General features: G+C 64.9%; 56 protein-coding genes and 1 tRNA gene (1 of these 57 cut by a window edge). 36 read left to right on the top strand and 21 right to left on the bottom strand.

Annotated features, from left to right (window positions below):
- From I2H36_RS13395 to I2H36_RS13385, 3 genes are all read right to left on the bottom strand, one after another.
- Positions 1-1184 carry the 5' portion of a malate synthase G gene (locus tag I2H36_RS13395; protein WP_196264404.1) on the bottom strand. It extends 1018 nt beyond the left edge of the window, so the window shows 1184 of its 2202 coding nt (coding positions 1-1184); it begins with the start codon at positions 1182-1184; its stop codon lies off the left edge, out of view.
- A 149-nt stretch (positions 1185-1333) separates the two neighbouring features.
- Positions 1334-1409: transfer RNA gene (locus I2H36_RS13390), tRNA-Ala, on the bottom strand.
- 81 nt (positions 1410-1490) lie between these two features.
- On the bottom strand, positions 1491-1880 hold the full coding sequence (locus I2H36_RS13385) for a TIGR02300 family protein (RefSeq protein WP_036356504.1): 390 nt from the start codon (positions 1878-1880) through the stop codon (positions 1491-1493).
- A 180-nt stretch (positions 1881-2060) separates the two neighbouring features.
- On the opposite strand from I2H36_RS13385, the gene aroA reads away from it, so the two are divergent.
- The 5 genes from aroA (at position 2061) to I2H36_RS13360 (ending at position 5735) form a co-directional block, all read left to right on the top strand.
- Positions 2061-3410, top strand: coding sequence for a 3-phosphoshikimate 1-carboxyvinyltransferase (gene aroA / locus I2H36_RS13380; protein WP_196264403.1), 1350 nt, complete (start codon positions 2061-2063; stop codon positions 3408-3410).
- An 8-nt stretch (positions 3411-3418) separates the two neighbouring features.
- Positions 3419-4045: a (d)CMP kinase gene (gene cmk, locus I2H36_RS13375; protein WP_196264402.1), complete on the top strand. Its 627-nt coding sequence runs from the start codon at positions 3419-3421 to the stop codon at positions 4043-4045.
- A gap of 89 nt (positions 4046-4134) precedes the next feature.
- Positions 4135-4938 carry a DUF1194 domain-containing protein gene (locus I2H36_RS13370; protein WP_196264401.1) on the top strand — a complete coding sequence of 268 codons (804 nt, stop codon included), beginning with the start codon at positions 4135-4137 and terminating at the stop codon, positions 4936-4938.
- A gap of 12 nt (positions 4939-4950) precedes the next feature.
- Positions 4951-5328, top strand: coding sequence for a methylglyoxal synthase (locus I2H36_RS13365; RefSeq protein WP_196264400.1), 378 nt, complete (start codon positions 4951-4953; stop codon positions 5326-5328).
- A 116-nt stretch (positions 5329-5444) separates the two neighbouring features.
- Positions 5445-5735, top strand: a complete 291-nt coding sequence (locus tag I2H36_RS13360) for a hypothetical protein (protein ID WP_196264399.1) — start codon at positions 5445-5447, stop codon at positions 5733-5735.
- 29 nt (positions 5736-5764) lie between these two features.
- Here I2H36_RS13360 and hrpB read toward each other — a convergent pair whose 3' ends face one another.
- The 3 genes from hrpB to I2H36_RS13345 form a co-directional block, all read right to left on the bottom strand.
- A complete protein-coding gene (hrpB, locus tag I2H36_RS13355; protein ID WP_196264398.1) occupies positions 5765-8230 on the bottom strand; it encodes an ATP-dependent helicase HrpB in 2466 nt (821 codons plus the stop codon).
- Positions 8231-8268: 38 nt separating this feature from the next.
- The gene (locus I2H36_RS13350; RefSeq protein WP_196264397.1) at positions 8269-8880 is read right to left on the bottom strand and encodes an HAD family hydrolase; all 612 of its coding nucleotides are present in this window, start codon (positions 8878-8880) and stop codon (positions 8269-8271) included.
- Positions 8881-9015: 135 nt separating this feature from the next.
- Positions 9016-11307: an NADP-dependent malic enzyme gene (locus tag I2H36_RS13345; protein WP_196264396.1), complete on the bottom strand. Its 2292-nt coding sequence runs from the start codon at positions 11305-11307 to the stop codon at positions 9016-9018.
- Positions 11308-11456: 149 nt separating this feature from the next.
- Here I2H36_RS13345 and mutS point away from each other — a divergent pair, with 149 nt between their 5' ends.
- A complete protein-coding gene (gene mutS, locus I2H36_RS13340) occupies positions 11457-14171 on the top strand; it encodes a DNA mismatch repair protein MutS (protein WP_196264395.1) in 2715 nt (904 codons plus the stop codon).
- Positions 14172-14185: 14 nt separating this feature from the next.
- Here mutS and I2H36_RS13335 read toward each other — a convergent pair whose 3' ends face one another.
- Entirely contained in the window at positions 14186-14638 is a 453-nt protein-coding gene (locus I2H36_RS13335) for a response regulator (protein ID WP_196264394.1), read from the bottom strand.
- Between the two features lie 325 nt (positions 14639-14963).
- Between I2H36_RS13335 and I2H36_RS13330 the strand changes: the two genes are divergently transcribed.
- Together I2H36_RS13330 and olsB are read left to right on the top strand one after the other, a co-directional pair.
- On the top strand, positions 14964-16502 hold the full coding sequence (locus I2H36_RS13330) for a YifB family Mg chelatase-like AAA ATPase (RefSeq protein ID WP_196264393.1): 1539 nt from the start codon (positions 14964-14966) through the stop codon (positions 16500-16502).
- 176 nt (positions 16503-16678) lie between these two features.
- Complete coding sequence (gene olsB, locus I2H36_RS13325) at positions 16679-17608, top strand: l-ornithine N(alpha)-acyltransferase (protein WP_196264392.1); 930 nt, start codon at positions 16679-16681, stop codon at positions 17606-17608.
- A gap of 5 nt (positions 17609-17613) precedes the next feature.
- On the opposite strand, the gene queG is transcribed toward olsB, so the two are convergent.
- The gene (gene queG, locus I2H36_RS13320; RefSeq protein ID WP_343234452.1) at positions 17614-18672 is read right to left on the bottom strand and encodes a tRNA epoxyqueuosine(34) reductase QueG; all 1059 of its coding nucleotides are present in this window, start codon (positions 18670-18672) and stop codon (positions 17614-17616) included.
- Between queG and I2H36_RS20435 the strand changes: the two genes are divergently transcribed.
- A complete protein-coding gene (locus I2H36_RS20435) occupies positions 18622-18759 on the top strand; it encodes a hypothetical protein (protein ID WP_343234453.1) in 138 nt (45 codons plus the stop codon). The two genes, queG and I2H36_RS20435, sit on opposite strands and share 51 nt — an antisense overlap.
- On the opposite strand, the gene I2H36_RS20075 is transcribed toward I2H36_RS20435, so the two are convergent.
- Positions 18756-19448, bottom strand: a complete 693-nt coding sequence (locus tag I2H36_RS20075) for a glutathione S-transferase family protein (RefSeq protein ID WP_246718802.1) — start codon at positions 19446-19448, stop codon at positions 18756-18758. The two genes, I2H36_RS20435 and I2H36_RS20075, sit on opposite strands and share 4 nt — an antisense overlap.
- Before the next feature lie 177 nt (positions 19449-19625).
- On the opposite strand from I2H36_RS20075, the gene I2H36_RS13315 reads away from it, so the two are divergent.
- Together I2H36_RS13315 and I2H36_RS13310 are read left to right on the top strand one after the other, a co-directional pair.
- Positions 19626-20423 (top strand): undecaprenyl-diphosphate phosphatase, encoded by a 798-nt coding sequence (locus I2H36_RS13315; RefSeq protein ID WP_196264390.1) that lies wholly within the window; start codon positions 19626-19628, stop codon positions 20421-20423.
- 3 nt (positions 20424-20426) lie between these two features.
- Positions 20427-20690 carry a hypothetical protein gene (locus I2H36_RS13310; protein WP_196264389.1) on the top strand — a complete coding sequence of 88 codons (264 nt, stop codon included), beginning with the start codon at positions 20427-20429 and terminating at the stop codon, positions 20688-20690.
- Here I2H36_RS13310 and nth read toward each other — a convergent pair.
- The gene (nth, locus tag I2H36_RS13305; RefSeq protein WP_196264388.1) at positions 20687-21430 is read right to left on the bottom strand and encodes an endonuclease III; all 744 of its coding nucleotides are present in this window, start codon (positions 21428-21430) and stop codon (positions 20687-20689) included. The two genes, I2H36_RS13310 and nth, sit on opposite strands and share 4 nt — an antisense overlap.
- A 20-nt stretch (positions 21431-21450) precedes the next feature.
- On the opposite strand from nth, the gene I2H36_RS13300 reads away from it, so the two are divergent.
- The 3 genes from I2H36_RS13300 to I2H36_RS13290 all read left to right on the top strand — a co-directional run bounded on the left by I2H36_RS13300 (position 21451) and on the right by I2H36_RS13290 (position 24041).
- Complete coding sequence (locus I2H36_RS13300; protein ID WP_196264608.1) at positions 21451-21960, top strand: DUF2244 domain-containing protein; 510 nt, start codon at positions 21451-21453, stop codon at positions 21958-21960.
- A 788-nt stretch (positions 21961-22748) separates the two neighbouring features.
- The gene (locus tag I2H36_RS13295; protein WP_196264387.1) at positions 22749-23033 is read left to right on the top strand and encodes a hypothetical protein; all 285 of its coding nucleotides are present in this window, start codon (positions 22749-22751) and stop codon (positions 23031-23033) included.
- Positions 23034-23177: 144 nt separating this feature from the next.
- A complete protein-coding gene (locus I2H36_RS13290) occupies positions 23178-24041 on the top strand; it encodes a methylated-DNA--[protein]-cysteine S-methyltransferase (RefSeq protein ID WP_246718817.1) in 864 nt (287 codons plus the stop codon).
- A gap of 23 nt (positions 24042-24064) precedes the next feature.
- On the opposite strand, the gene I2H36_RS13285 is transcribed toward I2H36_RS13290, so the two are convergent.
- Positions 24065-24802 carry a Crp/Fnr family transcriptional regulator gene (locus tag I2H36_RS13285; RefSeq protein ID WP_196264385.1) on the bottom strand — a complete coding sequence of 246 codons (738 nt, stop codon included), beginning with the start codon at positions 24800-24802 and terminating at the stop codon, positions 24065-24067.
- A gap of 213 nt (positions 24803-25015) precedes the next feature.
- Between I2H36_RS13285 and I2H36_RS13280 the strand changes: the two genes are divergently transcribed.
- The 12 genes from I2H36_RS13280 (at position 25016) to I2H36_RS13225 (ending at position 34939) form a co-directional block, all read left to right on the top strand.
- On the top strand, positions 25016-25264 hold the full coding sequence (locus I2H36_RS13280; protein WP_196264384.1) for a DUF6894 family protein: 249 nt from the start codon (positions 25016-25018) through the stop codon (positions 25262-25264).
- Between the two features lie 242 nt (positions 25265-25506).
- Positions 25507-27426: a molecular chaperone DnaK gene (dnaK, locus tag I2H36_RS13275; protein WP_196264383.1), complete on the top strand. Its 1920-nt coding sequence runs from the start codon at positions 25507-25509 to the stop codon at positions 27424-27426.
- Positions 27427-27638: 212 nt separating this feature from the next.
- A complete protein-coding gene (gene dnaJ / locus I2H36_RS13270; RefSeq protein ID WP_196264382.1) occupies positions 27639-28781 on the top strand; it encodes a molecular chaperone DnaJ in 1143 nt (380 codons plus the stop codon).
- Between the two features lie 66 nt (positions 28782-28847).
- Positions 28848-29471 carry an rRNA adenine N-6-methyltransferase family protein gene (locus I2H36_RS13265; protein WP_196264381.1) on the top strand — a complete coding sequence of 208 codons (624 nt, stop codon included), beginning with the start codon at positions 28848-28850 and terminating at the stop codon, positions 29469-29471.
- 8 nt (positions 29472-29479) lie between these two features.
- Positions 29480-30202 carry an orotidine-5'-phosphate decarboxylase gene (gene pyrF, locus I2H36_RS13260; RefSeq protein WP_246718801.1) on the top strand — a complete coding sequence of 241 codons (723 nt, stop codon included), beginning with the start codon at positions 29480-29482 and terminating at the stop codon, positions 30200-30202.
- An 8-nt stretch (positions 30203-30210) separates the two neighbouring features.
- Positions 30211-31008: a class D beta-lactamase gene (blaOXA, locus tag I2H36_RS13255; protein WP_196264379.1), complete on the top strand. Its 798-nt coding sequence runs from the start codon at positions 30211-30213 to the stop codon at positions 31006-31008.
- Between the two features lie 87 nt (positions 31009-31095).
- Positions 31096-31383 (top strand): DUF1330 domain-containing protein, encoded by a 288-nt coding sequence (locus tag I2H36_RS13250; protein ID WP_099510743.1) that lies wholly within the window; start codon positions 31096-31098, stop codon positions 31381-31383.
- A gap of 3 nt (positions 31384-31386) precedes the next feature.
- The gene (locus tag I2H36_RS13245; RefSeq protein ID WP_196264378.1) at positions 31387-31689 is read left to right on the top strand and encodes a DUF1330 domain-containing protein; all 303 of its coding nucleotides are present in this window, start codon (positions 31387-31389) and stop codon (positions 31687-31689) included.
- 109 nt (positions 31690-31798) lie between these two features.
- Entirely contained in the window at positions 31799-32605 is an 807-nt protein-coding gene (dapB, locus tag I2H36_RS13240) for a 4-hydroxy-tetrahydrodipicolinate reductase (RefSeq protein WP_196264607.1), read from the top strand.
- Positions 32606-32641: 36 nt separating this feature from the next.
- A complete protein-coding gene (locus tag I2H36_RS13235) occupies positions 32642-33262 on the top strand; it encodes a 2,3-bisphosphoglycerate-dependent phosphoglycerate mutase (protein ID WP_196264377.1) in 621 nt (206 codons plus the stop codon).
- A gap of 69 nt (positions 33263-33331) precedes the next feature.
- Positions 33332-33952 carry an alpha-ketoglutarate-dependent dioxygenase AlkB family protein gene (locus I2H36_RS13230; RefSeq protein ID WP_196264376.1) on the top strand — a complete coding sequence of 207 codons (621 nt, stop codon included), beginning with the start codon at positions 33332-33334 and terminating at the stop codon, positions 33950-33952.
- Between the two features lie 45 nt (positions 33953-33997).
- Positions 33998-34939 (top strand): hypothetical protein, encoded by a 942-nt coding sequence (locus tag I2H36_RS13225; protein ID WP_196264375.1) that lies wholly within the window; start codon positions 33998-34000, stop codon positions 34937-34939.
- 58 nt (positions 34940-34997) lie between these two features.
- Here the strand turns inward: I2H36_RS13225 and I2H36_RS13220 are convergent, their stop codons facing one another.
- From I2H36_RS13220 to I2H36_RS13210, 3 genes are all read right to left on the bottom strand, one after another.
- Positions 34998-35633: a trimeric intracellular cation channel family protein gene (locus I2H36_RS13220; protein WP_343234448.1), complete on the bottom strand. Its 636-nt coding sequence runs from the start codon at positions 35631-35633 to the stop codon at positions 34998-35000.
- Between the two features lie 207 nt (positions 35634-35840).
- A complete protein-coding gene (grpE, locus tag I2H36_RS13215) occupies positions 35841-36461 on the bottom strand; it encodes a nucleotide exchange factor GrpE (RefSeq protein WP_196264374.1) in 621 nt (206 codons plus the stop codon).
- Positions 36462-36527: 66 nt separating this feature from the next.
- Positions 36528-39278: a [protein-PII] uridylyltransferase gene (locus tag I2H36_RS13210; RefSeq protein WP_196264373.1), complete on the bottom strand. Its 2751-nt coding sequence runs from the start codon at positions 39276-39278 to the stop codon at positions 36528-36530.
- Between the two features lie 253 nt (positions 39279-39531).
- Here I2H36_RS13210 and I2H36_RS13205 point away from each other — a divergent pair, with 253 nt between their 5' ends.
- The 4 genes from I2H36_RS13205 to I2H36_RS13190 are packed head-to-tail and all read left to right on the top strand — an operon-like array spanning position 39532 to position 42697.
- Positions 39532-40500 carry an aliphatic sulfonate ABC transporter substrate-binding protein gene (locus I2H36_RS13205; protein ID WP_196264372.1) on the top strand — a complete coding sequence of 323 codons (969 nt, stop codon included), beginning with the start codon at positions 39532-39534 and terminating at the stop codon, positions 40498-40500.
- Between the two features lie 23 nt (positions 40501-40523).
- The gene (locus I2H36_RS13200; RefSeq protein WP_196264371.1) at positions 40524-41378 is read left to right on the top strand and encodes an ABC transporter permease subunit; all 855 of its coding nucleotides are present in this window, start codon (positions 40524-40526) and stop codon (positions 41376-41378) included.
- Entirely contained in the window at positions 41378-42166 is a 789-nt protein-coding gene (locus tag I2H36_RS13195) for an ABC transporter ATP-binding protein (protein WP_196264370.1), read from the top strand. The genes I2H36_RS13200 and I2H36_RS13195 overlap by 1 nt, the downstream gene beginning before the upstream one ends.
- A gap of 21 nt (positions 42167-42187) precedes the next feature.
- Positions 42188-42697 (top strand): OsmC family protein, encoded by a 510-nt coding sequence (locus I2H36_RS13190; protein ID WP_196264369.1) that lies wholly within the window; start codon positions 42188-42190, stop codon positions 42695-42697.
- A 1-nt stretch (position 42698) separates the two neighbouring features.
- On the opposite strand, the gene I2H36_RS13185 is transcribed toward I2H36_RS13190, so the two are convergent.
- A complete protein-coding gene (locus tag I2H36_RS13185; RefSeq protein ID WP_196264368.1) occupies positions 42699-43985 on the bottom strand; it encodes a DUF2254 domain-containing protein in 1287 nt (428 codons plus the stop codon).
- Positions 43986-44056: 71 nt separating this feature from the next.
- The gene (locus tag I2H36_RS13180) at positions 44057-45343 is read right to left on the bottom strand and encodes a penicillin-binding protein activator (protein ID WP_196264367.1); all 1287 of its coding nucleotides are present in this window, start codon (positions 45341-45343) and stop codon (positions 44057-44059) included.
- 134 nt (positions 45344-45477) lie between these two features.
- Here I2H36_RS13180 and rsmI point away from each other — a divergent pair, with 134 nt between their 5' ends.
- Together rsmI and I2H36_RS13170 are read left to right on the top strand one after the other, a co-directional pair.
- Positions 45478-46416 (top strand): 16S rRNA (cytidine(1402)-2'-O)-methyltransferase, encoded by a 939-nt coding sequence (rsmI, locus tag I2H36_RS13175; protein ID WP_196264366.1) that lies wholly within the window; start codon positions 45478-45480, stop codon positions 46414-46416.
- A complete protein-coding gene (locus tag I2H36_RS13170) occupies positions 46413-46790 on the top strand; it encodes a YraN family protein (RefSeq protein ID WP_196264365.1) in 378 nt (125 codons plus the stop codon). Before rsmI ends, I2H36_RS13170 begins: the two co-directional genes overlap by 4 nt.
- A gap of 182 nt (positions 46791-46972) precedes the next feature.
- On the opposite strand, the gene I2H36_RS13165 is transcribed toward I2H36_RS13170, so the two are convergent.
- Positions 46973-47857, bottom strand: a complete 885-nt coding sequence (locus I2H36_RS13165) for a lipid kinase (protein WP_196264364.1) — start codon at positions 47855-47857, stop codon at positions 46973-46975.
- A gap of 161 nt (positions 47858-48018) precedes the next feature.
- On the opposite strand from I2H36_RS13165, the gene gshB reads away from it, so the two are divergent.
- A complete protein-coding gene (gshB, locus tag I2H36_RS13160; RefSeq protein ID WP_196264363.1) occupies positions 48019-48963 on the top strand; it encodes a glutathione synthase in 945 nt (314 codons plus the stop codon).
- A 244-nt stretch (positions 48964-49207) separates the two neighbouring features.
- Here gshB and hemW read toward each other — a convergent pair whose 3' ends face one another.
- Entirely contained in the window at positions 49208-50368 is a 1161-nt protein-coding gene (gene hemW, locus I2H36_RS13155) for a radical SAM family heme chaperone HemW (RefSeq protein WP_196264362.1), read from the bottom strand.
- Positions 50369-50664: 296 nt separating this feature from the next.
- Here hemW and I2H36_RS13150 point away from each other — a divergent pair, with 296 nt between their 5' ends.
- Together I2H36_RS13150 and I2H36_RS13145 are read left to right on the top strand one after the other, a co-directional pair.
- Positions 50665-51321: a TetR/AcrR family transcriptional regulator gene (locus I2H36_RS13150; protein WP_196264361.1), complete on the top strand. Its 657-nt coding sequence runs from the start codon at positions 50665-50667 to the stop codon at positions 51319-51321.
- Positions 51322-51412: 91 nt separating this feature from the next.
- Entirely contained in the window at positions 51413-51889 is a 477-nt protein-coding gene (locus I2H36_RS13145) for a DUF2852 domain-containing protein (protein ID WP_196264360.1), read from the top strand.
- A gap of 6 nt (positions 51890-51895) precedes the next feature.
- Here the strand turns inward: I2H36_RS13145 and I2H36_RS13140 are convergent, their stop codons facing one another.
- From I2H36_RS13140 to rph, 3 genes are read right to left on the bottom strand one after another with little or no spacing between them, the layout of a single operon-like run.
- The gene (locus I2H36_RS13140) at positions 51896-52456 is read right to left on the bottom strand and encodes a shikimate kinase (RefSeq protein WP_343234446.1); all 561 of its coding nucleotides are present in this window, start codon (positions 52454-52456) and stop codon (positions 51896-51898) included.
- Positions 52453-53094 carry an RdgB/HAM1 family non-canonical purine NTP pyrophosphatase gene (gene rdgB / locus I2H36_RS13135; RefSeq protein WP_196264358.1) on the bottom strand — a complete coding sequence of 214 codons (642 nt, stop codon included), beginning with the start codon at positions 53092-53094 and terminating at the stop codon, positions 52453-52455. Before rdgB ends, I2H36_RS13140 begins: the two co-directional genes overlap by 4 nt.
- Positions 53091-53804: a ribonuclease PH gene (gene rph, locus I2H36_RS13130; protein WP_196264357.1), complete on the bottom strand. Its 714-nt coding sequence runs from the start codon at positions 53802-53804 to the stop codon at positions 53091-53093. Before rph ends, rdgB begins: the two co-directional genes overlap by 4 nt.
- A gap of 150 nt (positions 53805-53954) precedes the next feature.
- On the opposite strand from rph, the gene hrcA reads away from it, so the two are divergent.
- Positions 53955-55046: a heat-inducible transcriptional repressor HrcA gene (gene hrcA / locus I2H36_RS13125; RefSeq protein ID WP_196264356.1), complete on the top strand. Its 1092-nt coding sequence runs from the start codon at positions 53955-53957 to the stop codon at positions 55044-55046.
- Positions 55047-55095: the final 49 nt, after the last annotated feature.

Here is a 55095-nt window from a genome sequence, read left to right as displayed (position 1 = left end):
GGCTTCACGATGTAGACCGAGCCCGCACGGCTGTTGCGCAGGGAGCCCGCGCCTTTCAGATCGTGGATCGCGATGAGCGACGTGATGGCCGCATCGAGGATGGTCTCGGGGATCTCCTCGCCGTTCTCGTCGAGCACCGCATCGGTGAACATGTGGTGGCCCACATTACGCACCAGCATGAGGCTGCGCCCGTGCAGGCGAAGCTCGCCGCCGTTGACAGCCGTGTAGACCCGGTCGGGATTGAGACGGCGCTCAACGGTTCTTCCGCCCTTCTCGAAGCTCTCGACCAGATCGCCCTTCATGAGCCCGAGCCAGGTGCGGTAGACTTCGACCTTGTCGACGGCGTCGACCGCCGCCACCGAATCCTCCAGGTCCATGATGGTGGAGACCGCCGATTCCATCACCACGTCGGCGACACCGGCCGGATCCTCGGCGCCGATCGCATGAGAGCGGTCGATCCGGATGTCGAGATGCAGGTTGTTGTGGCGCAGCAGCACCGATGACGGGCTTGCCGCCTCGCCCTGGTAGCCGACAAACTGGGCCGGATCGGCAAGGCCCGTCTCGCTGCCGTCCCGAAGCGTGACGATGAGGGCAGTGCCCTGGATGGTATAGGAGGTCGCATCCCTGTGGCTGCCGCCCGCCAGGGGCGCCGCTTGGTCGAGCACCTCGCGGGCGCGGGCCACGACCTTGGCGCCGCGGGCTTTGTTGTAGCCGCCGGAGCGGGTGGCGCCATCGTCTTCCGGGATCGCATCGGTACCGTAGAGGGCATCGTAGAGGCTGCCCCAGCGGGCATTGGCGGCGTTCAGCGCATAGCGGGCATTGGACACCGGCACCACGAGCTGGGGTCCGGCGATGCGGGCGATCTCGTCGTCCACGTTCTGCGTGCGGACGGCGAAGTCCTCGGGCTCCGGCAGCACATAGCCGATGTCGCGCAGGAACTGCTCATAGGCGGCCTGATCGAAGGGCTGACCCTTTCGGGCTCGGTGGTATTCGTCGATCTGCCCCTGGAGCTTGTCCCGGATGGCGAGCAGCTCACGGTCGCGCGGGGCGAACTCCTTCACGAGGCCGGCCAGCCCCTTCCAGAAGGCATCGGCCGAGACGCCGGTATAGGGCAGCGCCTCCCGCTCGATGAAATCATGAAGAACCGGGGCGACCTGGAGGCCGTTCGTCTGGATGCGCGTCATCGTTCCGCTTTCGGTGGATGTGAAGATCCTGGCCTTAGATTAAGGCGTTGCGACTAAAAATGAAGATGAGTGCCCTTTCCATGAGACAAAGGGCTGAGCGCTCGCCGATCAACAAAAAAGCCGCCCGAAGGCGGCTTTTTGGAAGGATTTGGTGGAGCCAGGCGGGATCGAACCGCCGACCTCTTGCATGCCATGCAAGCGCTCTCCCAGCTGAGCTATGGCCCCATCCGAGCCGCGATGTATGGGGCACCGCGGTGGTCTCTTCTGAAATCAGAGGCGTCTCTATAGTCGCCTCCGATCCGAGGTTCAAGCCTCTTCGTCGTCTTCCAGATCGCTGTCGATCAGGTCGGACACGTCGTCGTCGCCCTCCTCCTCGTCTTCGAGGAAGGTGTCGTCATCGGCAACGTCGTCGGCCACCTCGATGTCGTCGTCGACCGGGATGTCCTTCTCGTTCTCGTCAGCCTCAACCTCGTCGAGGGAGACCATCTCCGGACCGGCCGCCTCGAGCTCGGTCTCGTCGTCATCGGCCACGGCAGCAGCGCGGGCCGCCACGGGAGCGGCGACGCGGGTCGTCATAGCGGTCGCCTGGAACACGGTGCCGCATTTCGGGCAGACCGCCGGGTCCTTGTTGAGGTCGTAGAATTTCGCGCCGCAGCTCATGCACTGGCGCTTCAAGCCGAGTTCCGGTTTGGCCACGGGTGATTGCCTTGGATAAGTGTGAATGGTTGGGAAGGCTCCGTTAGTCGGCAGGGCATGGCTTGTCAAATAGGAAATTGCAGCGGCAAGGGTCCAGCTTGACCCAGCTTGCGCGTGACGGCGGGAAAACCCCGTGTTAGGAGCCCGCCCAGACGAGAAGGCTCAAGGAACTCAAACACGATGTCGCACGCGCACGGAACGCCCTCCCCGGTCGCCAGCAGGTCCGGAACGCCCCTGAAAGGGCGCATCCGCGTTCCCGGCGACAAGTCGATCTCCCACCGCTCCATGATCTTCGGGCTCCTCTCCATTGGCGAAACCCGGGTCGAGGGCCTCCTGGAAGGCGACGACGTGCTGCGCACCGCCGAGGCCTGCCGGGCGCTCGGCGCCACCATCACCCGCGAGGGACCCGGCCGCTGGCGGATCGTCGGCGTCGGCATCGGCGGACTGACCGAGCCCAAGGACATTCTCGATTTCGGCAATGCGGGCACCGGCTCGCGCCTGATGATGGGCGTGGCCGGCAGCCACCCGATCACCTCGACCTTCGATGGCGACGCCTCGTTGAGAAAGCGCCCCATGCGCCGCATTCTCGATCCGCTGGTCCAGATGGGCGTGACCGTGGTGAGCGAGGCCGAGGGCGGGCGTGTGCCCCTGACCCTGCGCGGCCCCCGCGAGACTCTTCCCATCACCTACGAGACCCCTGCCGCCTCGGCCCAGATCAAATCGGCGATCCTGCTCGCCGGCCTCAACTCTCCCGGCAAGACCACCGTGATCGAGCGCGAAGCCACCCGCGACCACACGGAACGGATGCTGCGCCATTTCGGGGCGAGCGTGGAGGTTGCTCACCATGGCACTGATGGCCGCGCCATCACCCTGCAGGGCCAGCCAGAGCTGCGCGGCACGGACATTGTGGTGCCGACCGACCCCTCCTCCGCCGCCTTCCCCCTGGTGGCGGCCCTGATCACCCCCGGGTCCGACGTGGTGCTAGAGGGCGTGATGATGAACCCGCTCCGCACCGGCCTCATCACCACGTTGCTCGAGATGGGCGCTTCCATCGAGCGCCTGAACGAGCGCGACGAGGGCGGCGAGACGGTGGCGGACCTGCGTGTCCAGCACAGCAGGCTCACCGGTGTGACTGTGCCCCATGCCCGGGCGCCGGCCATGATCGACGAGTACCCGATCCTGGCCGTGGCGGCGTCCTTTGCCGAAGGCACGACCCGGATGCAGGGGCTTCATGAGTTGCGGGTCAAGGAATCCGACCGTCTGGCGGCCGTGGCGGCGGGTCTTGCCGAGGCCGGAGTCGCCTACGCGGTCGAGGGCGACGACCTCATCGTCCATGGCTCCGGCGGCAAAGCTCGCGGCGGCGGCAACCCGGTGGCCACCCATCTCGACCACCGCATTGCCATGGCATTCCTGGTCATGGGCCTAGCCACGGATGAGGCCATGACCGTGGACGACGGGGCCATGATCATGACCAGCTTCCCATCCTTCATCCCGCTCATGCGGGAGCTCGGCGCCACGATCCAGGATTGAGCCCGCCCATGATCATCGCCATCGACGGCCCTGCGGCTTCCGGCAAGGGCACCCTGGGCAAGCGTCTTGCGGAGCATTACGGCTTCGCCCATCTCGACACCGGCCTGCTCTACCGGGCCGTCGCCCGCGTGCTCATGGACAGGGACGCTCCCCTCACCGACCGGGAGGCTGCCACGGCCGTGGCGCAGAACCTTGACGTCTCGCACCTGGAGGACGATTCCCGCCTCAGAGGCGCTGCCATGGGCGAGGCCGCCTCGGTGGTCTCCGCCTATCAGCCGGTGCGTGACGCGCTGCTGGCTTTCCAGCGCCAGTTCAGCAGGCAGGAACCGGGCGCCGTGCTCGACGGGCGGGACATAGGTACCGTGGTCTGCCCGGATGCGGACGTGAAGCTGTTCATCACCGCGGCTCCCGAGGAGCGGGCACGGCGGCGCCATCTCGAACTCCTGCGGCGGGGCGAGCAGGCCGAATACGAGACGATCCTTGAGGACATCCGCCGACGGGACGAGCGCGACATGAACCGCAGCACGGCACCGTTGAAGGCCGCTACTGACGCGGTGACCCTCGACACGACCCATCTCGACCCCGACGCTGCCTTCCAGGCTACTCTCACAATCGTTGAGGGTAAGCATTCTTAAGCTCCCCTCTGGTCCGGGGGCAGCCTTGCCTTATTTCCAGAAGCTGGCACAGTTTTCCGACCAATACGGCTCCCGCAAAGGAGATTCCGATGGTTTGTTCCGGCTTCATCCGCCTTGCCGCAGCATTGGTCTGCCTATGGGGGCTTCTCGCCCTCCCGGCTCAGGCCCAGAGCGACACTGAGGTCGATCTCGCTCTTGTGGTCGCGGTAGACATCTCCTTTTCCATGGACACGGATGAGCAGGCCCTGCAGCGGGAAGGCTTCGCCCAGGCCTTCCGCTCTAAGCTCGTCCATGATGCGATCCGCGGCGGAATGCTGGGCCGGATCGCCGTCACGTATATGGAGTGGGCCGGTTCGCCGGATCAGAAGGTGATCATTCCCTGGACGGTGCTCGACAATTCCGAGAGCCTGATGGCCTTCGCCGACAGGATCGCTTCCACACCCTTACGACGGGCACAGCGGACCTCAATCTCCAGCGCCATCGACTTCAGCGTGAAGCTCCTGGAGGAAAGCGGTCTCACTGCGAACCGGCAAGTCATTGACGTATCCGGCGACGGCCCCAACAACCAGGGCCGTCTCGTGCTCGAGGCGCGCGATGCGGCGCTGGCCAAGGGCATCACCATCAACGGGCTGCCGATCATGCTGCGCCAGCCCGGCTACCTCGACATCCCCGATCTCGACGTCTATTACAAGGATTGCGTGATCGGCGGCCAGGGTTCGTTCACCGTTCCGGTGCGGGAGCGCGACCAGTTCATCGAGGCGATCAAAACCAAGATCCTTCTGGAAGTTGCCAACCTGATGCCCGGACAGACCCTGATCAGCCGCATCCAATCCCCTCAGCGCACCAACTGCATGGCCGGCGAAATGCAGTGGCGTGACCGCTGGAGCAATTGAGCTGTCCCTCCCATGAAGCAACTGACCCTGGCGCTCGTGGCCCACGACGCCAAGAAGGACGACATGGCCGCGTTCGTGGCCCTGTACGAGAACGATATCCGCCCGTTCACGCTTTTTGCCACCGGCACCACGGGCGCTCGGGTGATGGAGCGATGCCCTTCGCTTTCCGTCACGCGGCTGAAGAGCGGTCCGCTCGGCGGCGACCAGCAGATCGGCGCGATGATCGCGGAAGGCAGGATCGACGCCCTGTTCTTCTTCGTCGACCCGCTCTCGCCGCATCCGCATGACGTGGACGTGAAGGCGCTGATGCGTCTTGCCCTCGTGTATGACATCCCGATGGCCCTGAACCGCGCCACGGCGGGACGTCTGATCGAGTCGTTTCGAGATTAAGTTCGGGGCGGCTTCGTGAGCCGCATCGTGGAGTAACCGGAAATCCGCGTCAGACACTGCGTCATTGAAAGCAGAAGCATCGGACAGATATTTCTTGATCGATCGGACATGATGAGATGCCCCAACTTTCAGCAGAAGAGCGCAAGCGGCAGTCGCAGGCCCGCCGGGAGGCAAACGAGAAGGAACGCCGTGAGTATTGGGAGATCCTGATCGAGGGAACACGGGACGCGCATGAGAAGACGCGCCTGCTGTTCGATCAGCGGCAGGAGAACCTCTATCGGCGCCTCGAGGAACTCGAGCTGAACCTCAGGGATGAGATCCGCGAGCATGGACGGACAACCCGGATCTGGCTCGCTGTGCTCAGCGCTTTGGTCGTGATCATGACCCTCGTGGCTCTTTGGCTCTGAGTGGAGAGCCGAGAAGGGAGCCTTGGGAATCAAGTGCCTCGCGGCTTTGCACGCCGTGTCGGCGGCGCGGTCAGCGGATCCTCCGGCCAGGGATGCTTCGGGTACTGCCCACGCATATCGGCCCGCACCGCCGCCCAGGAGCCGCGCCAGAAACCCGGAAGGTCGCGGGTGATCTGGATCGGGCGCTGTGCCGGCGAGAGCAGATGCAGGATCAGCGGCACGCGCCCGGCCGCGATGGTGGGATGCTTGTCGAGACCGAACAATTCCTGCACCCGCACGGCGAGAACAGGCCCGTCCTCCGCGCCATAATCGATCGGTATCTGCGATCCGGTCGGCACTTCGATATGGGTCGGCGCCTCCGCATCAAGACGGCGCTGCAGGTTCCAAGGCATGAGGCTGCGCAGAGCCTCGCTCAGCAGGTCGGGACCGATCTCGCCGAGGCTGCTCATGCCGACGAGGTGTGGCGCGAGCCACTCATCCGCCGCGCTCGTCAGCGCCTCATCGGACAGGTTCGGCCACTCGTCGCCCTCGGCCTTGCGGAGAAACATCACGCGCTCGCGCCATTGCGCCAGAGCTTTTGAAAAGGGCAGCGCATCGAGCCCCAGCGAGACGAGCCCTTCGGCGAGCGCCCGCGCAGCCTCTTCCGTCGGCGGGACCTTCAGCGGCTGCTCGTTCAAGAGAAGAGCCCCTAGGCGCCGAACGCCGCGTGCTCGGAGAGCCTTTGCCGGCCGGTCGAAGGTGATCTCGTCGCGCTGCTCGATGGCATGGCCGAACTGCGCCTCGATCTCTTCAGGGGAAATGGCAGCCGCCGCGAGAATGCGCGCGGAGGCTGCGCCTCCGGCGATTTCGGCAACCGCCAGATAAGGCTCCTTCGCCAGCCGCTCGTGCGCTTCGAGCGAGGCGCCACGCCCATTCGCCATGAGATACTCGCCCGGCTTGCCGCGAGCCTTCGCGAGGCGGTCGGGATAGGCAAGTGTGAGAAGCGCGCCAATCGAGTGCGGCTCGCCTCTCGCCGCGCCGTTGCCGCCACTCGCCCAGCCCTCCGCCATGCGCCGCATGTCCTCCGCCCGCTTGGAGCGGTCGCGGCGAAAGCGCTCGACACGATCGGCAAGATCCGCTGCGTCGCCGCCCAGGCCGCGCTCGACCAGAACGGCAGCGACATCCGCCGCATCGCGGGCCTGCCCGCTCGCCCCGGCGAGCAGCACCATGCGGGCCAATCGTGGCGGCAGAGGCAGGTCACGCAACTTACGGCCGACCTCCGTGATGCGCCCATCGTCGTCGAGGGCACCGAGCTGCTGCAGCAGCGCCCGCGCCTCCTTCAGTGCAGGCACTGGCGGCGGATCGAGGAAGGCGAGCGACGTTGGATCGGCAACGCCCCAGGCGGCGCAATCGAGGAGCAGCGGCGCGAGGTCTGCGGAGAGGATCTCCGGGCGCCCGAACGGCTCCAAGGCTCCCGTCGCAGCCTCCTCCCACAGTCGATAGCAGACACCAGGTTCCGTGCGGCCCGCGCGACCTCGACGTTGATCGGCGGCGGCGCGGGAGACGCGCACCGTCTCAAGGCGCGTGAGGCCGATATTCGGCTCGTAGACCGGCACGCGGGCAAGGCCCGAGTCGATGACGACCCGCACACCCTCGATGGTGAGCGATGTCTCGGCGATGGAGGTGGCGAGCACCACCTTGCGCCGTCCGGGCTTGGCAGGGCTCACCGCCAAATCCTGCTCGCCACGCTCAAGCGCGCCGTAGAGCGGCGCGATGTCGACGGCGGGATCGACGATGCGCTCGCGTAAGATGGTCTCGACCCGGCGGATCTCCCCCTGCCCCGGCAGGAACACCAGAATGGAGCCGCCCTCAGCGCGAAGTGCACGCGTGACCGCATCCGCCACCTGCTCTTCGATGCGGCGATTGGGATCACGCCGGAGATAGCGGGTCTCGACCGGATAAGCGCGGCCTTCAGATTCGACGACAGGCGCCTCGCTCAACAACCTCGCCACACGTGCGCCGTCGAGGGTCGCGGACATGACGAGAAGGCGAAGGTCCTCACGCAGACCCGCTTGCGCATCGAGGGCCAGGGCGAGGCCGAGATCCGCATCAAGAGAGCGCTCGTGGAACTCGTCAAAGAGTACGGCCGCGATGCCTTCCAGGGATGGATCATCGAGGATCATGCGGGCGAAGACGCCCTCGGTCACCACCTCGATGTGCGTTCTGCGGCTCACCTTGGAGCCGAGGCGCACGCGAAGGCCCACCGTCTCACCGACGGTCTCGGCCAGGGTCTGCGCCATGCGGGCGGCCGCCGCGCGGGCTGCGAGACGGCGCGGTTCCAGCACGATGATCTTTCCGCCGTTCACCCAGGGCTCGTCGAGCAGCACCAGCGGCACACGCGTGGTCTTGCCGGCGCCGGGCGGCGCCACAAGCACCGCATTCGGCCGCGCCCGCAGGCTCGCCGTCAGGTCGCCGAGGACCGCATCGATGGGCAGGGAGGTGTCGAAAGTGCGCATGCTGCCTGATGGCTCAAGCAGAGCCGAAGGGCAAGCCGTCAAACCGGGAAGCCATACCCCCGAAGGTCGCCCGCCAGATCGATTCCCTCAACGCAATGGATCGCATGCATGCCCACACCACGGGCCGCCTCCACGTTGGGCTTTGAGTCGTCGATGAACACGCAATCCTTAGCCACAAGCCCATAGCGGTCGAGCAGGAGGTGATAGATGGCTGGATCCGGCTTCAGCAGGCGCTCGTCGCCCGAGACGATGATGCCGTCGAAGCCGGCGAGGAACGGAAAGCGCTCCTGCGCCAGGATGAGTTTGGGGCCGGAGAAATTGGTGATGCAGTAGTTCGGCACGCCCGCCTCGCGCAGGCGCTGGAGTAGGACCACATGATCGTCGAACACGCCGGAGACGGTCTCGTGCCAGCGCTCGTGGAACGCGCGAATATGCGGCTCGTGCTTGGGATGATCCTTGACCAGAAGGGCCACCGCCTCGTCCCAATCGCGCCCCCGGTCCTGTTCCAAGTTCCAATCATGGGTGCAGACATTCGACAGGAACCACTCCATTTCCGCCTCGTCATCGAAGACAGTGCGGTAGAGGTTGCGCGGATCCCAGCGCAGCAGCACATTGCCAATGTCGAACACCACGGTGGATGGCTTGCTCATGATAAGGCGATTCCTTCGTTTCCAATCAGGCATTTAGCCTGCGGAAAGCTCCAGCGCTACTCTCAGGAGCAAAGGGTTCCAAATTAGGCAGTGCGCACCTCCCTCAACACACCGGCATGAGGGAGGCGCCAAGTCCTACCCACCGATGTTGTAAGCCGCGAGTGCCGCCATGTTGACGATGTCGTTGTCGGTCGCGCCGAGCGAGACGATCTGCACCGGCTTGTCGAGGCCCACGACAAGGGGGCCCAGCACCATGGCGCCGCCGAGTTCCTGCAGCATCTTGGTGGAGATGGAGGCCGAGTGGAACGCCGGCATGATGAGCACGTTCGCCGTGTCGGTCAGGCGGCTGAACGGGTACTGCGCCATGACATCTCGGTTGAGCGCCACATCGGCCGCCATCTCGCCGTCATATTCGAAATCGACCCGCATGCCGTCCAGGATCTTCACGGCCTCCTGGATCTTCTCCGCGCGCTCCGCCTTCGGATGACCGAAGGTCGAGAACGAGAGAAGCGCCACGCGCGGCTCATAGCCGAGGCGGCGGGCGACACCGGCGGATTCGATGGCGATCTCGGCCAATTCCTGCGCGTCCGGCATTTCGTGTATGGCCGTATCGGCGACCAGCACCGTGCGGCCGCGCGCCAAGCAGAGCGAGACGCCAATGACCCGGTGGCCGGGCTTGGCATCGACCACGTGCCGCACATCGGCAAGGGCCGTCGAGTAGTTGCGCGTCGCGCCGGTCACCATGGCATCCGCATCGCCCAAAGCCACCATGGAGGCGGCGAAGTGGTTGCGGTCCTGGTTGATCATGCGCTGGCAGTCGCGGAACAGATAGCCCTTGCGCTGCAGGCGCTCGTAGAGGAACTGCGCATAGGTCGCGTTGCGATGGGACAGGCGCGCATTGTGGATCTCGATCCCGTCGCGGCCTTCGAGATCGATGCCGGCCTGCACCGCCGTCTCATGGATGCGGTCCTCGCGCCCCACAAGGATGGCCTTGCCGAGACCCTGGTTGACGAAGGACAAGGCGGCGCGGATCACCTGCTCCTCCTCGCCCTCGGCGAAGACCACGCGCTTGGGGAACTTGCGCACCCGCTCAAAGATGCGGTTGAGGGTACCGGCCACCGGATCGCGCCGGGCGGAGAGCTGCGCCTTGTAGGCGCGCATGTCGACGATGGGGCGGCGCGCCACGCCGGTATCCATCGCGGCCTTAGCCACCGCCATGGGGATCGTGTGGATCAGGCGCGGATCGAACGGCACGGGGATGATGTAATCGCGCCCGAAGCGCGGACGCGTGCCCTGATAGGCCGCCGCCACCTCGTCGGGCACATCCTCGCGGGCAAGCTCCGCGAGCGCATGGGCGGCCGCGATCTTCATCTCCATGTTGATCGTGGTCGCCTGCACGTCGAGGGCGCCGCGGAAGATGTAAGGAAAGCCCAGGACATTGTTGACTTGGTTCGGGTAGTCGGACCGGCCGGTGGCGATGATCACGTCGTCGCGGATGCGCGCCACCTCTTCCGGTGTGATCTCCGGATCGGGGTTGGCCATGGCGAAGATGATCGGGTTCGGTGCCATGGAGCGGATCATGTCATCGCTGAACGCGCCCTTCGCCGACAAGCCGAACACCGCATCGGCGCCGTTGAGGGCATCGGCCAGCGTGCGGGCATCGGTTTCGGCCGCATGACCCGATTTCCACTGGTTCATGCCCTCGGTGCGGCCCTTGTATATCACCCCCTTGGTGTCGCAGAGGATGACGTTGTTGGGGGCAAAGCCCATGGCCTTCAGAAGCTCGGTGCAGGCAATACCTGCGGCACCTGCACCGTTTACCACGAGCCTGGTCTTCGCCATGTCACGGTCGGTCAGATGAAGCGCGTTGATGAGGCCCGCCGCCGCGATGATCGCCGTTCCGTGCTGGTCGTCATGGAACACCGGAATGTCCATGAGTTCCCGAAGGCGCTCCTCGATGATGAAGCATTCCGGCGCCTTGATGTCTTCGAGATTGATACCGCCGAAGGAGGGGCCGAGATAGCGCACGCAGTTGATGAAGTTGTCGGCATCTTCCGTATCGACCTCAAGGTCAATGGAATCCACATCCGCGAAGCGCTTGAAGAGCACCGACTTGCCCTCCATCACCGGCTTCGAGGCCAGTGCCCCGAGATTGCCGAGGCCGAGGATCGCGGTACCGTTCGAGATCACCGCCACCATATTGGACCGGGTGGTGTAGTCGAAGGCCAGAGACGGGTTCTCGGCAATGGCCAGCACCGGCACCGCAACACCCGGCGAATAGGCCAGCGACAGGTCGCGCTGGGTCGCCATGGGCTTGGTCGGGACGACCTCGAGCTTGCCGGGGCGTCCTTGAGCGTGGAATTGCAGCGCCTCCTGGTCCGTGAAGGTGGGGCGTTTGCGGCGGGTCGGGCGCTGATCGTCGGTCATGAGGGTCCGATTCTTGTGATGCAGGGCGTTTCCTGAGGGGGATGCGACTTTAAGACATAGGATGCGCCTTCCTCAAGACTTGTCCACATGCGCCCTTCGGACCCCATGATACGGATGAACTGGGGCCGGAGCTTTGCTACACAGGACGGATGTCGTCCCAAGCCGCCTACAAATCCTCCGAGACCGCCCCATCGAACGCTGCGCCCGCGCAGGACAGCCGCGTCACGCCTATGATGGCGCAGTATATCGAGATCAAGGCCGCCAACCCGGACAGCCTGCTGTTCTACCGGATGGGGGATTTCTACGAGCTGTTCTTCGAGGATGCGGAGATCGCCAGCCAATCGCTCGGCATCGTTCTCACCAAGCGTGGCAAGCACCAGGGGCAGGACATCCCCATGTGCGGCGTGCCCGTGGAGCGGGCCGACGACTATCTCCAGCGCCTCATCGGCCTGGGCCACCGAGTGGCGGTCTGCGAGCAGACCGAGGATCCGGCGGAAGCGAAGAAGCGGGGTTCCAAGTCGGTGGTTCGCCGCGACGTGGTGCGGCTCGTCACGCCGGGCACGATCACCGAGGAACGCCTGCTGGAGCCTGGGCGGGCCAATTATCTGCTCGCCATCGCCCGGCGCCGGGCCTCCGATACGCAATGGTGCTACGGCCTGGCCGCCCTCGACATATCCACAGGCCATTTCGTGTTGAGCGAGACGGACGGCACCGGCCTCTCAGCCGAGATCGCCCGCTTCGAGCCCCGCGAGATCCTGGTGCCGGACGTCATTCACGACGATCCGGAGCTCAAAAACTTCTGGCAGGAGACCCGCGCCTCGATCACGCCCCTGTCCCGCGAGGGGCTCGATCCGGCCTCCGCCGAGCGTCGGATGAAGGATTATTTCGGAGTCGCGACCCTCGATGCCTTCGGGTCCTTCAGCCCCGCCGAGATCACGGCTGCGGGCAGTGCGCTGTTCTATGTCGAGAAGACCCAGATCGACAGCCGTCCGGTTCTCAACCCGCCCTCCCGCGATACCTCCGGCGCGGCGCTCGCCATCGATGCGGCGACCCGCGCCAACCTGGAACTGACCCGCACCCTGTCGGGCGAACGGGCGGGCAGCCTGCTCGCCACCATCGACTGCACGGTGACGCCCGGCGGCGCCCGGTTGCTGGCCGAGCGGCTCGCCGGCCCCCTCACCCATCCGGGCCTGATCCGCGACCGGCAGGATTCCGTGACGGCGCTCGTCGAGAATGGCGACCTGCGCGACCGGCTGCGGCGCATCCTCAAGCGCTCGCCGGATCTGGCCCGCGCCCTGTCACGGCTGAGCCTCGGACGCGGCGGACCGCGGGATCTGGCCTGCGTGCGCGACGGCCTGTTCGCCGCGCGCGAACTCGGGCTTGAGCTGGCGATCGCGCCCAATCTGCCGAGAGAGCTGTCGGAGGCCGCGCAGGTGCTCCAAGACCTGCGCACGGACGTAGCTGACCGACTGAGCGCGGCTCTCGCCGACGAGCTGCCGCTCTTGAAGCGCGACGGCGGCTTCATCCGCGCCGCGTTCGACGCAAATCTCGACGAGTTGCGCGAGCTGCAGCAGGATTCACGCCGCTTCATCGCGGCACTCCAGGCGCGCTACGCCACCGAGACAGGCTGTCGGGGCTTACGGGTCAAGCACAACCACATGATCGGCTACTTCGTGGAGGTGCCGCAGAATGTGGGCGAAGATCTGCTGAAGGAGCCCTGGAAGGACACCTTCGTCCATCGCCAGACCATGGCGGGCGCCATGCGTTTCTCCACCATGGAGCTCGGCGAGCTCGAGTCGAAGATCGCGTCCGCGGCCGACCGAGCGCTGAAGATCGAGCTCGCGCTGTTCGACGAGATGGTGCAGGCGCTTCTCGATCTCACGGGAGAGATCGCGGCGGCGGCCGAGGCCATCGCCGTCATCGACGTGACGGCGGCGCTCGCCGATCTCGCCATGCGGCTCGACTGGACACGCCCCGTGGTCGATACCGGCCTCGCCTTCACGATCAAGGGCGGCCGTCATCCCGTGGTCGAGGCCGCGCTTAAGCGCGAGGGCGTTCCATTCATCGCCAACGATTCGGATCTCTCCGGCAAGGACGCAGGCCACATCCTGCTGATCACCGGCCCGAACATGGGCGGCAAGTCGACTTATCTGCGCCAGAACGCCCTCATCGTCGTGCTGGCCCAGATGGGCGCCTACGTGCCGGCTAAGCAAGCCCATATCGGCATCGTCGACCGGCTCTTCTCCCGGGTGGGTGCCGCCGACGACCTGGCGCGCGGTCGAAGCACGTTCATGGTCGAGATGGTGGAGACGGCCGCCATCCTCAATCAGGCCACGGCCCGCTCGCTCGTGATCCTCGACGAGATCGGCCGCGGCACCGCGACCTTCGACGGGTTGTCCATCGCCTGGGCGGCCATCGAGCACCTGCATGAGACCAATCGCTGCCGGGCGCTGTTCGCCACCCATTTCCACGAGTTGACGGCACTTGCCGAGCGGATGGCACGCATCTCGAACGCGACCCTGAAGGTTACGGAATGGAACGGTGAGGTGGTGTTCCTGCACGAGGTCGTGCCCGGCGCCGCCGACCGCTCCTACGGTCTGCAGGTGGCGCGACTCGCGGGTCTGCCGACCCAGGTCGTCGACCGGGCGAAGACGATCTTAAGCGAATTGGAGAGATCCGACCGGGAGGCCCCGAAGCGCGCGTTGCTCGACGACCTGCCGCTCTTTGCCGTGCCCGTCCGCAACGAACCGCGTGCAGTGCCGAAGCAGGATGCCCTGCGGGAATCGCTCGCTGCTCTCGATCCCGACCAGATGACCCCGCGGGAGGCGCTCGACGCGCTCTACCGGCTCAAGTCACATGGGTAGCGGCAAGATCCTGTTCAGGACATTTGGGAGCTACGCTGGCGGGTTGCCGGACCGAAAGGGACGAAGGTCACCGTTCGCGCCTCCTGAGCTTCGCGCGACTGACCGGCCATTACATAGGCGAGGGCTTCTCGCACGCCGCGCTCCGTATAGGGCTTGGCGATGACGCCCCAGGCGCCTGCAAAATCCTCCGGAATCCGCTTGGCATTGGCCGTCATGAAAAGCACCGTGACCCCATGCTCATTGCTGAGATGACGCGCCACGTCGACGCCCGTGGGGCCGTCAGACAGATGAATATCGACGAAGGCGAGATCCGGCTTGAGATCGCGGCCGAGCGAAAGGGCGTCCTGGGATGAGGCTGCGATCCCCACCACGTCGTGCCCCAGATCCTGGAGCAGGCTTTCGAGTTCGAGCGCGATCAGGATTTCATCCTCAACGACGAGGATGCGCAAAGGCTTATCGCTACTCAAACTTCGTCTCCTCCGCGACAGCGGACACGCCAGTCTCTGCCCGTGTACCTGGCTTCCGATCACGCCAAGTCAACGGCCCTTTCAATCGACGGATCAGCATCGCGGCTTCAGCGAAAGAGAATCGATCCGTGTCATGAATGGCCCCTCCCGGACAGTCTTTTCGGAGACATGGTCGCCTTACAGCTTTCTCCGTGCAGTTGGACTCAACGCTTTTCTGAGGCAGCGGTTCCGCACAAAAAGTGGGTCTCCACCTCAAAATAAAGCAACACTATCGCGTTTCAAAAGACCACGCTAACATCCGGGCTTTGCGAGAGGTCTGAGCCGGATGGTGACGCGCGTTTCCACTGTTGCGTTCGAAGGAATTGAGGCGCGGACGGTCGATGTCCAGGTTCAGATTTCGCCTGGTGCGGTCGCTTTCACCATCGTCGGCCTGCCGGACAAAGCAGTGGCCGAATCCCGCGAGCGGGTCCGCTCGGCCCTGATCGCCTCGGGCCTCGCCCTTCCGGCTAAGCGCATCACGGTCAACCTTGCCCCGGCCGATCTGCCGAAGGAAGGCAGTCATTACGATCTGCCCATCGCCCTTGCGGTCATGGGGGCCATCGGGGCTATTCCGGCCGACGCCTTGGGCGGCTTCACGGTATTGGGCGAGCTGGCGCTCGATGGCTCGATCACCGCTGTCGCGGGCGCACTTCCCGCCGCCATGGCGGCCCATGAGCGTGGGCATGGCCTGATCTGTCCTGCCGCCTGCGGCTCGGAGGCCGCCTGGGCCGGCAGCGACATCGACATTCTGGCGCCCCGCTCCCTGATCCAGCTCGCCAACCACTTTAAGGGCGCCCAGGTGCTGGCACGTCCCGAGCCTGCCATCATGCCGGCCTCCGGTGTCCTGCCTGACCTCAAGGATATTAAGGGGCAGGAAAGCGCCAAGCGGACCCTCGAAATCGCGGCGGCCGGGGCGCATAACCTCCTGATGAACGGCCCACCCGGCGCCGGCAAATCCATGCTGGCCCAGCGGCTGCCCTCCATCCTGCCGCCGCTCTCGCCGCGGGAGCTCCTAGAAGTTTCGATGATCCAGTCTGTGGCGGGGCTGCTGGCGGAGGGCGCCCTGTCGGACCGCCGCCCGTTCCGGGCTCCGCACCATTCGGCCTCCATGGCAGCCCTGGTCGGCGGCGGCCTCAATGCACGGCCCGGCGAGGCTTCGCTCGCCCATCACGGGGTGCTTTTCCTGGATGAGTTGCCGGAGTTCCAGCCGCAGGTGCTCGATTCCCTGAGGCAGCCGCTGGAGGCGGGCGAGATCCTGATCGCCAGGGCGAACCACCGGGTCACGTATCCTGCCCGCTTCCAGCTCGTCGCCGCCATGAACCCTTGCCGCTGCGGACAGGCAACCGAGCCCGGCTATGTCTGCCGCCGACAGCCGAACGAGCGCTGCATCGCGCAATATCAGGCCCGTCTCTCCGGCCCGCTCCTCGACCGCATCGATCTCGCCATTGACGTGCCGGCCGTGACGGCGGCCGACCTGATCCTGCCCGCTCCATCCGAGGGCTCCGCCGACGTTGCGGCCCGGGTGGCCCAGGCCCGCCAGCGGCAGGCCAAGCGCTATGCGGCCCTGAACCTTGATGGCGTGACGACGAACGCTGCCTGCCCGCCGGCGCTTCTGGAGGACGTGGCGCAGCCCGACCCGGAGGGCCTGTCCCTGATCCGGGATGCAGCCAATGCTATGCGCCTCTCCGCCCGCGGCTTCCACAGGGTGCTGAAGGTGGGCCGCACCCTGGCCGATCTCGACGGGGAGGAGCGGGTGCGGCGCATCCATATCGCCGAGGCTCTCTCCTACCGGGCTCACGGGGATCGGCGCCCGGCTGCTGCTTAACGAAAGGGCGAGGCCTTTCACCCAGCTTGTGAATCCCCGGACCGGCTCCGATATTTTCCACGGGCACAGATATGTTTTCTGTCACAAAACAGTTTGGAACAGGTTCTATGTCATAGCGGAAGCGGAGCGGCGTCAGCCACGATCCGGCGCCGGTCAGACGATTCTTTGGGGCAGTGATGAGCGATTATCTTTCGAACCATGAAGCGGCTCGTTCCGCTCCTAACGGCTCGCGCCTTGACGGCCTCAGGTTCATGTCCGGCGGCGACAGGATCGTCCGTGATTATGGCAGCCTCGATCCCGTTCTTGGCTGGATCGGCTCCCTCGAGGTCCGTCTGGCGACCACCACCAAGGAGATCAGGCGCGCCCAGAATCTGCGCTTCAAGGTGTTCTACGAGGAGATGTCGGCATCGCCCAGCGGCGCGGCTCTGATCTCCCGCCGCGACGTGGACGAATATGACCGCATCTGCGACCACATCCTCGTTCTCGATCATGATGTGAAGGCCAAGCCCTTCCGCCCGGCCAAGCCCAAGGTGGTGGGCACCTACCGCCTGCTCCGCCAGGAGATTGCCGAGCGGAATAGTGGTTTCTACACCCGGGGCGAATACGATATCGCACCGCTCCTGAAGGCTCATCCCGGCTTGCGCTTTCTTGAACTCGGCCGCTCCTGCGTGCTCAAACCCTATCGCAACAAGCGCACGGTCGAATTGCTGTGGCACGGAATCTGGGCCTATGTGCTCCACCACCGCATCGACGTGATGATGGGCTGCGCCAGCCTGGAGGGCACGGATCCGCGGGCGCTGGCGCTTCCCCTGAGCTTCCTGCACCACTATGCCGCCGCGCCGACCGCTTGGCAGGCCAGCGCCCTGCCGGAACGCTTCACCCCCATGGACATCCTGCCTAAGGAAGCCATCGATCCGAAGGCTGCCCTGCACGCCCTGCCGCCCCTGATCAAGGGCTACCTGCGCGTCGGTGCGACCTTCGGCACGGGCGCGGTGATCGACCGGCAGTTCGGCACCACCGATGTGCTCGTGCTCCTGCCCGTCTCGGCGATCAACCCGCGCTACATCGACCATTTCGGCCCGACAGCGAATCGCCACGCCGCCTGAGCTGGTCAGGCTACAGCCTCGACTCGTCCCGCCATCGCCCGGTGCCATTCCTCGCGCACATCCGGATCGCTTTCCTGCTCCAGCCGCTCCGCGGCATGACGCACTATTGCGTCGGACCGCAGCAAGCGCCCGAGCGCCCAGACCGCCATGGCACGCACCAGCGGCGATGCATCGTCCAGCAACCGCTCTGCCTCTGCGGCGAGGCTCGCGTCGCTCGAGTTGCCGATGGCGATCAGCACATTGCGGATGAACCGGTCGCGGCCCGTGCGCTTGATCGGCGTGCCGGCAAAGCGAGCGCGAAAGGCAGGATCGTCGAGGCGGGCGAGATCCGCCAGCGGCAGGGCGGCGAGATCCTCCCGCTGCACGAGCCGCGCCTCGCGGCCTGCCTGCGCAAACTTGTTCCAGGGACATACGGCGAGGCAGTCGTCGCAGCCGAAGATGCGGTTGCCGATGCCGGAGCGCAGCTCTTCGGAGATATGCCCTTTATGCTCGATCGTGAGATACGAAATGCAACGACGCGCATCGAGCTGGTAGGGCGCCGGGAAGGCGTTCGTCGGGCAGATGTCGAGGCAGCGGCGGCAGGAGCCGCAATGGTTGCGCTCCGGCTCGTCGGCAGGCAGTTCCGCCGTGGTGAAGATGGCGCCGAGGAACAGCCAGTTGCCGAGCTCCCGCGACACGACCACCGTGTGCTTGCCCTGAAAGCCGAGGCCCGCCGCTTCGGCCAGCGGCTTTTCCATCACCGGCGCCGTATCGACGAAGACTTTCACGTCGGAAGAGGCCTTCGAGGCCAGGAAGCCCGCGGCTTCCTTGAGCTTGCCTTTGATCACATCATGGTAGTCGCGGTTGCGGGCATAGACCGAGATGTAGCCGCGATCTTTGTGCGCGAGTTCTGCGAGAGGGTTGCTGGCCGGGCCGTAGTTCAGCCCGAGCAGGATGACGCTGCGCACCTCCGGCCAGAGGGCGCGCGGATCGGCGCGGCGCTCTGCCGTTTCAGCCATCCACTCCATGGAGCCATGATGACCGGCTTCGAGCCAGGCTTGCAGACGCTCCGGCGCGAGCGGGATCGAATCCGGCCGAGCGATGCGGATGGTGTCGAAGCCCAGTGTCTTGGCACGCTCGACAAAAGCGCGCTTGAGGGCTTGCCCGTCTAAAAGTCCAGATTGTCGTAATGGTCCGCCGGCGCCATGCCCGGCACCCGGTCCGCCAGGAGCGTGCGAAAGGACGGCCGGGACTTGATCCTGGCGTACCAAAGCTTCGCTGTCTCGTCCTCGTTCCATGGCACGTCGCCGAGATAATCCACCACCGACAGATGGGCCGCCGCCGCCAGATCCGCATAGGTCATCTGGTCGCCGGCAAGCCAATTCCGCTTGGAAATCAGAAAACCGATATATTTGAGATGGTATCGCACATTGGTCTGGGCGGCGCGAATCGCGCCCATATCCGGCGGACCGCCCCCCAGTTCGCTCGGCATGAACCGCTTATAGATCTTTTCTGTGGCGAGGTAGTCCGAGACCTCGCCGTGGAACTTGACCAGGAACCAGTCGAGCAGGCGGCGCACCTCGACCCGCCCGGCGAGATCCGCTGGCAGAAAACGGCGATCCCGAAGATCCTCCCCGCGCGTCTCGTCCAGGTATTCCGCGATGCCCATGGGGCCCGGCACCGCGAGCCCGTTGCTGTCGAGGAAGAGCGGCAGGTTGCCGGCCGGGTTGATCTCCAGATACGGGATGCGCCGGTCCCACGGCTTCTCCTCGACCACATCCGGTTCAAGGCCGAGTTCCGCCAGAATAAGGCGTGCGAACCGCGACTGCGGGCAAAAGGGATAGGAATGCAGGGTGGCCATGAATGATGCTGACGCGAAACAGGCGGCAAGAATAAGGCCGTGCTTCGTTAAGGGTTGGTAAGGAATATTGGTGAATCTCATGTCTCTGACGCAGAAGGGTCGCGCCTTGGGCGCAAACCTTTCTTGACAGACGTGGAGGCGCTCCCGCATCTGGCGCCGTTCTCAGGATTTTCAACGATGTCGCAAATCATCGAGGCGCTCTTTCTCGGCCTCATCGAAGGGCTGACGGAGTTTCTCCCCGTCTCCTCGACCGGCCACCTGCTCCTCGTCGGCCACTTCCTCGGCTTCGAGTCGACCGGCAAGACCTTCGAGGTCCTGATCCAGCTCGGCGCGATCCTGGCGATCCTGTCCGTCTACTTCAACAAGCTTTGGTCGATCGCCAGGGCCCTGCCGCACGATCCGATGGCGCGCCACTTCGTCATCGGCGTGCTGGTGGCCTTTCTGCCCGCAGCCCTGATCGGCGCCGTTCTGCACGGCTTCATCAAGGAAGTTCTCTTCGACCCCTGGATCGTGTGCATCACGCTGATCGTCGGCGGCTTCGTGCTGCTCGCCATCGACCGGATGCCGCTCGAGGCGACGAAGACCGACGCGACCCGGTTCTCCCTGTCGATGTACCTCAAGATCGGCCTCATCCAATGTGTGGCCATGATCCCCGGCGTGTCGCGCTCCGGCGCCACCATCGTGGGCGCCATGCTTATGGGCGCCTCGAAGCGCGCAGCCGCGGAGTTCTCGTTCTTCCTCGCCATGCCCACCATGGCGGGCGCCTTCGCCTACGACCTGTTGAAGAATTACAAGATCCTCTCCGCCAACGATGCCGCGATCATCGTGGCGGGTTTCATCACAGCCTTCGTAGCGGCCCTCATCGTGGTGAAGATGCTGCTCGACTACGTGTCCCGGCACGGCTTCACGCCGTTCGCCTATTGGCGCATTCTCGTCGGCGCCGCGGGTCTCGCGGGCCTCATGGTCTACGGCTGATCCATGCTGTCGCGCGACGAGGCTCTCGCCGTCACCCTGTCCATTGCGGTCGCGCTGCTCGTTGCAGCGTTCGCGATCATTGCGAGCGCAACGGCGGTGTCTCAAGCTCCGAGCCAGGGCTCGGCTCCGGGGCCATCCTGCGCTGAATGGACCGATAGCTGCGTCGTCTGCCGCCGCGTTCCCGAAGGGTTGGCCTGCTCGACGCCCGGCATTGCCTGCGTCCCCAGTGCACCGCGTTGTCTGAGGCCCGCTGGCGTTCCGATTTAAGGAATCGTCTTGTCCGGATACCGGCACAGGTCATTGACCGGGCAGCGCCAGCATTCGGGCTTGCGCGCTTTGCAGATGTAGCGGCCGTGCAGGATGAGCCAGTGATGAGCGTGGAGCCGGTACTCGTCCGGGATCAGCTTTTCGAGGGCAGCTTGCGTGTCCAGCGGCGTCTTGGTGATGGCGAGCGGCAGGCGGTTGGTGACGCGGAAGATATGCGTGTCGACCGCCACCCGCGGATCGCCGAACGCGATATTGACCACGACGCTTGCGGTCTTGCGCCCGACGCCCGGCAGGGTCTCCAGGATCTCGACGGAATTGGGCACCTCGCCGCCGAACTCCTCCACGAGGCGTTTCGCCATCGCGATGACGTTTTTCGCCTTGGTGTTGAAGAAGTTCAGCGTCTTGATGTGCTGGCGCAGGCCCTCCTCGCCCAGCTCCATCATCTTCTCCGGCGTGTCGGCCACGGGGAACAGGTTCTTCGTCGCCTTGTTGACGCCCACATCGGTCGCCTGGGCCGAGAGTGTCACGGCGACGAGCAGCGTATAGGCATTGGTGTAGTCCAGCTCGCCTTTGGGCTCGGGATTGGCCGCGTGCAGGCGGCGGAAGATCTCGACCATCGTGGCCCGGTCGACGGGCTTCGGCACGCGGGAGCGCACGGCCCTGCTGACGGATTTCGCCGGAACGGTGGGCTTCTGTTGAGGCTTGGAGCTGCGGCGGGCTGGCGGCTTCAGATCGGACATTCGTGCGTTATACTTATGCTATGGCAGGCAGCAAGGCGACAGATGGCGAGATCGACCGGTTCGACGAGCCGGTGTTCTCGGCCGTCATCCGGCCGTATCGGTCGTTGAGCCCGCAAGGGTTCAGGATCGTCATGGTGCTGGTCTGCCTCACCTCCCTGGTGGCCAGCGTCCCCTTCATCGTCATGGGCTTCTGGCCGGTGGCCGGGTTCTTCGGCCTCGATTTCCTCGGCCTCTACATCGCCTTCCGGGCGAGCTACCGGCAGGGCGATGCCTTCGAGTTGCTCGAGCTGACCCCGATCCGGCTTCTGTTCAGAAAGGTGAGCCCGAAGGGCGAGGTGAAAGACTGGCAGTTCAACCCGCTCTGGACCCGCCTCGACCGGAAGATCGACGACGAATACGGCCTGCAGCAATTGGCCCTGACCTCCCGCAACGACCAAGTGGTGATCGCCCGCGACCTCTCCCCGCCGGAGCGCGAGACCCTGGCCGAAGCCCTGGGCCGCGCCCTGGCGGATGTGAAGCGGGGCTATTGAGAAACAGTCAGCACCTTGGGGCCCGCAGCGTGAGCTGCGAGCCTGAAGGTGGATCGAGGGAGGCGTGGCGGGCAGCCCGGCTCGATGGGTGTGGGAAATGTGAGAGCCAAGCTGCTCGTCACGCGCGGTTTGTTTCAGCGGACCTGGATCAAGCCAGGATCGGCCACCCGCGATCACAGGTGTGCGAGACCTGCGGCGGGACCGCTCCTCGCCCCACTCTTGCGACGCCTCGCGAGCGCGCCCCTCGTCGGGCGAGGATGTCCCCAGCTATAGCCCAGCTTAGGACAACAGTCAAGAACAAAATAGGAACATCAAAGCGTATTGAGGGCTCTACATCCATATGGCTGCCTTACAGCAGCAGGTTCACATGGGTTAAGAAAATTCGATGATATGTCGGCTTCCCGACTGACGATTCGGTGATATCTCGCTATGAGTCCGCAATAATATTAAAAATCAAAAGCATTGCTTAGGGGCTTTGATCGCGGTCGAGGAACCGTCACGCATCGTGAATGCTGACACTGCCGCCTATCCTGAGTGCTCCCATGAAAACCAGGACACACGCACATAAGCTTTCGTCCCGTCGCCGTATGCTTCTGCTGGAGCGGCAGCTCCAGGTCAATGAAGCAGAAATTGCACGCCCCGAGGAAGCCAAGAGCCTGCGCCTTGCGACCCAGGATCGCTTTCTTCTTTGGAGGCGGCCAAGCCTTTTCGCGCCTTGGTCGGCGGAACTCCAGTAGCGGTCGATCAATCAGCTATTTTGCGCCAATCTTCATCTTTGGATTTCGTTTATGAACCGACATTCCTTTAGTTCGCCTGTCGTCATTACGCTTGAAGCCGCAGACGGGTGGAAGCGGCAGTATCCAATCAAGGATCTCACGAAAGCCTTGGCCGTGATGCGATGGTACGGCATCAAGCAGCTTGCCGAGCTTCGTGCCCGCAGCCCTGGGGTCTGGCTGATTGCCGCTGCAGCCCTGGCGTGCGCCCATGAGCATCCCGATGCAGCCACGATTGAGCATGCTCGGAAGATGTTCATGTCGCTTGCAAAGGCAGCCGGAATTCTCGCAGGCCTATAGCGAAGGTACGAGAGGTTAAGTGAGTGGGAACACCGCAGAAATCGGGTGTCGCTCGACGCTCATGCCTCCTAGGATGATCCGCAACGAAGGATCACTCCTATGCTCAATACCTTGCGCGACATCACCATCGAACCGGCCGACCTCATGGTGCCGGACGAGCCCCATTCGGATTACGAGCGGGTGCGCCGGATCATCGCGTATATTTCCGAGCGCTGGCGCGAGCAGCCGTCGCTGGAGGCGATTGCCGATCATGTGGGGCTGTCCACCACCCATGTGCACCACCTGTTCCGGCGCTGGGCGGGCCTGTCGCCCAAGGCTTTTCTCCAGGCGATCACGCTGGACAACGCCAAGGCGCTGCTGGCCGATTCCGCCAGCGTGCTCGATGCCACCTATGAGCTCGGCCTCTCGGGGCCGGCCCGGCTGCACGACCTGTTCGTCACCCATGAGGCCATGACGCCCGGCGACTACAAGGCGGGCGGCTCGGGGCTGACCATGCGCTTCGGCTTCCATCCCTCGCCCTTCGGCGAGGCGCTGCTGATCGTGACGGAGCGCGGGCTCGCGGGGCTGGGCTTCGTGGACGATGGGGACCGGCAGGCGGCGCTCGCCGACATGACCCGGCGCTGGCCGAAGGCGGAATATGTAGAAGATTTGGCCGCCACGGCACCCGTGGCCAAGCGCATCTTCAGCCCGTCGCAATGGCAGGCGGAGCAGCCGCTCCGGGTGGTGCTCATCGGCACCGATTTCGAGGTGCGGGTCTGGCAGACCCTGCTGCGCATTCCCCGCGACCGGGCCACCACCTATTCCGACATCGCCCGCCACATCGGCAAGCCCGCCGCCTGCCGGGCGGTCGGCGCGGCGGTGGGCAAGAATCCGGTCTCCTTCGTGGTCCCCTGCCACCGGGTGCTCGGCCGCTCAGGCGCGCTCACAGGCTACCATTGGGGACTTACCCGCAAGCAGGCGATCCTGGGATGGGAAGCCGGACGGAGCCTGAGCGGGAGCGAAGCGTAGAATCGGGGGCGACCCAGAGGCAGTCACGCATTCCCATCCTGCCGGAGATGCAGATAGAGCGGGTCGAAATCGCCCACTGCCTTCAATCTCTCCCAATCCAGGATACTCACCTGGGTTCCCTTGCTGCGAATGAGACCATCGGCCCGCAGCTCCTGCAGCACCCGGTTGACGTGGACCGTGCTGGCCCCGATGGCGTCCGCAAGCTCGGTCTGGGTGATGGGCAGGTCGAAGGTCTGGTCCTTAACCAGGCCCACCATGGTCAGGCGCACCCGCAGCTCGCACAGGAGATGGGCCATCCGGTGATAGGCCTCACGCCGCCCGATTCCGGTCATCCACTCCCGGAAGATCGAGGCGTCCACCAGCGTCTCGCGCCACAGGGCGGCGGTGATCCGGGGATAGCGGTTGCAGATGTCGTGGAGGGCCTCATGGGGGATGAATCCCAGCGTGCAGGCGCTGACGGTTGCGACGCTGTTGTCCATGACCTTCAGGTGCAGACTCTGCAGGTCCGGGATGTCGCCGGGGACATGGAAGGCCACGATCTGGCGCTTGCCCTCGGCGGTGAGCTTGTAGACACAGGTGAAGCCTTCCAGCAGCAGGCAGGATTGGGACGGGCGGTCGCCAATGCGCACGACGTCCTGGTCAGCCTTGAATGTCGTGACCTGCACCGGGAGTCTGGCCAGGGCCTGCCTCTCCTCCTCGCAGAGGGAAAAGATGCTCTCCAGCTTGCGGATCATCAGGCCATTGGGGGAATGGGCCATCATGGTCGGGCTCCTTCTCACGGGCACGGCGTCCCGCAACCAGCCACAGCCAGACCGGCTATGCACAAGCATGGTAGGCCTGAGCAGCCTGCTTGGCCAGCCACAGATCAGGAACCGTCAGAGGCTTGAAACTCGGGTATTTCTCCTTCCGCTGGTGTAATGCCGAACAAATCACCTTGTCCTTGGTTGTCAGACATCAATCCATGGGGAAGGCCATTGGCGCGCTTTTTTTTCGATACCTACGATGGCAACCGTCTCATCCCAGACACTGAAGGCATCGAGTTGCAGAGCGCCGAGATGGCCAAGATCGAGGCCCAGAAGGCCTTGCCGGATCTGGCGCGGGACGCCCTCCCCGACGGCACCCAGAAGACATTCATCGTTAGCGTCAGGGACGAGACCGGGCAGGTAATCTTAAGGGCAGCGCTCAGCCTGATTGTCGAAACCGCGCCCCAAAACCGCGTCTAGGCACAGATTTCCCTGAGGCCCCGGCCCGTATTGCAGGAATGCAACAGGGTCCGGCTCCTACGAATTGGCGCAAACTAGCGCTCATCATCGTCTTGCAGCCCTGAAAACCCCTTCTTATATCAACGCCAGCACGGGGCACGGCTCGGTTTGAGGCGGCTCCGGCAATTTGTCAGCAACATGTAAGCCATGGGCCGAGCTGCTTTGAGGGCTCGGCGGTCTGCTTGAAAGTGAGGGATCCCGCCATGGGTAAGGTCATCGGTATCGACCTCGGCACCACCAACTCCTGCGTCGCAGTCATGGAAGGCTCGACGCCCAAAGTCATCGAGAACGCCGAAGGCGCGCGGACGACCCCGTCCATCGTGGCCTTCACGGACGAAGGCGAGCGCCTCGTCGGCCAGCCGGCCAAGCGCCAAGCGGTCACGAACCCGTCGCGCACGTTCTTCGCCATCAAGCGCCTGATCGGTCGCACCTTCGACGACCCCATGACCAAGAAGGACATGGGCCTCGTCCCCTATCACATCGTGAAGGGCGGCAATAACGACGCCTGGGTCGAGGCCGACGGCAAGACCATGTCGCCCTCGCAGATCTCCGCCTTCACCCTTCAGAAGATGAAGGAGACGGCCGAGTCCTATCTCGGGCAGCCGGTCACGCAGGCCGTCATCACGGTTCCGGCCTATTTCAACGACGCCCAGCGTCAGGCCACCAAGGACGCCGGCCGCATCGCCGGCCTTGAGGTCCTGCGCATCATCAACGAGCCGACGGCGGCTGCCCTGGCCTACGGCCTGGACAAGAAGCAGACCGGCATGATCGCGGTCTATGACCTCGGCGGCGGCACCTTCGACGTGTCCGTGCTCGAGATCGGCGACGGCGTGTTCGAGGTGAAGTCCACCAACGGCGACACCTTCCTCGGCGGCGAGGACTTCGACATGCGCCTCGTCGAGTACCTGGCGGCGGAGTTCAAGAAGGAGCAGGGCATCGACCTGACCAAGGACAAGCTCGCCCTTCAGCGCCTGAAGGAAGCGGCCGAGAAGGCCAAGATCGAGCTGTCCTCGGCCTCCCAGACCGAGATCAACCTGCCCTACATCACGGCGGATGCCTCCGGTCCGAAGCACCTCGCCCTCAAGCTCTCGCGCGCCAAGTTCGAGCAGCTCGTGGACGACCTGGTGCAGAAGACCATCGAGCCCTGCCGCAAGGCCCTCAAGGATGCCGGCATCTCGCCGGGCGACATCGACGAGGTGGTCCTGGTCGGCGGCATGACCCGCATGCCGAAGATCCAGGAAGTGGTGAAGAACTTCTTCGGCAAGGAGCCCCACAAGGGCGTCAACCCGGATGAGGTCGTGGCCATTGGTGCTGCGATCCAGGCCGGCGTGCTCCAGGGCGACGTGAAGGACGTTCTGCTCCTCGACGTGACCCCGCTGTCGCTCGGCATCGAGACGCTCGGCGGCGTGTTCACCCGCCTGATCGAGCGCAACACCACGATCCCGACCAAGAAGAGCCAGGTGTTCTCCACCGCGGAGGACAACCAGAACGCGGTGACGATCCGGGTCTTCCAGGGCGAGCGCGAAATGGCCGCGGACAACAAGCTGCTCGGCCAGTTCGACCTGGTGGGCATCCCGCCCGCACCCCGCGGCGTACCGCAGATCGAGGTGACCTTCGACATCGACGCGAACGGCATCGTGAACGTCACGGCGAAGGACAAGGCGACGGCCAAGGAGCACCAGATCCGCATCCAGGCCTCTGGCGGTCTGTCCGATGCCGACATCGAGAAGATGGTGAAGGACGCCGAGGCTCACGCCGAGGAAGACAAGAAGCGCCGCGAGCTCGTTGAGGCCAGGAACCAGGGCGAGAGCCTGATCCATGCCACCGAGAAGTCTGTCGCCGAGTACGGCGACAAGGTCTCGGAGGCCGACAGGCAGGGCATCACCACCGCCATCGACGCGCTGCGTCAGGCGCTGGCCGGCGAGGATTCCGAGGTCATCAAGGCCCGCACCACGGACCTGATGCAGGCCTCCATGAAGCTCGGCGAAGCCATGTACGCAGCCCAGGCCGGCGCTGCGGAAGGCGGCGAGCAGCCCGAAGGCGGCGACAACGCCCAGAAGGACGACGTCATCGACGCCGACTTCCAGGAAGTCGACGAAGGCGACAAGAAAAAGCGCGCCTGAATGAAGAGCGCTCTTTAGAGAATTCGGCACTCGGTTTCATGACCGGGTGCCGTTTTCGTGAAATGAACTTGAAACACCCATGACCGATCAACCGACCGCTTCTTCTCACGATGCGCTGGCAAAGGCTTGTCGAGCCTTTCCCTGTGCAGCGCATGCATGGCGGACGATGAACATGATGACGGAGCGCATGATCGCTCCGAGGGGCGCCTGACATGTCCAAGCGCGATTACTACGAGGTTCTCGGCGTCGCGAAGACCGCGACCGAGGCGGAGATGAAATCCGCCTTCCGCAAGCTCGCGATGCAGTATCACCCGGACCGCAACCCTGGCAATCACGAGGCCGAGGTCCAGTTCAAGGAACTCAACGAGGCCTACCAGACCCTCTCCGACGGCCAGAAGCGCGCGGCTTACGACCGTTACGGCCATGCAGCCTTCGCCAATGGCGGCGCCGGCGGCCCGGGCTTCAACGGCGATTTCTCCGACTTCATGTCGGATATCTTCGAGAACTTCTTCGGCGATGCCGGCGGCGGGCGGGGCCGTGGGCGCAGCACCGGCGGGCGCGAGCGCGGCGCCGACATGCGCTACAATCTCGAGATCAGCCTGGACGAGGCCTTCCACGGCAAGAACGCGGAACTCAAGATCCCGACCTCCGTCACCTGCGAGGCCTGCTTAGGCTCCGGCGCGAAGCCGGGCTCGAAGCCCAAGGCCTGCCCGACCTGCGGCGGCGCCGGCCGGGTGCGGGCGACGCAAGGGTTCTTCTCCATCGAGCGCACCTGCCCCAACTGCCATGGGCGCGGCGAGGTCATCGACGACCCCTGCGCCTCCTGCGGCGGCGCGGGCCGCGTCACCCGCGAGCGCACGCTCTCGGTCAACATCCCGGCGGGCGTCGAGGATGGCACGCGCATCCGGCTTGCGGGCGAAGGCGAAGCGGGCCTGCGCGGCGGGCCTGCGGGCGATCTCTACATCTTCCTGTCGATCAAGGCGCATCCGTTCTTCCAGCGCGATGGCGCGGACCTGTTCTGCCGCGTGCCGATCTCCATGGTGACGGCGGCCATCGGCGGCGAGTTCAATGTCCCGACGCTCAGTGGCTCCGAGGCGCTCGTGAAGGTGCCCGAAGGCACCCAGACCGGCAAGCAGTTCCGCCTACGCGGCAAGGGCATGCCGGTGCTCCGCTCCCGCGATGTGGGCGACCTCTACATTCAGGTTGTTGTGGAAACCCCGCAGAAGCTCACCAAGCGCCAGCGCGAGCTCCTGATGGAGTTCGACCAGGAGTGCTCCAAGGAAAATCACCCGGAAAGCTCGGGCTTCTTCTCGCGTTTCCGGGAGTTTCTCGATGGCCTGGGTGGATCAACTTAACTTGACGGTCGTTTTCATTGAGTTCTAAAGAACGAACGTGATCTGCGAGATCGAGGGGTCAGCTTAGTGGTTCAGTCGTACCAACGGCCAACGGCCCGGAAAATCCCTCTCAAGAAGGATCGCTTCCAGGATGAGGCGCGCTTCCTGCGTTCCTGGCTCGAACGACCGCTCACCATCGGTGCCGTCACCCCGTCCGGCAAGATCCTCGCCCGGACCATGGCGTCCTATGTGGATCCGCGCATTCCCGGCCCGGTGATCGAGCTCGGCCCCGGCACCGGCCCGGTGACCGATGCCCTGATCCGCCGCGGCGTGGCCCAAGACCGGCTGGTCCTGATCGAGTACAACCCCGAATTCTGCCAGCTTTTGAAGCGTCGCTTCCCCAAGGCGACGATCATCCAGGGCGATGCCTACGACCTGAAGGAGACGCTCTCCGGCATCCTGAAGGAGCCCGGGGCCGCCACCGTGTCGAGCCTGCCGCTCTTCACAAAGCCCATGGATCAGCGCCTGGACCTCCTGGAAACCGCCCAGGCGATGATGCATCCGAATGCGCCCTTCATCCAGTTCACCTACGCGGTGGTACCGCCGATCCCGGCGCGCTCGCAGAGCTACAAGGTCAGAGCCTCCAACCGGATCTGGCGCAACCTGCCCCCGGCCCGCGTCTGGGTTTACAACAAGGTCAGCAACCCATGAGCGCCGCGATGTCTCTTCCGACGAATCCCATTTCCGCAGGAGACATTCGCGACAGGCTCATCATTGGTCTCGACGTTCCGTCCGTGGAGGAGGCCCGCGCCCTCGTCACGCGCATCGGCGATGCAGGCACCTTCTACAAGATCGGCTACCAGCTCGGTTATGCGGGCGGCCTCGAGTTCGCCCGCGAGCTGATCGGCCAGGGCAAGAAGGTCTTCCTCGATCTCAAGCTGCACGATATCGGAAACACGGTGGAGGAAGGCGTGCGCTCCATCGCCCGCATGGGCATGACGTTCCTCACGGTGCATGCCTATCCGCAGACCATGCGGGCCGCCATGGCCGGAAAGGCAGGATCCGATCTGAAGATCCTCGCCGTCACCGTGCTCACCTCCTACGACGACAGCGACCTCGTCGAGGCCGGCTATGCTCCTGTCCCGGCGGCGGAACTTGTGGCGCGCCGCGCGGAGCAGGCGCGCGATATCGGCATCGACGGCATCGTCTGCGCCGCCACGGAAGCGCAGCGCGTGCGATCCATCGTCGGCCGCAACCGCCTGATCGTCACGCCTGGCATCCGTCCGGCCGGCGCAGAGGCCGGCGACCAGAAGCGCGTCGTCACGCCGGCGGAAGGCATCCGGCTCGGCGCCAACCACCTCGTGGTCGGCCGCCCCATCGTGAAAGCTGCCGACCCTCGCTCAGCAGCAGAAGCCATCGTCCGTGAGATCGCCGACGCCTGAGGCACACGATGCTGGCTCGCCTGCTTCTTGCGTGCTCCTGCCTGCTCGCGCTTGCGGGCGCAGCCTGGGGAGATACCTGCACCCTCGTCACCGAGCTTGACACCGGCCGCGTGGTAAAACGCGAGGGCGATTGCGAGCGCCGCAACAGCCCGGCCTCCACCTTCAAGGTTCCGTTGAGCCTGATGGGCTACGACGCCGGCATCCTCAAGGACGAGGACGAGCCCGCCTGGCCCTACAGGCCTGAGTACAAATCCTGGAACGAGGCGTGGCGTAAGACCACGACGCCGCGCTCTTGGTTGAAGGATTCCGTGCTCTGGTACTCGCACGTCTTGACCCGTGAACTGGGCGAGGACCGCTTCAAACGTTATGTCGAAGCCTTCGGTTACGGCAATCGCGACGTCAGCGGCGACAGGGGCAAGGCCAACGGCCTGACCCGCGCATGGCTGAGCGCCTCCTCGCTGCAGATCTCGCCTGTCGAGCAGATCGCTTTCCTGAGCAGGCTCCTGAAGCGCAAGCTACCGATCTCGGGCAAAGCCCGCGAGATGGCGCTCGCGATCATGCCCGCGTTCCCTCTGCCCGACGGCTGGACGGCCTACGGCAAGACCGGCACTGGTTTTCAGCCGTTGCAGAACGGCACGTTCGATCGCTCCCGACAGTTCGGCTGGTTCATCGGCTGGGCGCAGAAGGGCGAGCGCAAGATCCTGTTCGCACGGCTGATCCGCGACGAGCGCAAGGAAAACTTCGTGGCGAGCTTTCGTGCCCGCGACAGCCTGTTGGCGGATCTGCCGGCTCTCCTTGCCGAGTGATCGCCATCGGAAAACCCACCGTGATGGCTTGACGCTACGGTCGCTCTGGCGTTCGCTGCACCACCCAAGAACTCAAAGGAGCGCCTGATGCCCAAAGGCTATGTCATTGCCCGCGTCACCGTCACCAATCCTGAAGCCTACGCGGAATACGCCAAGGGTGCGACCGAGGCGATCCGGCAATATGGCGGCCGGCCGCTGGTGCGCGGCGGCGCCTATGAGGCGCTCGAAGGCGAGGCGCGCCCCCGCAACGTGGTGATCGAGTTCGATTCGGTCGAACAGGCTAGGACCTATTACAACTCGCCCGAATATCAGGCCGCCAAGGCCAAGCGCGAGGGTGCCTGCGTGGCCGAGTTCGTTCTCGTGGAAGGAGCCTGAACGATGAAGGGCTATTGGATCGGCCGCGTCGACGTCTCGAACCCGGACGCCTACCAGAATTATGTGAAGGCCAATGCGGTGCCGTTCGCCAAATACGGCGCGCGCTTCCTGGTGCGCGGCGGCGCCTATCGCATTGCCGAGGGCGAGGCCCGTGCCCGCAATGTGGTGATCGAGTTCCCGACCTACGAGGCGGCGCTGGAATGCTGGGACTCGCCCGAGTATCAGGCGGCAAAGGCCGAGCGCGACGGCCATGCGGTGGCCGACATCATCATCATCGAAGGCTACGAGGGTCCGCAGCCGGGGTAGGGACTCCCTGCCCTCTCTCCTTTACGAGAGAGGGAAAGGTTCCACGCTTCTCACTCGCCCCGCAAGCCGCTATATCCGAGCCCGAAACAGGAGAACGGCCATGACCGAGATGCGACTTGTCGTGGTGGGGGCCACTGGGCGCATGGGGCGCATGCTCATCAAGGCCGTGGCCGAGACGGAAGGCTGCGCACTCGTCGGCGCCATCGCGCGCGAGGGCTCCCCGGCCCTCGGGCAGGATGCCGGGCTTCTCGCCGGCGTCGGCCTGCTCGACGTGGATGTGACCGACGATCCCCTGCCCGTCTTCGCCCAGGCGGACGGCGTTCTCGACTTTACGACCCCCGCCGCCACGACGGCCTTCGCGGCGCTCGCTGCCCAAGCGCGCATCGTCCATGTGGTCGGTACGACCGGCTTGGCAGAGACCGACTTCACCAAGCTTGAGGCGGCGGCGCGCCATGCGCGCATCGTCCAATCCGGCAACATGTCGCTTGGAGTCAACCTGTTGGCCGGTCTCGTGCGCAAGGTGGCCGCGACCCTCGGTGAGGACTTCGACATCGAGATCCTCGAAATGCACCACCGCATGAAGGTGGATGCGCCCTCGGGCACGGCGCTGCTTCTCGGCGAGGCCGCAGCGGAAGGGCGAAAGGTGTCGCTCAAGGAGCGCTCCGTGCGCAGCCGCGATGGGCATACCGGCGCGCGCAACCCCGGCGATATCGGCTTCGCGACCCTGCGCGGCGGCACCGTGATCGGCGAGCATTCGGTGATCTTCGCAGGCGCCGGCGAGCGCCTGGAGCTGTCGCACCGGGCCGAGGATCGCAGTATCTTCGCTCGCGGCGCCGTGAAGGCTGCCCTCTGGGGCTTCGACAAGAAGCCGGGCTATTACACCATGGACCATGTCCTTGGCCTCGACCGGCTTTAAAACACGACACACGATATTTTCTGGAGACACGACGATATGGATCGCCTTCTTGTGCTTGCCCGCCACGGCCAGAGCGAATGGAACCTCAAGAACCTGTTCACCGGCTGGAAGGATCCGGGCCTGACCGACCTCGGCATCGAGGAGGCGCGCAATGCCGGCCGACGCCTGAAGGAGATGGGCGTCCAGTTCGACGTGGCCTTCACGTCCGATCTCTCCCGGGCGCAACGCACCTGCAAGCTGATCCTGGAGGAGATTGGCCAGCCCAATCTCAAGACCATCGCCGACCAGGCCCTGAACGAGCGCGATTACGGTGACCTCGCCGGCCTCAACAAGGACGACGCCCGCGCCCGCTGGGGCGAGGAGCAGGTCCATCTCTGGCGCCGCTCCTACGACGTGCCGCCTCCCGGTGGCGAGAGCCTGAAGGACACGGTCGCCCGCGTGCTGCCCTATTACATCCGCGACATCCTGCCCCGCGTCATGCGCGGCGAGCGTGTGCTCGTGGCCGCCCACGGCAACTCGCTCCGCGCGCTCGTGATGGTGCTCGACGGCCTCACCTCCGAGACGATCCCGGGCCTTGAGCTCGCGACGGGCATCCCGTTGGTTTACAAGCTCAATGAGGACACGACGGTCGCCAGCAAGAAGGTGCTGGAGGGGTAGAAACGAAGCACTGTCATTCCGGACTCTCGCTCCGCGAGGCCGGAATGACAGTGAGGTGCAATGAAAGCCATGTCCGCCATCACCCTCGCTCCCGGCCTCGTCTACTATCCCGACTATCTCGACCGCTCGGCCCAGGAGCGGCTGCTCCAGTCCCTGCGCGAGATCACGAAGGCGGCGCCGCTCTTCACACCGCGCATGCCACGCACGGGAAAGCCGTTCTCCGTGCGCATGACCAATTGCGGGCGGCTGGGATGGGTTTCGGATGTGGCGGGCTATCGTTACCAGCCCACGCATCCGGAGACCGGCGAGCCCTGGCCCGCCATGCCAAAACAGGTTCTGCAGGCGTGGCAAGAATTGAGCGGCTATCCGCATCCGCCCGATGCCTGCCTGATCAACTTCTACGAACAGAGCGCCCGCATGGGGATGCACCAGGACAAGGATGAGGATGAGTTCGACGCGCCCGTCGTCTCCCTGTCCCTCGGCGACACGGCGCTGTTCCGCTATGGCGGCTTGGAGCGCAAGGATCCGACGAAATCGATCAGGCTCCGCTCCGGTGACGCGATCGTGTTCGGCGGGCCGGCGCGGCTGATCTATCATGGCATCGACCGGCTGACGCCAGGCAGCTCGGACCTGCTGCCGCAGGGCGGGCGCCTCAATCTCACCTTGCGCAAGGTGGAAAAGCCGCTCTAGCCTCTGCTACACCACGACCTGCACGTTTCCTGGAGGGGCATACCCATGAAAGCTTTTGCAGCCGCTGCCTTAGGCTTAGTCTTATCGGCTCAGGCCGTCTTCGCGGCCGAGCCCGTGTTCCCGCCAGCCTCGCGGATCGGCATCGTTCCGCCGCAGGACATGGTTGTGTCGCGGCGCTTCAGCGGCTTCGAGAACGAGGAGAAGGCCGCCGCCATCAACCTCGTGGAGATGCCCGCGCAGGCCTATGAGCAGCTGGTCAAGGGGTTCAGCAAGGAAGCCCTGAAGCGCCAGGGCCTGAACGAGACCTCCCGCGAGACCTTGAAGCTCGGCGACAAGGCCGGGGTGCTGATCGGCGGCACCATGCAAGGTCCCGTGGAAGGGCGCAAATGGGTCATGGCCGTCAAGGGCCAGGACGTGACCGGCCTCATCATCGCGCAGGTGCGCGGCGGCGCCGACGGCTACAGCGAGGCCCAGATCCGGGAGGCCCTGAAGAGTGTTGCCCTGCGCGGGCCGATCTCCATTCAGGAGCAGGTCTCGGCCATGCCGTTCCGGCTCGGCGACCTCGCGGGCTTCCGGCCCGTGCGGGCGATCTCCGGCAACTCCGTTCTGTTCACGGATGGGCCCAAGGACACGATCAAGGCGGTGGAGCAGCCGATCCTGATCATGGCCGCCTCCCCGGGTGCCGCACCGCCCGCCGGCGATCAGCGCAATCAGTTCGCCCGCGCGGCGCTCAACGCCAACCAGATCCTCAAGGAGGTCAAACTCGAGCGCTCGGAATCCTTCCGCTTCAAGGGCCAGGACTGGCACGAGATCGTCGCCAGGGCCGTGGAGGCGGAATCGGGCCAGCCGGTCGTCGTGATGCAGACCATCCGCTTCGAGCCCAATCGCTATGTGCGCATGGTCGGCCTGACCCGGGTGGAGCAGCGGGGCGAGAACCTGCGGCGCTTCCGGACGGTGATCGACGGCGTGGAGATGAATGCCTACTAGCGCATCGTAAAAAGAGCATCGGACCCAAAAGTGCAAATCCACTTTTGGGTCCGATGCTTTAGTCCCGAGCCGGGAAGGCCGGCAGGGACCAGCCGTGCAGGAGGGCGAGCGCCCTTAAGGTAAAGGCGGCAACAAAGCCCAGCGCGGCGCTGACGAACGGATCGAGGCCGAGAGCTTGCAGAGCCACCATGACGGCAGCCCCCAAAGCCGCCGCCGTGACATAAATCTCCTTGCGCAGCACCAGGGGCGTCGTTCCGGCGAAGATGTCCCGGATGATGCCGCCGAACGTGGCCGTAACGGTGCCGAGCGCCACCGCCGACAGGGCCGGCACGCCGGCGCCAAGCGCCTTGGCCGTTCCTGAGACGGCGAACAGGGCCAGGCCCAGGGCGTCCGCCCAGAGCAGGAGGCGCCCCTGCCGCCCGCCCTCGATCCAGGTCACGCGCTTGGGGCCGAGGATGAAGACGCTTTCCGCCACGACCAGGCAGACGAGCACGTCGACGGGATCACCGACCCAGAAGACCGGCCGGATGCCGATGAGCAGGTCCCGCACCGTGCCGCCGCCGACGCCCGTGAGGGTGGCCAGAAGCGCGAAGCCGAACGGGTCCATGCCCTTGCGGGCCGCCATCAGGGCGCCGGAAAGCGCGAAGACGGCGACGCCGATGGTTTCGAAGGGAATGGATTGGAGAAAGTTCACCGAGAACACCTAACCCGATGTGAGGCCTCATCCTGAGGAGCCGGGCAGCGGCGTCTCGAAGGAGGCTCCAGAGGGCACTGGAAACGCCCAGATCCTTCGAGACGGACCTACGGTCCTCCTCAGGATGAGGGCTCATGGGGTGTTCGCTTACAGCATTTTCAGGCGAACCGGCTACCTGTTCGCCTGAAAAGTCGTTCCGCCGACGTCTTACGAAGCCGACGAATTATCCGCCGTCTCGCTGCCCGAACCGTTGGCGGCTGCCTTCGGGCCGCCCTTGGAGACGCCGACCAGCGCCGGGCGCAGAACGCGGTCGCCGATGACGAAGCCGGACTGCACCACCTGCAGGACCGTGCCGTTCGGCACCTCCGCGTTGGGGATCTCAAACATGGCCTGGTGTAGGTTCGGGTCGAACTTCTGCCCATGCGGATCGAGCTTCTTGACCCCGTGGCGCTCCAGGTTCTTCAGCAGGTCGCGCTCGGTGAGGTCGATGCCCTCGATGAGGCCCTTGAAGGCGCCCTCGGCGGTCTTGCTCGCTTCCTCCGGCACGCTCTCGATGGCGCGGCGCACGTTGTCGGCCACGTTGAGCATATCGCGGGCGAAGTTGGCCACCGCATAGGTGCGGGCGTCCGTGATCTCGCGCTCGGTGCGACGGCGCAGGTTCTCCATGTCGGCCATCAGGCGCAGGAGCTTGTCCTTCAGATCCGCCTTCTCGGCCTCGAGAACGGCGATCGGATCTGCCTCGGGTGCGGAAGCCGCCTCAGGGGCGGCATCGTTGGCGGGCTCGGCCTGCGGGGCCGCGTTCTGTTTTTCCGTGTCGTTCGGATTCATGGTCGATCAACTGAAGGTAGGAGAAAGATGGGTTCGGGGCACATATCAGGTCCCAGGCGCCACAAATCAAGCGCTGCGCCGCTGGAGAGAGGCGGTTTCCTCTGCCTTGAACACGTCCAGCAGGGCCCGGCGGATGGTGGCCTGGCGGCCCGCATGGGTGACCTTCGTGCCGGTCAGGTCGGTCACGTAGAACACGTCCACGGCCTTTTCGCCGAAGGTCACGATATGGGCCGAGGCGATGTTGAGGTTGAGCTTCCCCAGGGCCGTGGTGAGATCGTAGAGCAGGCCCGGACGGTCGAGGCCGGAGACCTCGATCACCGTCTGGCGGCTCGACAGGGAATTGTCGATGGTCACCTCCGGGGGCACGTGGAAGGCCCGTGAGCGCTCCTTCGACGGGCGCTTGCCGTCCACGAGATCGGCGATTTTCACCTCGCCCTTCAAGGCCCGTTCGATGGCTTTGGCGACCCGCTCGGCCCGGCGCAGCTCGTCCTCGTCCCGGTCGAAGGCGCGGGAGAGCACGATGGTATCGAGCGCCATGCCGTCGGTGGTGGTGAAGATCTGCGCATCGACGATGTTGCCGCCGGATGCCGCGCAGGCCCCCGTAATGATGGCGAGCAGCCGCGGATGGTCCGGGGACAGGATGGTGAGCTCGGTCACGGCCCGGAACTGGTCCGTCTCGTAGGCCGTGGTGACGGTCCGTCCGCCCTTCTCCGATTCCCTCAAGAGACGGGCCTGCTTCGCCCGCCGGGTCTCGTCGGTCTTCATCCAGTAGCCCGGCGTATGGCGGGCAGCATATGCTTCGAACTCCTCGTCCGACCAATCGGGCAGCTCGGCGCGCAGCTGCTCCTGGGCCAGACGCACGCGCTCGGAGCGGGCGAGATCCGCAGCCCCGCCGCCGAGGAGCACCTCCGTCTCGTGGTAGAGATTGCGCAGAAGCTGGCCCTTCCATCCGGTCCAGGTGCCGGGCCCCACGGCCTTGATGTCCGCGATGGTGAGCACGAGCAGGAGCTTGAGGCGCTCCATGGTCTGCACCACCTCGGCGAAGCTCTTGATGGTGGTGGGATCGGACAGGTCGCGGCTCTGCGCCGTGTTGGACATGAGCAGGTGATGCTCGATCAGCCAAGCCACCGTATCGCTCTCCGCATCCGTGAGGCCGAAGCGCGGCCCGAGCTTGCGGGCGATCACCGCACCGGCCGTCGAGTGATCCTCCGGCCGGCCCTTGGCGATGTCGTGCAGGAAGACCGCGACGTAGAGTGCGCGGCGGTTGCGGATGGTCGGGAAGATGCGGTTCGCCAGCGGATGCTCGCCCCCGAGATGGCCCGCCTCGATCTCGGTCAGCACTCCCACCGAGCGCACGAGATGCTCGTCCACCGTGTAGTGGTGGTACATGTTGAACTGCATCATCGCGACGATGCGGCCGAAATCGGGAACGAGGCGGCCGAGCACGCCAGCCTCGTTCATCTGGCGCAGCACCACCTCCGGGGCGTTCTTGGACGTGATGATCTCGAGAAACAGCTTGTTGGCTTCCGGATCGTTGCGCAGGCTCGGACCGATGAGCTTGAGCGAGCGTGTCGCCAGACGCTTGGCGTCGGGATGGATCGCAAGATTGCGCCGGTCGGCAAGCCAGAACAGGCGGATCAGGTTGACGGGGTCGTGCTCGAAAACCTGTTCGTTCTCGACGTTGAGGCGGTTGTTGTCGATGATGAAACCATCACCGAGCAAGGCACCGCCACGGCGGCGGCGGAAGCGACCGAGAACACGGTCGAGCATGGGGCGCGGCTTGGTCTGGCGGGCCTCGAGCTCGGCGCACACGATGGCCGTGAGATCGCCCACATCCTTGGCGATCAGGAAGTAGACTTTCATGAAGCGCTCGACCGCCGACAATCCACCCCGGGGCGCATAGCCGATGCGCTCGGCAATCGTGCGCTGCAGGTCGAAGGTCAGGCGCTCCTCGGCGCGGCCGGTGGCGAAATGCATGTGGCAGCGCACCCGCCAGAGGAACTCCTCGCAGCGCGCGAACAGATTGAACTCGTCCTTCGTGAAGAGACCCGCCGTCACCAGTTCCTCGGGCTCCTTCACCCGGTAGACGTATTTGGCGATCCAGAAGAGCGTGTTGAGGTCGCGCAGGCCTCCCTTGCCGTCCTTCACGTTGGGCTCGACGAGATAGCGGGAGGCGCCCGCCTTGGCCACGCGGGCGTCGCGCTCCTTCAGCTTGGCATCGACGAAAGCGGGGGCCGAGGTGGCGATGATTTCCTTGTCGAAGCGCCTGGTCAGATCGTCGAAGAGCTCCCTGTCGCCGAACAGGAAGCGTGTTTCGAGCAGGGAGGTGCGGATCGTCATGTCGACGCCCGCTTCCCGCAGGCACTCCTCCACCGAGCGGGTCGCGTGACCCACCTTCAGCTTGAGGTCCCACAACACGTAGAGCATCGCTTCGACCACGCTCTCGCTCCAGGCGGTCTGCTTGTAGGGCAGAAGGAACAGGAGATCGACGTCGGAGCCGGGCGCCAGGGTGCCGCGCCCGTAGCCGCCGGTCGCCGCCACGGCGACGCGCTCTCCAGCGGACGGATTGGCACTGGGGTAGAGATGCCGGACGACGGCATCGTGGACGATGCGCACGAGCTCATCCATCTGCCCGCAGAGGTAGCGGGCGCACTCCAGCCCATCCTGATTCTCCAGAAGCTTCGCCTCAGCTTCCGCCCTGCCCTCATCGAGAAAGGTCTTGAGCAGGGGAACGAGCCCGGCACGCAACTCCGCTGCATCCCGGATGGTCTGGCTGCCAAGGCTTTGCAGAATGGTCTGAGGCTTCAGGGAAGGCATGCAGTAACCGTATACGAGCTGCTGGTGGGCTTACCACCCAAAAAGGCCTTCGCCCAAGGGTGGACTGGTCTTATCCGGAAAAGCGGATAGGATGTTCTTTATAAGAGATGTTGTTTGACATAAAAAACGTCGGGTTCTATAAAAAGGACACGCGCCGATTTGAAGCATGCAGATTGCGGGCGCGAAACAAGTGCAGCTAAAGCGCCGGGCGCCTCACACGATGCTCCCATGCGCCAACCATGGGAACTGAACAATGAGCCTGACCCGCCGCCTCCTCCTCGCAGCCTCTGTCGCCACCGGCCTGACAATTCTCGCCAACGGCGCCATTGCGCAGCCCAAGGAAATCAAGATCGACTTCGCCACCTACAACCCGGTAAGCCTCCTTCTCAAGGACAAAGGCTTCCTCGAGAAGGAGCTGGAGAAAGACGGCATCAAGGTGCGCTGGGTGCAGTCGCTCGGCTCCAACAAGGCGCTTGAGTTCCTGAACGCCGGTTCGATCGATTTCGGCTCCACGGCCGGTGCCGCCGCCCTGATTGGCAAGATCAACGGTAACCCGATCAAAACGATCTATGTCTATTCCCGCCCCGAATGGACGGCACTCGTGACCGGCAAGGACACCGGCATCACCAAGGTCGAAGACCTGAAGGGCAAACGCGTGGCCGTGACCCGCGGCACCGATCCGCACATCTTCCTGGTGCGCGCCCTGCAGGAGGCCAAGCTCACCGAAAAGGACGTGAAGCTCGTTCTGCTCCAGCATCCGGACGGCCGCACCGCGCTCGAGCGCGGCGACGTGGATGCCTGGGCCGGCCTCGACCCGCTGATGGCTGCGGCCGAAGTGGAAACCGGCGCCAAGCTGTTCTACCGCAACGCCGGCGCCAACACCTGGGGCGTGCTCAACGTCTCGGAAGCCTTCGCCAAGGACAACCCTGCCCTCGTGGAGCGCGTGCTCAAGGCCTACGAAGAGGCGCGCAAATATGCGCTCGCCAACAAGGACGAGCTGAAGAAGTCCCTGATCTCCTACACGAAGCTCGCCGATCCGGTGATCGAGCGTCAGCTCGAGCGCACGGAGCTCACGCACTCCTCGATCGGTCAGCCTCAGATCGACACCATCCTGGCCGCAGGCCTCGCCCTGCAGCAGGCCGGCGTCATCACCCCTGAGACCAACGTGCGCGCCGCCGTCGATTCCCTCATCGACCGCCGCTTCGCCACCGCATCGCGCTGATGACTTTATCGCGGGAGAGCGCCGTGACAGGCAACGCTGTAAGCCAAGCCTGGTCCTCCCATGAGGGTGCCGCCGCTCTCGCGGCCCCAACCTCCACCGAGAAGCGACGCGTCTTCGACTGGCGCATCCTTCTCGGTTTTTTCTTGCCGGTCGCCATTGCGCTTCTCTGGGAAGCCGCCGTCACCTTCGGCCTGGCTGAAGGCCGCCTCGTGCCGCCGCCGAGCCGCATCATCGCGATGCTTTGGGGTTTGGCGCAAACGGGCGAATTGCGGACCCATGCCTGGATGACGCTCTGGCGCGTTCTCGTCGGTTTCGTCATCGGGTCATTATCCGGCATCGTGCTCGGTGCGCTCTCCGGTTCAAGCAAGACCATGCGCCAATTGCTCGATCCCACCCTGCAGGCCCTGCGGGCAATCCCCTCTATCGCCTGGGTACCGCTGTTCATTCTGTGGCTCGGCATCTTCGAGGCGTCAAAAGTGGCGCTGATTGCAATCGGCGTGTTCTTTCCCGTGTATCTCGGCATCGCGGGCGCGATCCTGTCCGTTGATCGCAAGCTCGTGGAAGTCGGCCATGTGTTCCGCCTCTCGCGCGTCCAGCTCGCCCGCCGCATCCTGCTGCCGGCAGTGTTGCCCGAAGCCGTGATCGCGCTGCGCTCAGGCCTCGGCCTCGGCTTCATGTTCGTGGTGGCGGCCGAGTTCATGGGCGCGTCGGAAGGCCTCGGCTACCTGCTCGTCGACGGGCAGCAGATGGGCAAGCCGGACCAGATCCTCGCGGCCATCATCGCCTTCGCGCTGCTCGGCAAAACGGCTGACAGCCTGCTGGTTGTCGCCGCCAAGCCGCTCGTGCGCTGGCAGGACACCGTGCGGGAGAGATTGTAATGCTGACGTTTGAGCATCTCTCCAAGACCTATGCCGACGGCACGCGTGCGCTCTCGGACATCAATCTCACCGTGCATGAGGGCGAGATCGTTTCGCTCATCGGCGGCTCGGGCTGTGGCAAGACCACATTACTGCGCCTCATCGCCGGCCTCGACCGGGAAAGCGCCGGGCGGATTCGCCTCGACGATGAGGTGCTGTCCGGTCCGCATCCCGCCGTGGGTATCGTGTTCCAGGAGCCGCGCCTGCTGCCCTGGCTGTCGGTTTTCGACAACATCGCGTTCGGGCTCGATGGGTTAAGCGCTACCGAGAAGAAGCTGCGCGTGACGCATGCGCTCGAAAAGATCGGCCTCGTCGAGCATGCCGACCGTTGGCCGCGCGACCTCTCGGGCGGACAGCAGCAGCGCGTGTCGATTGCCCGCGCGTTCGTCACCAATCCGAAGGTGCTCCTCCTCGACGAGCCTTTCTCCGCCCTCGATGCGTTCACGCGGGCAAGCCTGCACGAGCACCTGCTCGGCCTGTGGGAGGAGACGCGCCCCACCGTGGTGCTCGTTACGCATGACGTGCAGGAGGCGGTGACGCTCGCCGACCGCGCCGTCGTCATGCAGCCCAAGCCCGGCCGCATCTTCGACGAGTTGCCGCTCACGCTGTCCCGCCCGCGCGACAGGACGGGACTTCCGTTCGAGACCTCCGTGCGCCGCGTCTTGACGGCTCTCGACCATTCCCTCAAAGCTCCTCAGGCGCAGCCCCAGCGCGAACGCGACCGCCAAGCCGCCGCGCTGTGGTGGTAAGCATATCCAAGGATACAGATCATGGACGCCACAGCCCTCCGCGCCCTCCAGGCGCCGTTGAAGGACCAGTACCGCAGCGATCCGAACGCCGCCGTCATCACCCTCAAGGCGCACGGCACGCTGGACGACCAACACATCGCCTGTAAGGTCGAGACCGGCCGCGCGCTCGCTGTAGCGGGCCTGCACCCGGCCACCGGCGGCTCCGGCGCGGAGCTGTGCTCCGGCGACATGCTGCTCGAAGCGCTCGTCGCCTGCGCGGGCGTCACGCTCAAAGCCGTGGCGACCGCGCTTGAGATCGATCTTCGCCACGGCGCCGTGAAGGCGGAAGGCGATCTCGATTTCCGCGGCACGCTGGGCGTGGACAAGACCGCGCCCGTGGGCTTCAGGAACATCCGCCTTTCCTTCGAGGTCGACACGGATGCGCCGCAGGAGAAGATCGATCAGCTGCTCAAGCTCACCGAGCGCTACTGCGTGGTGTTCCAGAGCCTCAACAACAAGCCCGAACTAAGCGCGACGCTGACGCGTCGCTGATCTACCGGACCTTCGAGCCGGGATACGCCATGGGTTTCTGAACGGCCTGCTCCGGCATACGGTTCAGGGCGTGGCGGCGGACGCGCTCGAGATCACGCTCGTCGAGGGCTTTCCCGGCACGCCTCATGGCGTCTTCGGAATGCTCCTCGGCGAGTTTGCCGAAGAGCTCAGGCGACAGTCTCGACAGAGACCGAAGCGCTTTCTGGAGCTTGATCCCGACCTCGAGCAGACCGGCGCCATCGCGTGCGATGGGCACGAAGAAGTCCTCCATCATGTCCGCGGCGGATAGCGGCGGCATCCGGACCTTGGGAAACACAAGGTCCTCTTCCTCGACATTCCGGCCGCTGTAGAGAGCCAGAACGCGGACGCCGGCATTGATCACGTCGATGGCGGTGCCCGGATCGTTGATCGCGGGCGACAAGGCTCGTGAGGCGACTTCACTCAAGGCGATGAGACCAAAACGGGGGTCCTGTTCGTAGGTGCGCCGGTCGCCCAGCAGAAAGGCGTTGCGCACCTTGCCGATGTCCTCGTCCGACATCTCTTCGTCCACATAAGCAATGGGCCGGGTCGGGTCGACAAATGTGCCGGGCAGAACGTCTACGTCGATCAGGACGTCACGGTTGTCGACGATGCCGGCGAGTTGCTCCACGTCGATGTGTTGAACGTAGCCGATCCTGCATGGATAAACCGCGCGCGCCATGCGGACCCAATCCAGGCGCGGCGCAGCCCGGAGGTGGGGATTCTTGCACCATTTGGCGAGGGCCGAGGACGCGGCCGTTTCGAGCTGCTCGATGGTTTCCCGCACGGTGCCGAGCTTGGTCAACCGGCCGATCCAGCGCAGGAGCGTCACCACGATGAAGATGATCACCAGGATGGTGACGGCGAGCAGAACCAGGCGTCCCGTGGAGCCATAGGTTCCCGTCGAGAGAGCCACGATACCGACGATGCTATAGAGAAACGCCCCCAGGAAGGTCGCGAGGGCATTATGGGCCGTTGTGTCTTCCATAAGGAGCTGCGTAGCGCGTGGAGTCAGGTTCGAGCTGGCCGACGCAAACGCGGAAACCATCGTGGTCAGGGAAAAGGTCGTCACCGTCAGCATGCTGGCGGCCAGGATGCCGAGAATGTTGCCAACGGAATCGGCCCCGACGCTGAGCGCAATGTTCTCCGGAATGTAGGGCTGCAGCAGCAGCGCCGCGAAAGCTGCAGCGAAGCCGCCGAGGCAGAAAAGCGTGATCCTGAACCAGATCTGGCGAACCAAGCGCCTGAGAAGCAGCTTCCAGTGGGCCATGTCGCGAAAGATCCCGTCCGACCCGGCGGCACGGTGGGCCAGTTCCTGTGGGATGACACCTTGAACGTGCGTTAGGTTCCCGAAGCGACCAGAGTTCGCGGCGCTCCGCTGACCGCGACAGCGGTGCCGTTGCGAATCTCCTGCACGGTCAGAGCGCGGGCATTGGTGCCGTCGGGGTTGAAGCGGAAGACACCGTCCGCGCCAGCAAAGCCCGCCGGGTTGGTCAGCATTGCATCGCTGAAGGCTTGCGCGCCCTGCATGCGCGCGAGCGCCGCCGCGAGTGTGACAGCATCGTAGGAGAGCGTTGCAAGGCGGATCGGGTCGGTGTTGAAGCGTACGCGGTAGCGCTCGGCGAAGGCCTCGAAGCCGCGGTTGTCGGGCGCCGCGAACCAGCCGCCCTGCAGGGCCGGCAAGGCGAAGATGCGCGGCTCGTTCCACACGCCGGTGCCGAGCGGTTTGACCCGCGTGGGATCGAAGCCCGCCATCTGCAGCGCCTGGGCGACTGCCGGCAGGCCATCACCATTGTCGGGAATGAACAGGGCATCCACCTGCGGGGCGGCTCCGCCGATCACGCGGGCGAGACGCTGCACCCCCACCTGCGGCTGACCGACTGGGTAATATTCGAGCGCGGCGATGCGCAGGCCCTGCCGGGCGGCTGCCTGCTGCAGCCGCGCCTCGGCCACGCGCCCATATTGCGTTTCAGGGATCAGAGCCGCGATCGAGCGGCGGCCCTGAGCGGCCGCGAAGGCGACGATGCGATCGACCTCCTCCTGCACGAGGAAGCTCAGGAGATAGACGCCACGGGTCGCGACGCTCGCATCCGACGAGAACCCGATGATGGGTTTGCCCCGCTCGCGCGCCACTTGCGCCGCCGCCTGGACAGAGCCGGAAAAGACCGGGCCGATGATGAGTTCAGCCCCTTCCGCGAGCGCCTGCTGCGCGACGCTTAGCGCGCCCTCCGGCGTGCCATTGTCGTCCTTCACGAGGAGGGTGATGTCCTGGCCCTGGAACTCGCTCACAGCCATTTGGGCGGCATTGCGCATGCTCTGCGCCACGACACCCCCCTGCCCGGGAGCGCTCATGGGCAGGATCAGGGCGACCTTGACGGGGCCAGTGCCGATGGTCGTGGAGCCCGCGAGCGGCCCCGGCGCAGGAGTCTGCATGGCAATAGCGGGCGGCGCCACCCCAGCGGCATAGGACGGCTCGACAGGAGCAGGTTGAGCCCGGCTCACCTTGCGCGGTGGCGAAAGAGCTTCCGAACCGACGCAACCCGACAAGGCCAGCGAGCCAGCCAGCACAAGAGCCCAGCCCGACTGGCTCAGAGAGCCCCGAGCCCACTTATACGACACGCGCGCCATCTCCGCCCCCCTTGGAAATAGCCTTCGTCAATGGGAGAAATGTACCGGCCAAAAGTAAACATTGTTTCCAACAGGAACTTGAGGCCTGACGCCCGGCTTTCGCGAAGCCGCTCCTTCATGCGACAGTGACGGCAATGAATCAGAGAATCGATAATCGAACGAAGCGGCGCGAGCCCAATGAGCGGATCGCCACCTTCACCGCCTTCGGCCTTGCCGCCGAGGCCAAACCCCTCTCGCCCGGCCTCTATGTGGTCGCGACCCCCATCGGCAACCTGCAGGACGTGTCCTTCCGGGCGCTGAGCGTGCTCGCCGCCGCGGACGCGGTTCTGGCCGAGGACACCCGGGTGACGAAGACGCTGCTCGCCCATTACGGCATCACCACGCCGCTGGTGGCCTATCACGAGCATTCCAATGATGCCGTGCGCGAGCGCATGGTCCACCGCATCCGCGAAGGACAGGCCCTGGCGCTGGTCTCGGATGCCGGCACGCCACTGGTGTCGGATCCCGGCTACAAGCTCGTGCAGGCGGCCATCGAGGAAGGGCTCCCGGTCACGCCGATCCCCGGCCCCTCCGCCGTGCTCACTGCGCTGGTGGCGTCCGGCCTGCCGACGGACCGCTTCTTCTTCGAGGGCTTCCTGCCGGCGAAGAGCGGTGCACGGCGCACCAGGCTGGCCGAGATCGGCACCATTCCCGGCACGCTCATGCTGTTCGAGGGGCCGCACCGCCTTCCCGAAATGCTTGCGGATGCGGCGGAGGTGCTGGGTGAGCGGCAGGCCGTGGTGGCGCGCGAACTCACGAAGATGTTCGAAACCATCCGGCGCGGAACGCTCCCCGAACTCGCCCGGCAATTCGCCGAGGAAGGCCCGCCCAAGGGTGAGATCGTGGTGCTGATCGGCGAAGCCACCAAGGCCATGCATGCGGCGGAAGCCGATGCAGTCCTCGACGGCAAGCTCGAAGCAGCCCTCAAGAACCACTCGATCAAGGACGCCGCGGCCATCGTGGCGGCGGAACTCAATATGCCCAAGCGGGAGATCTATGCCCGCGCCTTGGTACTTGCGAAGAAGGGCGAATGAAGAGCGCGCTTGATCGCCGCGAAGCAACGTTTCTGCGCGGCCATCGCGCCGAGTGGATCGCGCTATTATTTCTCGTAGCGAAAGGCTATCGCCCGCTCGCCCGCCGTTATGCGGCGTCCGGCGGCGAAGTTGACCTGATCGTCATGCGTGGCGACACTATCGCATTCGTCGAGGTGAAGGCGCGCGGACTCATAGACGATGCGCTTTCCGCCATCACGGCGCGCAAGCGCCAGCGCTTCTCGCGAGCGGTGCGCGCTTGGCTCGCGCGGAACGAGTGGGCGGCGGACAAGACATGGCGCGCGGATGCGGTGTTCATCGCACCCAAGACGTGGCCAAAGCATATCGTGAGCGCGTTCGAGTTGGAGATGGATTGAACCAGCAATGTTGCCACTGTCATTCCGGGGCCGCGCAGCGGAGCCCGGAATCCATAAACACAACGAGACGAGAAAGAATTACGGCGACCGTTGTGCTCTTTCCTACAACGTTAGCGGTTATGGATTCCGGGCTCGACTCTACGGGCCGCCCCGGAATGACAATGGCGGTGTAAGTATAATTCTCAACTCCCCGTCGGCTTCGGCGCAAACACCATCACGGCCGAAGGGCGGATCGAGAAATGGGCTGGCGTCTGCGTGACGATCTCGCCATCCGCGTTGACGGGCTTGGGCTTGCGGGTGCGGATGTCGAATTCCTTGGCACGTACGGCCCGCACCTCGTTCCAGGCTCCGTGACGGCCGTGGCGGAACGAGCGGGCCATGAGGGCGAGCTTCCAGGCGCGATCGAGCTCGAGGCTGTAGAGGTCGAGATGGTGGTCGTCGATGGTGGCATCCTGCTCGACGGCGTTGCCGCCGCCATAGAAGCGGCCGTTGCCCACTGCGACCTGCAGCGTCCGCACACGGGCAGCCTCGTTTTCACTGTAGATCGTGGCTCGGAAGGGCTTTGCGTGCATCAGAACGTTCAGGGCCACCATGGCGTAGCCCAGACGGCCCCAGCGGCGCTTGATGTCGCGCGTCAGTTTCTGGGCTAGTTCCGCCGACAGCCCTATGCTCGCCACATTGAAGAAGGGTTCGCCGTTGACGAGGCCGAGATCGATTTTGCGGGTGTGGCCATCGGCGATCACCTGGGCGGCAGCGTCGAGGTCAGAGGGGATCTCGAGGGTGCGGGCGAGATCATTGGCAGTGCCGAGCGGCAGGATGCCGAGCGGCAGGCCGGCCTCGATGACCCCGAAGGCCGCCGCATTGAGCGTGCCGTCTCCCCCGCCGACGACCGCGCAATCCACATCTTTCGCATGCTTGACGATGAGGGGCGACAGGTCCTCCCGGCGGCTGCAATCCACATGGACCGGCTCGATGCCATGGTCTTTCAGGCGTTCCACGGCAATGTCACGCTGGGCGGCGCCGCTGCGGCTCTTGGCATTGACGATCAGAAGGGCGCGGCGGGGCATGTACTCTCACATGGAAAAGCTTGAGGGGATCCGCAAGGGGCAGCCTGAAGCGGGGCCGTTGAATAACCCACATCCCCGGCTTTCGTTCAGGCCACGCGGGATGAACGGTTGCCATACTACAGTTTAGGCCCAATAACCCTGCTTCCCAGGAGGCCCGACTCATGACCCTCACCGTTGCGTTCCAAATGGATCACATCCGCAGTCTGAAAATTGCGGGCGATACGGGCTTTGCGCTCCTGCTTGAAGCCCAGCGGCGGGGTCACCGGGTGCTGCATTACACGCCTGATCGCCTGTCCCTGCGCGACGGCGCCGTGATCGCCATGGCGGAGCCCGTCGAGGCGCGGGACGTGGAGGGCGACCACTTCACGCTGGGAACGCCGGAGCGGGTCGATCTCTCAGGTGTCGATGCGGTGCTCATGCGCCAGGATCCGCCCTTCGACCTGGCCTACATCACCGCCACCCATTTCCTGGAGCGCATCCACCCCAAGACCCTCGTGGTCAACGACCCGTCCCATGTGCGCAATGCGCCGGAAAAGATCTTCGTCACCCATTTCCCGCACCTGATGCCCCCGACCCTGATTTCCCGCGACAAGCAGGAGATCGAGGAGTTCCGGCGTGAGCATGGCGACGTGGTGATGAAGCCGCTCTATGGCCATGGCGGCGCGAGCGTGTTCAAGGTCGGGCGGGAGGATCCGAATTTCGGCTCGCTCTATGACCTCTTCGCCAACCTGTTCCGCGAGCCTTGGGTGATCCAGCGCTTCCTGCCGAAGATCACGGAAGGCGACAAGCGCATCATCCTCATCGACGGCGAGGCGGCGGGTGCCATCAACCGGGTGCCGGCGGCCAACGACATCCGCTCCAACATGGTGCGCGGCGGGGCGGCAAAGCCCACGGATCTCACGCCCCGTGAGCGCGAGATCTGCGAGACCATCGGCCCCGATCTCAAGCGCATGGGCCTGATCCTCGTAGGCATCGACGTGATCGACGGCAACCTCACCGAGATCAACGTGACGGCCCCCACCGGCATCCGCGCCATCAAGCGCCTCGGTGGGCCGGATCTGGCGGTTACGGTGTGGGATGTGATCGAAAGCAAGGTGAAGCAATAACCACAGCGTCATCCCGGGGCCGCGCCAGCGGAACCCGGGATCGTAAGACGAGAATGGCGCTAGACTACCTCTCCCAGTGGGAGAGGTCGCGCCCTCAGGCGCGGGTGAGGGGTTAGTGTTCTATCCGGATAAGGCTGTAACCCCTCACCCCAACCCTCTCCCTTAGGGAGAGGGAGTTCAGAGCCACACCTGTCCTGCGATCTCGGATCTTCGCTGCGCTTCGTCCGGAATGACGGCGCGTGTTCTAAGCAGCCAGTTCCGCAATCACCGCATTGAGCACCGGAAAACCCTTCGGCGTCACGGCAAGGCGCGAGCCATCGACCTGGATCAGGCCTTCCTCCTTAAGAATCCGCAAGCCGCGCGGATTGAGTGTCTTGCCCGTGAACGCCTCGAAGCGGCGCGGATCGACACCTTCCTTGAGGCGAAGGCCCATGAGCAGGAACTCGTCGCCCTCGGCCTCTGAGGTCAGAACTTCCTCATCGATGACGCCTTGCCCCTCGCGCTCGACCCGTTCCAGCCACGTCTCGGGGTGCTTTTCCGTCGCGGTGGCGAGCCGCGCATTGCCGGTCACCAAACGTCCATGGGCGCCGGGGCCGATGCCCGCATATTCGCCGTAACGCCAATAGAGCAGGTTGTGCTGCGATTCCGCACCGGGCCGCGCATGGTTGGAGATCTCGTAAGCGGGCAGCCCGTGCTTCGCGCAGGTTTCCTGCGTGATGTCGTAGAGCGCGCGGCCCGTCTCCTCGTCCGGCACGGTGATCTTGCCGGCATCGAAGAGACGCTGGAACCAGGTGCCGGGCTCGATGGTGAGTTGGTAGAGCGACAGGTGCTCCACCGCATGGGAGATCGCCTGCTCCAGCTCGGCGCCCCAGGCCTGAGGCGTCTGGCCGGGACGGGCATAGATCAGATCGAAGGAATAGCGCTCGAAGATCGAGGCGGCGATCTTCACGGCGCCCAATGCCTCGTCGACGGAGTGCATGCGTCCGAGGCGCTTGAGATCGGGGTCGTTCAGCGCCTGCACGCCGAGGGACACCCGGTTGATGCCGGCAGCGCGATAGCCGCGGAAGCGCTCGGCCTCGACGCTGGTGGGGTTGGCCTCGAGCGTCACCTCAGCCTTCGGGTCGATACCCCAGGCGCCGCCGATGGCGTCGAGGATCGCCCCCACGGTCTGAGGCTTCATGAGCGAGGGCGTGCCGCCCCCGAAGAACACGCTCGTGACCGTCCTGCCCGGAATGCGCGCCGCCGTGTGGGCGATCTCGCGCTGGAAGGCGCTAAGAAACCGCTCCTGATCCACCGGCTGGTGGCGGACATGGCTGTTGAAGTCGCAATAGGGGCATTTGGAGGCGCAGAAGGGCCAATGGACATAAACGCCAAAGCCCACATCGCGCGTCGGGTGATCGATCATGGGCCGTATATGGCAGGTCGGAGGGCGAACGTCACGGGTGCCGGTGTCGCGCGTGTCTTATGCTCTGATGTCATTCCCGGCCGGAGCGTAGCGGAGGGGAAGGGAATCCACTCACACGCTCAGCGCCATGGATCCCCTTCCCTCGCTGACGCTCGCCGGGGATGACACGAGGCTGGGGTGTTCGAAAGATTTCTGAACCTCTTCACTCACAATGATGTTCACTCTATGAGCCGTTCCTTTCTGGCGTCCGCCGCACCGGAAGCCTAAGGTGACCGGTAGAGAGTTAGGAACCCATCATGCGGCATTGGCGCGGTCCGTTCGACCGGCAGGGCTATCACCACGGCAACCTGAAGGAGGCGCTGATCGAGGCGGCGCAGCGCTTTATTGCAGAGCGGGGCATCGGCGGGTTTACCCTCGCCGACGCGGCCAAGCTCGTGGGCGTGACGCCAGCAGCCCTTTATCGCCATTTCCGGGGCCGGGATGCTCTGGTGGCCGAGGTGGCCTTCCGCGGCTATGACGAGCTCGCCAAACGCCTTGGCCGGGCTCTGCAGAGCGACGGCACGGCGCTGGAACGCTTCACCCGCATGGGCGAGGCCTATCTCGCCTTCGCCGAGCAGGAGCCCGGTTTCTATACGGCCATGTTCTCGGCCAAGCCCACCGAGGGCGAGGCCTCCTGCAGCCCCTTCTGGGCCAAGGCTGTGGAAAGCGGTGGCAAGCCTGCCGGCAACGCATTCGACTTCCTGGTCAAAGCCCTTGCCGATACCTTCCCGGAAGGCTTCCAGACCGTTGATGCCCGGTTCATCGCCATCGAGGTCTGGGCGCTGTCCCATGGCATTGCCACCCTCGACGCCGCCGGTCAGTTGCCGAAAGGGCCCGGCCTGCCGGACAAGTACGAACTTCTGCGCGCCGGCGTGCTTGCCCTCGTCCACGGCGCACTGAAAGGCAAAGTCTAAGCTCCCTGCCGATTTTTAAAGACCGATCTCTTGAAAGCGCCCAAATCGATCCGCATGTTAATGTTGTTAGCATTAACATAGGACCCTTTCGATGTCAGATTCTGCCTCCGCCGCCTGGAACGCGGGCCCGCACGCGGGGCCGTGGGAAAACCGGACCAACCGCCGCTGCGGGCGCAAGCCCGGCCGCGGTCTGGAGATCGCCGGCATCATTCTGGGCTTCATCTTCGTTTGGCCGCTCGCGCTGGCCTATCTGGTGTGGAAAATGTGTGGATATCCGAAATACGATGAGGCCAGGGCTTTCCTGAACGAGACTTTCGGTCGAGCCAAGGACGACCTCTTCCGCTCCCGTGGCGCTGCCGGTTTCGGCGGCTTCGCCAGCACCGGCAACGCGGCCTTCGACGATTACCGCCGCAGCGAAATCGAGCGCCTCGAGGAAGAGCGCCGCAAGCTCGACGAGGAAGCCCGCGACTTCCGCAACTTCGTCGAGGAGCTGAAGCGGGCCAAGGACCGCGAGGAGTTCGACGCCTACATGGCCAAGCGCCGCGGCAACGGCCCAACGAGCGTCTAAATCAGGTTACGACCAGCGAGTGCGCCCTCCGGGGCGCTCTTTCTTTTCAGGGATCGTTTCGAGGGTGACCGCGTGTGCTCTCTCGATGCTCTCGGGAAGGCTCAACACAGAAGTATCGAGAACGAGATCGCTGAAGGGGCGTGCATGATATCCCTCATCATACATCTCGACGATGCGGCGCTTCTCTTCCGACGAGAGATCCCGCTGCCCCCGATTCGTGAGCGCCACCTCAAGCGGCGGCGCCAGCGTCAGAACTAGAAACCAAGCTCGGCACCTATCAGAGGCCGTTTTCAGCCTCTCATAATCAGTATTGTCCAAGGGGTAGGCCACGACAAGGTAACGCCCCTGCCCCGTCGCGATCTCCGTTTCGATACGCCCAAGGGCAGCCTCGATCCGCACATCCAAAGGAGCGTCATCCGGGGCGTCATGATCGTCGCCGTCGATGAAGGAAGCTTCGGGGAGAGAAGCGGCTAAAGCCCGTCCAAGGGTCGACTTGCCGCTGTTGATGGGGCCGTTGATGTGGATCACCGTCAGCATGGCAGGCCCTTCTTCGAGTGACCTGATCACGTCCTGTCCAAGCACCCGGCAGCCAGCTTCACGAAGGCACGCGCCCGGTGCGACAGGCCCGAAGGCTGCGGCTTCGACCAGTCGATGCCGTGCTTCTCCTTCGAGGAAATTTCCCCGAAGGTCTCGGTGAAGCCGTCCGGCTGGAACATGGGGTCGTAGCCGAACCCCTTGTCACCACGCGGCGGCCAGACCACCTCGCCGAAGATGCGGCCCTCAAACAGCTCCTCGTGCCCGTCGGGCCAGGCGATGACCAGCGCCGATACGAAATGCGCGCGGCGGTCGGTGGCTTCGCGCTTCTCAAGCTCGCGGATCACCCGCTCCATGGCGGCGTAGAAGTCCTTGTTCGGCCCGGCCCAGTCGGCCGTAAACAGGCCAGGCGCCCCATCGAGCGCATGGACGCACAGCCCCGAATCGTCGGAGAGGGCCGGCAGGCCCGTGGCCTTGGCGGCCGCATGGGCCTTGATGGCGGCATTCTCGGCGAACATGTGCCCCGTCTCGTCCGGCACCGGCAGGCCGAGCTCGCCCACCGACACGGCCTCGATGCCGAAGGGCGCGAGCAGCTCCTGCATCTCGCGCAACTTGCCTGCGTTGTGAGTGGCGATGACGACCTTGCCGGTCAGGGAACGATGCAGGCTCATGCAACCGCCTTCTTCTGCAGGTCCACGAGCTGTGTCACGCCGGCCTTCGCAAGGCGCAGGAGGTGCAGGAACTCCTCCTCGGAGAAGGGCTTGCCTTCGGCCGTGCCCTGGACCTCGACGATGCCGCCGGAGCCCGTGATCACGAAGTTGGAATCCGTCTCGGCGGCCGAATCCTCCGCATAGTCGAGATCGAGCACCGGGGTGCCCTTGTAGATGCCGCAGGAGATGGCGGCGACGGGCTCGCGCAGGGGATTGATCGAGATGATGGAGCGGCTCTGCATCCAGGCGAAGCAATCGTGCAGGGCCACCCAGGCGCCCGTGATGGAGGCGGTGCGGGTGCCGCCATCGGCCTGGATCACGTCGCAATCGACCACGATCTGGCGCTCGCCGATGGCCGGCAGGTTGACCACAGCACGCAGGGAGCGGCCGATGAGGCGTTGGATCTCCTGAGTGCGGCCCGACGGCTTGCCGGAATTCACCTCGCGGCGGGTGCGCTCATGGGTGGCACGGGGCAGCATGGAATATTCCGCCGTCACCCAGCCTTTGCCGGTGCCACGCAGCCACGGTGGGCCCTTCTCCTCCAGCGAGGCGGTGCAGATGACCTTCGTGTTGCCGAAGGAGACGAGGCAGGAGCCCTCCGCATAGCGCGCGACGCCGCGCTCCAGGGTGACGGGACGCAGTTCGTCGGGGGCGCGGTTGGACGGACGCATGGCGGGATTCTCCTTCAGATCTCAGTGATTCACGCCTGTTTGAGGCCCCCAGGCGCTTTGCGCAAGGGTCAAGCCTTGCCTAATCGGCGTTGGCCCCGCACATAATGCTTCATTGCAGCGTCGAGTTGTTGAGAGCGTAGAACCCATCGGATGCACGCCACCGGGCCCTTTTCCTATCTGTCGGAAGCCCGCGCCATCGCGGAGCTGAACGACCGTTCCCGCGAGATCTTCCGCCAGATCGTCGAGAGCTACCTGATAACGGGCGAGCCCGTAGGCTCGCGCCATCTTTCCCGCCTCCTGCCGATGACGCTCTCGCCGGCCTCGATCCGTAACGTGATGGCGGATCTTGAGGCGGCGGGCCTGATCTTCGCCCCCCATACCAGCGCCGGGCGCCTGCCCACGGAGTCGGGTCTGCGCTTCTTCGTCGATGCCATGATGGAGATCGGCGACGTCACCTCCGACGAGCGGGCGCGCATCGAGGCGCAGATGCGGGCAGCAGCTTCCGGCCACACCATGGAAACGGCCCTCGCCGAGGCTTCGACGCTGCTTTCCGGCGTCTCGCGCGGCGCCGGCGTGGTGGTGACCTCCAAGTCCAATGCGCGGCTCAAGCATATCGAATTCGTGCGCCTCGACCCGGCCCGTGCCCTCGTGGTGCTGGTCTCCGAGGACGGCTCGGTGGAAAACCGCCTCCTCGACCTGCCCGCGGGCCTGCCCGCCGGGGCCCTGGTGGAGGCCGGCAATTTCCTCAACGCCCGCATCCAGGGCAAGACGCTCGGTGACATCAAGGGCGAGATCCAGGTACGCCGTGGCGACATGGAGCGCGAGCTTGACGTGCTCACCGCAAGGCTCGTCGAGGCAGGGCTCGCCACCACCGTGGGGCCGGCGGAATCCCGCCAGCTCATCGTGCGCGGACAGGCTAATCTCCTGGACGACCTGAAGGCGGTGGAAGACCTGGAGCGCATCCGCCTGCTCTTCTCGGATCTCGAGACGCAGACCGACGTGATCGACCTTTTGAGCCGCGCCGAGGGCGGCGAAGGGGTGCGCATCTTCATCGGATCGGAGAACAAGCTGTTCTCGCTCTCCGGTTCCTCGATGATCGCCGCGCCGTTCCGAGACGGCAGCCAGAAGATCGTCGGCGTTCTCGGCGTCATCGGCCCGACGCGGCTTAACTACGCCCGCATCGTCCCGATGGTGGACTACACCGCCAAGGTGATCTCCCGGATTTTGGAGAAGGGGCGATAACCCTTGTCACGGTCTCTCCGGTGTGACCACCTCCCTTACGAAATCGTAA

Origin of the sequence: Microvirga terrestris (assembly GCF_015694425.1) — a bacterium.
GTDB classification, from domain to species: domain Bacteria; phylum Pseudomonadota; class Alphaproteobacteria; order Rhizobiales; family Beijerinckiaceae; genus Microvirga; species Microvirga terrestris.
Note: the sequence above shows the minus strand (reverse complement) of the source record. Positions and strands in the feature narration are given on the sequence as shown.

What these genes read in the sequence shown, in the direction of transcription:
- aroA (WP_196264403.1), top strand. Translation starts at nt 2,061, where the DNA reads ATGTCGCACGCGCACGGAACGCCCTCCCCGGTCGCCAGCAGGTCCGGA.
- cmk (WP_196264402.1), top strand. Translation starts at nt 3,419, where the DNA reads ATGATCATCGCCATCGACGGCCCTGCGGCTTCCGGCAAGGGCACCCTG.
- I2H36_RS13370 (WP_196264401.1), top strand. Translation starts at nt 4,135, where the DNA reads ATGGTTTGTTCCGGCTTCATCCGCCTTGCCGCAGCATTGGTCTGCCTA.
- I2H36_RS13365 (WP_196264400.1), top strand. Translation starts at nt 4,951, where the DNA reads ATGAAGCAACTGACCCTGGCGCTCGTGGCCCACGACGCCAAGAAGGAC.
- I2H36_RS13360 (WP_196264399.1), top strand. Translation starts at nt 5,445, where the DNA reads ATGCCCCAACTTTCAGCAGAAGAGCGCAAGCGGCAGTCGCAGGCCCGC.
- hrpB (WP_196264398.1), bottom strand. Translation starts at nt 8,230, where the DNA reads ATGCGCACTTTCGACACCTCCCTGCCCATCGATGCGGTCCTCGGCGAC.
- I2H36_RS13350 (WP_196264397.1), bottom strand. Translation starts at nt 8,880, where the DNA reads ATGAGCAAGCCATCCACCGTGGTGTTCGACATTGGCAATGTGCTGCTG.
- I2H36_RS13345 (WP_196264396.1), bottom strand. Translation starts at nt 11,307, where the DNA reads ATGACCGACGATCAGCGCCCGACCCGCCGCAAACGCCCCACCTTCACG.
- mutS (WP_196264395.1), top strand. Translation starts at nt 11,457, where the DNA reads ATGTCGTCCCAAGCCGCCTACAAATCCTCCGAGACCGCCCCATCGAAC.
- I2H36_RS13330 (WP_196264393.1), top strand. Translation starts at nt 14,964, where the DNA reads ATGGTGACGCGCGTTTCCACTGTTGCGTTCGAAGGAATTGAGGCGCGG.
- olsB (WP_196264392.1), top strand. Translation starts at nt 16,679, where the DNA reads ATGAGCGATTATCTTTCGAACCATGAAGCGGCTCGTTCCGCTCCTAAC.
- I2H36_RS20435 (WP_343234453.1), top strand. Translation starts at nt 18,622, where the DNA reads ATGATGACCGGCTTCGAGCCAGGCTTGCAGACGCTCCGGCGCGAGCGG.
- I2H36_RS20075 (WP_246718802.1), bottom strand. Translation starts at nt 19,448, where the DNA reads ATGGCCACCCTGCATTCCTATCCCTTTTGCCCGCAGTCGCGGTTCGCA.
- I2H36_RS13315 (WP_196264390.1), top strand. Translation starts at nt 19,626, where the DNA reads ATGTCGCAAATCATCGAGGCGCTCTTTCTCGGCCTCATCGAAGGGCTG.
- I2H36_RS13310 (WP_196264389.1), top strand. Translation starts at nt 20,427, where the DNA reads ATGCTGTCGCGCGACGAGGCTCTCGCCGTCACCCTGTCCATTGCGGTC.
- nth (WP_196264388.1), bottom strand. Translation starts at nt 21,430, where the DNA reads ATGTCCGATCTGAAGCCGCCAGCCCGCCGCAGCTCCAAGCCTCAACAG.
- I2H36_RS13300 (WP_196264608.1), top strand. Translation starts at nt 21,451, where the DNA reads ATGGCAGGCAGCAAGGCGACAGATGGCGAGATCGACCGGTTCGACGAG.
- I2H36_RS13295 (WP_196264387.1), top strand. Translation starts at nt 22,749, where the DNA reads ATGAACCGACATTCCTTTAGTTCGCCTGTCGTCATTACGCTTGAAGCC.
- I2H36_RS13290 (WP_246718817.1), top strand. Translation starts at nt 23,178, where the DNA reads ATGGTGCCGGACGAGCCCCATTCGGATTACGAGCGGGTGCGCCGGATC.
- I2H36_RS13285 (WP_196264385.1), bottom strand. Translation starts at nt 24,802, where the DNA reads ATGATGGCCCATTCCCCCAATGGCCTGATGATCCGCAAGCTGGAGAGC.
- dnaK (WP_196264383.1), top strand. Translation starts at nt 25,507, where the DNA reads ATGGGTAAGGTCATCGGTATCGACCTCGGCACCACCAACTCCTGCGTC.
- dnaJ (WP_196264382.1), top strand. Translation starts at nt 27,639, where the DNA reads ATGTCCAAGCGCGATTACTACGAGGTTCTCGGCGTCGCGAAGACCGCG.
- pyrF (WP_246718801.1), top strand. Translation starts at nt 29,480, where the DNA reads ATGTCTCTTCCGACGAATCCCATTTCCGCAGGAGACATTCGCGACAGG.
- blaOXA (WP_196264379.1), top strand. Translation starts at nt 30,211, where the DNA reads ATGCTGGCTCGCCTGCTTCTTGCGTGCTCCTGCCTGCTCGCGCTTGCG.
- I2H36_RS13250 (WP_099510743.1), top strand. Translation starts at nt 31,096, where the DNA reads ATGCCCAAAGGCTATGTCATTGCCCGCGTCACCGTCACCAATCCTGAA.
- I2H36_RS13245 (WP_196264378.1), top strand. Translation starts at nt 31,387, where the DNA reads ATGAAGGGCTATTGGATCGGCCGCGTCGACGTCTCGAACCCGGACGCC.
- dapB (WP_196264607.1), top strand. Translation starts at nt 31,799, where the DNA reads ATGCGACTTGTCGTGGTGGGGGCCACTGGGCGCATGGGGCGCATGCTC.
- I2H36_RS13235 (WP_196264377.1), top strand. Translation starts at nt 32,642, where the DNA reads ATGGATCGCCTTCTTGTGCTTGCCCGCCACGGCCAGAGCGAATGGAAC.
- I2H36_RS13230 (WP_196264376.1), top strand. Translation starts at nt 33,332, where the DNA reads ATGTCCGCCATCACCCTCGCTCCCGGCCTCGTCTACTATCCCGACTAT.
- I2H36_RS13225 (WP_196264375.1), top strand. Translation starts at nt 33,998, where the DNA reads ATGAAAGCTTTTGCAGCCGCTGCCTTAGGCTTAGTCTTATCGGCTCAG.
- grpE (WP_196264374.1), bottom strand. Translation starts at nt 36,461, where the DNA reads ATGAATCCGAACGACACGGAAAAACAGAACGCGGCCCCGCAGGCCGAG.
- I2H36_RS13210 (WP_196264373.1), bottom strand. Translation starts at nt 39,278, where the DNA reads ATGCCTTCCCTGAAGCCTCAGACCATTCTGCAAAGCCTTGGCAGCCAG.
- I2H36_RS13205 (WP_196264372.1), top strand. Translation starts at nt 39,532, where the DNA reads ATGAGCCTGACCCGCCGCCTCCTCCTCGCAGCCTCTGTCGCCACCGGC.
- I2H36_RS13195 (WP_196264370.1), top strand. Translation starts at nt 41,378, where the DNA reads ATGCTGACGTTTGAGCATCTCTCCAAGACCTATGCCGACGGCACGCGT.
- I2H36_RS13190 (WP_196264369.1), top strand. Translation starts at nt 42,188, where the DNA reads ATGGACGCCACAGCCCTCCGCGCCCTCCAGGCGCCGTTGAAGGACCAG.
- I2H36_RS13185 (WP_196264368.1), bottom strand. Translation starts at nt 43,985, where the DNA reads ATGGCCCACTGGAAGCTGCTTCTCAGGCGCTTGGTTCGCCAGATCTGG.
- I2H36_RS13180 (WP_196264367.1), bottom strand. Translation starts at nt 45,343, where the DNA reads ATGGCGCGCGTGTCGTATAAGTGGGCTCGGGGCTCTCTGAGCCAGTCG.
- rsmI (WP_196264366.1), top strand. Translation starts at nt 45,478, where the DNA reads ATGAATCAGAGAATCGATAATCGAACGAAGCGGCGCGAGCCCAATGAG.
- I2H36_RS13170 (WP_196264365.1), top strand. Translation starts at nt 46,413, where the DNA reads ATGAAGAGCGCGCTTGATCGCCGCGAAGCAACGTTTCTGCGCGGCCAT.
- I2H36_RS13165 (WP_196264364.1), bottom strand. Translation starts at nt 47,857, where the DNA reads ATGCCCCGCCGCGCCCTTCTGATCGTCAATGCCAAGAGCCGCAGCGGC.
- gshB (WP_196264363.1), top strand. Translation starts at nt 48,019, where the DNA reads ATGACCCTCACCGTTGCGTTCCAAATGGATCACATCCGCAGTCTGAAA.
- hemW (WP_196264362.1), bottom strand. Translation starts at nt 50,368, where the DNA reads ATGATCGATCACCCGACGCGCGATGTGGGCTTTGGCGTTTATGTCCAT.
- I2H36_RS13150 (WP_196264361.1), top strand. Translation starts at nt 50,665, where the DNA reads ATGCGGCATTGGCGCGGTCCGTTCGACCGGCAGGGCTATCACCACGGC.
- I2H36_RS13145 (WP_196264360.1), top strand. Translation starts at nt 51,413, where the DNA reads ATGTCAGATTCTGCCTCCGCCGCCTGGAACGCGGGCCCGCACGCGGGG.
- rdgB (WP_196264358.1), bottom strand. Translation starts at nt 53,094, where the DNA reads ATGAGCCTGCATCGTTCCCTGACCGGCAAGGTCGTCATCGCCACTCAC.
- rph (WP_196264357.1), bottom strand. Translation starts at nt 53,804, where the DNA reads ATGCGTCCGTCCAACCGCGCCCCCGACGAACTGCGTCCCGTCACCCTG.
- hrcA (WP_196264356.1), top strand. Translation starts at nt 53,955, where the DNA reads ATGCACGCCACCGGGCCCTTTTCCTATCTGTCGGAAGCCCGCGCCATC.